54 protein-coding genes (2 of these 54 running past the window's edge) are annotated in these 56258 nt (G+C 63.2%); 32 read left to right on the forward strand and 22 right to left on the reverse strand.

All coding sequences use genetic code 11. From position 1 onward, the window contains the following. Positions 1-1241: the 3' portion of a TonB-dependent receptor gene (locus tag N805_RS21000; RefSeq protein ID WP_019471460.1), read on the forward strand. Its footprint begins 835 nt before the window's first position; only the last 1241 of its 2076 coding nucleotides appear in the window; its start codon lies off the left edge, out of view; it ends in the stop codon at positions 1239-1241. A 132-nt stretch (positions 1242-1373) separates the two neighbouring features. On the opposite strand, the gene N805_RS30175 is transcribed toward N805_RS21000, so the two are convergent. Both N805_RS30175 and aguA read right to left on the reverse strand, forming a co-directional pair. Further along, a complete protein-coding gene (locus tag N805_RS30175) occupies positions 1374-1571 on the reverse strand; it encodes a hypothetical protein (protein WP_026034717.1) in 198 nt (65 codons plus the stop codon). Between the two features lie 183 nt (positions 1572-1754). Next, positions 1755-2861, reverse strand: coding sequence for an agmatine deiminase (aguA, locus tag N805_RS21005; RefSeq protein WP_028614140.1), 1107 nt, complete (start codon positions 2859-2861; stop codon positions 1755-1757). 277 nt (positions 2862-3138) lie between these two features. Here aguA and rfbC point away from each other — a divergent pair, with 277 nt between their 5' ends. Genes rfbC through N805_RS21025 form a run of 4 tightly spaced genes read left to right on the forward strand, consistent with a single transcriptional unit; the run spans position 3139 to position 7399 of the window. Further along, the gene (gene rfbC, locus N805_RS21010; protein ID WP_028614139.1) at positions 3139-3684 is read left to right on the forward strand and encodes a dTDP-4-dehydrorhamnose 3,5-epimerase; all 546 of its coding nucleotides are present in this window, start codon (positions 3139-3141) and stop codon (positions 3682-3684) included. A 42-nt stretch (positions 3685-3726) separates the two neighbouring features. Further along, entirely contained in the window at positions 3727-5541 is a 1815-nt protein-coding gene (locus tag N805_RS21015; protein WP_028614138.1) for a sensor histidine kinase, read from the forward strand. After that, the gene (locus N805_RS21020) at positions 5538-6944 is read left to right on the forward strand and encodes a sigma-54-dependent transcriptional regulator (RefSeq protein ID WP_028614137.1); all 1407 of its coding nucleotides are present in this window, start codon (positions 5538-5540) and stop codon (positions 6942-6944) included. The genes N805_RS21015 and N805_RS21020 overlap by 4 nt, the downstream gene beginning before the upstream one ends. Further along, positions 6944-7399, forward strand: a complete 456-nt coding sequence (locus tag N805_RS21025; RefSeq protein ID WP_019474025.1) for a YiiD C-terminal domain-containing protein — start codon at positions 6944-6946, stop codon at positions 7397-7399. Before N805_RS21020 ends, N805_RS21025 begins: the two co-directional genes overlap by 1 nt. Positions 7400-7546: 147 nt before the next feature. On the opposite strand, the gene cysQ is transcribed toward N805_RS21025, so the two are convergent. Both cysQ and nudE read right to left on the reverse strand, forming a co-directional pair. After that, on the reverse strand, positions 7547-8365 hold the full coding sequence (gene cysQ, locus N805_RS21030; protein ID WP_019474032.1) for a 3'(2'),5'-bisphosphate nucleotidase CysQ: 819 nt from the start codon (positions 8363-8365) through the stop codon (positions 7547-7549). After that, complete coding sequence (nudE, locus tag N805_RS21035; protein WP_019474031.1) at positions 8362-8928, reverse strand: ADP compounds hydrolase NudE; 567 nt, start codon at positions 8926-8928, stop codon at positions 8362-8364. Before nudE ends, cysQ begins: the two co-directional genes overlap by 4 nt. 64 nt (positions 8929-8992) lie before the next feature. Between nudE and yrfG the strand changes: the two genes are divergently transcribed. Further along, complete coding sequence (gene yrfG / locus N805_RS21040; RefSeq protein WP_019474030.1) at positions 8993-9655, forward strand: GMP/IMP nucleotidase; 663 nt, start codon at positions 8993-8995, stop codon at positions 9653-9655. A 111-nt stretch (positions 9656-9766) separates the two neighbouring features. Here yrfG and lysM read toward each other — a convergent pair whose 3' ends face one another. Continuing rightward, entirely contained in the window at positions 9767-10207 is a 441-nt protein-coding gene (lysM, locus tag N805_RS21045; protein WP_019472842.1) for a peptidoglycan-binding protein LysM, read from the reverse strand. A 176-nt stretch (positions 10208-10383) separates the two neighbouring features. Here lysM and fdhD point away from each other — a divergent pair, with 176 nt between their 5' ends. The 3 genes from fdhD to N805_RS21060 all read left to right on the forward strand — a co-directional run bounded on the left by fdhD (position 10384) and on the right by N805_RS21060 (position 14362). Further along, positions 10384-11214, forward strand: a complete 831-nt coding sequence (gene fdhD, locus N805_RS21050) for a formate dehydrogenase accessory sulfurtransferase FdhD (RefSeq protein WP_019472841.1) — start codon at positions 10384-10386, stop codon at positions 11212-11214. A 5-nt stretch (positions 11215-11219) separates the two neighbouring features. Beyond that, positions 11220-13565, forward strand: coding sequence for an FdhF/YdeP family oxidoreductase (locus N805_RS21055; protein WP_019472840.1), 2346 nt, complete (start codon positions 11220-11222; stop codon positions 13563-13565). Positions 13566-13882: 317 nt separating this feature from the next. Continuing rightward, positions 13883-14362 carry a glycine zipper domain-containing protein gene (locus tag N805_RS21060; protein ID WP_016484415.1) on the forward strand — a complete coding sequence of 160 codons (480 nt, stop codon included), beginning with the start codon at positions 13883-13885 and terminating at the stop codon, positions 14360-14362. Positions 14363-14417: 55 nt separating this feature from the next. Here the strand turns inward: N805_RS21060 and N805_RS21065 are convergent, their stop codons facing one another. Then, a complete protein-coding gene (locus N805_RS21065; RefSeq protein ID WP_019472839.1) occupies positions 14418-14858 on the reverse strand; it encodes an acyl-CoA thioesterase in 441 nt (146 codons plus the stop codon). A 125-nt stretch (positions 14859-14983) separates the two neighbouring features. On the opposite strand from N805_RS21065, the gene N805_RS21070 reads away from it, so the two are divergent. Both N805_RS21070 and N805_RS21075 read left to right on the forward strand, forming a co-directional pair. After that, the gene (locus tag N805_RS21070) at positions 14984-15427 is read left to right on the forward strand and encodes a hypothetical protein (RefSeq protein WP_019472838.1); all 444 of its coding nucleotides are present in this window, start codon (positions 14984-14986) and stop codon (positions 15425-15427) included. A gap of 20 nt (positions 15428-15447) precedes the next feature. Beyond that, on the forward strand, positions 15448-15699 hold the full coding sequence (locus tag N805_RS21075) for a type II toxin-antitoxin system RelE/ParE family toxin (protein ID WP_329959573.1): 252 nt from the start codon (positions 15448-15450) through the stop codon (positions 15697-15699). A gap of 58 nt (positions 15700-15757) precedes the next feature. On the opposite strand, the gene N805_RS21080 is transcribed toward N805_RS21075, so the two are convergent. Both N805_RS21080 and hslO read right to left on the reverse strand, forming a co-directional pair. Next, positions 15758-17299 (reverse strand): phosphoenolpyruvate carboxykinase, encoded by a 1542-nt coding sequence (locus tag N805_RS21080; protein ID WP_019472836.1) that lies wholly within the window; start codon positions 17297-17299, stop codon positions 15758-15760. Positions 17300-17478: 179 nt separating this feature from the next. Next, positions 17479-18378, reverse strand: coding sequence for an Hsp33 family molecular chaperone HslO (gene hslO, locus N805_RS21085; protein WP_019472835.1), 900 nt, complete (start codon positions 18376-18378; stop codon positions 17479-17481). A gap of 120 nt (positions 18379-18498) precedes the next feature. Between hslO and N805_RS21090 the strand changes: the two genes are divergently transcribed. Further along, on the forward strand, positions 18499-19293 hold the full coding sequence (locus N805_RS21090) for a phosphatase PAP2 family protein (protein WP_019472834.1): 795 nt from the start codon (positions 18499-18501) through the stop codon (positions 19291-19293). A 113-nt stretch (positions 19294-19406) separates the two neighbouring features. Here the strand turns inward: N805_RS21090 and N805_RS21095 are convergent, their stop codons facing one another. Further along, positions 19407-19808 (reverse strand): RNA-binding S4 domain-containing protein, encoded by a 402-nt coding sequence (locus N805_RS21095; protein ID WP_019472833.1) that lies wholly within the window; start codon positions 19806-19808, stop codon positions 19407-19409. 109 nt (positions 19809-19917) lie between these two features. Between N805_RS21095 and N805_RS21100 the strand changes: the two genes are divergently transcribed. Together N805_RS21100 and rimK are read left to right on the forward strand one after the other, a co-directional pair. Beyond that, entirely contained in the window at positions 19918-20400 is a 483-nt protein-coding gene (locus N805_RS21100) for an ATP-dependent zinc protease (RefSeq protein WP_026034615.1), read from the forward strand. Further along, positions 20397-21302, forward strand: coding sequence for a 30S ribosomal protein S6--L-glutamate ligase (gene rimK / locus N805_RS21105; protein ID WP_012316721.1), 906 nt, complete (start codon positions 20397-20399; stop codon positions 21300-21302). The genes N805_RS21100 and rimK overlap by 4 nt, the downstream gene beginning before the upstream one ends. A gap of 124 nt (positions 21303-21426) precedes the next feature. Here the strand turns inward: rimK and N805_RS21110 are convergent, their stop codons facing one another. Together N805_RS21110 and ompR are read right to left on the reverse strand one after the other, a co-directional pair. Beyond that, a complete protein-coding gene (locus N805_RS21110) occupies positions 21427-22740 on the reverse strand; it encodes an ATP-binding protein (protein WP_019472316.1) in 1314 nt (437 codons plus the stop codon). 13 nt (positions 22741-22753) lie between these two features. Continuing rightward, a complete protein-coding gene (ompR, locus tag N805_RS21115; protein WP_016484407.1) occupies positions 22754-23494 on the reverse strand; it encodes a two-component system response regulator OmpR in 741 nt (246 codons plus the stop codon). Between the two features lie 217 nt (positions 23495-23711). Here ompR and N805_RS21120 point away from each other — a divergent pair, with 217 nt between their 5' ends. From N805_RS21120 to N805_RS21135, 4 genes are all read left to right on the forward strand, one after another. Then, positions 23712-26036 (forward strand): Tex family protein, encoded by a 2325-nt coding sequence (locus tag N805_RS21120; RefSeq protein ID WP_019472317.1) that lies wholly within the window; start codon positions 23712-23714, stop codon positions 26034-26036. Further along, complete coding sequence (locus N805_RS21125) at positions 26036-26419, forward strand: PaaI family thioesterase (protein ID WP_012270050.1); 384 nt, start codon at positions 26036-26038, stop codon at positions 26417-26419. Before N805_RS21120 ends, N805_RS21125 begins: the two co-directional genes overlap by 1 nt. A 153-nt stretch (positions 26420-26572) precedes the next feature. Next, the gene (gshA, locus tag N805_RS21130; protein ID WP_026034567.1) at positions 26573-28150 is read left to right on the forward strand and encodes a glutamate--cysteine ligase; all 1578 of its coding nucleotides are present in this window, start codon (positions 26573-26575) and stop codon (positions 28148-28150) included. Then, complete coding sequence (locus N805_RS21135) at positions 28150-28782, forward strand: TetR/AcrR family transcriptional regulator (RefSeq protein WP_019472319.1); 633 nt, start codon at positions 28150-28152, stop codon at positions 28780-28782. The genes gshA and N805_RS21135 overlap by 1 nt, the downstream gene beginning before the upstream one ends. 125 nt (positions 28783-28907) lie before the next feature. Here the strand turns inward: N805_RS21135 and N805_RS21140 are convergent, their stop codons facing one another. The 8 genes from N805_RS21140 to N805_RS21175 all read right to left on the reverse strand — a co-directional run bounded on the left by N805_RS21140 (position 28908) and on the right by N805_RS21175 (position 36080). Further along, positions 28908-29123 (reverse strand): TOBE domain-containing protein, encoded by a 216-nt coding sequence (locus N805_RS21140; protein WP_008095172.1) that lies wholly within the window; start codon positions 29121-29123, stop codon positions 28908-28910. Positions 29124-29167: 44 nt separating this feature from the next. Next, positions 29168-29980, reverse strand: coding sequence for an aliphatic sulfonates ABC transporter ATP-binding protein (gene ssuB, locus N805_RS21145; RefSeq protein WP_019472320.1), 813 nt, complete (start codon positions 29978-29980; stop codon positions 29168-29170). After that, on the reverse strand, positions 29977-30774 hold the full coding sequence (ssuC, locus tag N805_RS21150; RefSeq protein WP_016484401.1) for an aliphatic sulfonate ABC transporter permease SsuC: 798 nt from the start codon (positions 30772-30774) through the stop codon (positions 29977-29979). The genes ssuB and ssuC overlap by 4 nt, the downstream gene beginning before the upstream one ends. 10 nt (positions 30775-30784) lie before the next feature. Further along, entirely contained in the window at positions 30785-31933 is a 1149-nt protein-coding gene (gene ssuD, locus N805_RS21155; protein ID WP_016484400.1) for an FMNH2-dependent alkanesulfonate monooxygenase, read from the reverse strand. A 59-nt stretch (positions 31934-31992) separates the two neighbouring features. After that, positions 31993-32958: a sulfonate ABC transporter substrate-binding protein gene (locus N805_RS21160; protein WP_019472321.1), complete on the reverse strand. Its 966-nt coding sequence runs from the start codon at positions 32956-32958 to the stop codon at positions 31993-31995. Between the two features lie 86 nt (positions 32959-33044). Further along, positions 33045-33638, reverse strand: a complete 594-nt coding sequence (gene ssuE / locus N805_RS21165; RefSeq protein WP_019472322.1) for an NADPH-dependent FMN reductase — start codon at positions 33636-33638, stop codon at positions 33045-33047. 309 nt (positions 33639-33947) lie between these two features. Beyond that, positions 33948-34586, reverse strand: a complete 639-nt coding sequence (locus tag N805_RS21170; protein WP_019472323.1) for a peroxiredoxin — start codon at positions 34584-34586, stop codon at positions 33948-33950. Positions 34587-34751: 165 nt separating this feature from the next. Beyond that, a complete protein-coding gene (locus tag N805_RS21175) occupies positions 34752-36080 on the reverse strand; it encodes an OprD family porin (protein WP_019472324.1) in 1329 nt (442 codons plus the stop codon). Positions 36081-36723: 643 nt separating this feature from the next. Here N805_RS21175 and tauA point away from each other — a divergent pair. The 4 genes from tauA to tauD are packed head-to-tail and all read left to right on the forward strand — an operon-like array spanning position 36724 to position 40215. Continuing rightward, on the forward strand, positions 36724-37695 hold the full coding sequence (gene tauA, locus N805_RS21180; RefSeq protein WP_019472325.1) for a taurine ABC transporter substrate-binding protein: 972 nt from the start codon (positions 36724-36726) through the stop codon (positions 37693-37695). Between the two features lie 13 nt (positions 37696-37708). Next, on the forward strand, positions 37709-38497 hold the full coding sequence (gene tauB, locus N805_RS21185) for a taurine ABC transporter ATP-binding subunit (RefSeq protein WP_016497543.1): 789 nt from the start codon (positions 37709-37711) through the stop codon (positions 38495-38497). After that, a complete protein-coding gene (gene tauC / locus N805_RS21190) occupies positions 38494-39333 on the forward strand; it encodes a taurine ABC transporter permease TauC (protein ID WP_019472326.1) in 840 nt (279 codons plus the stop codon). The genes tauB and tauC overlap by 4 nt, the downstream gene beginning before the upstream one ends. A 48-nt stretch (positions 39334-39381) precedes the next feature. Then, complete coding sequence (gene tauD, locus N805_RS21195) at positions 39382-40215, forward strand: taurine dioxygenase (RefSeq protein WP_019472327.1); 834 nt, start codon at positions 39382-39384, stop codon at positions 40213-40215. Between the two features lie 133 nt (positions 40216-40348). Here tauD and betT read toward each other — a convergent pair whose 3' ends face one another. Further along, positions 40349-42310: a choline BCCT transporter BetT gene (gene betT / locus N805_RS21200; RefSeq protein ID WP_207911616.1), complete on the reverse strand. Its 1962-nt coding sequence runs from the start codon at positions 42308-42310 to the stop codon at positions 40349-40351. A 348-nt stretch (positions 42311-42658) separates the two neighbouring features. Then, entirely contained in the window at positions 42659-43591 is a 933-nt protein-coding gene (epsC, locus tag N805_RS21205; RefSeq protein WP_019472329.1) for a serine O-acetyltransferase EpsC, read from the reverse strand. 408 nt (positions 43592-43999) lie between these two features. On the opposite strand from epsC, the gene tcyJ reads away from it, so the two are divergent. The 9 genes from tcyJ (at position 44000) to N805_RS21250 (ending at position 53040) form a co-directional block, all read left to right on the forward strand. Further along, positions 44000-44794, forward strand: coding sequence for a cystine ABC transporter substrate-binding protein (gene tcyJ, locus N805_RS21210; protein ID WP_019472330.1), 795 nt, complete (start codon positions 44000-44002; stop codon positions 44792-44794). Further along, a complete protein-coding gene (tcyL, locus tag N805_RS21215; RefSeq protein ID WP_016497537.1) occupies positions 44791-45459 on the forward strand; it encodes a cystine ABC transporter permease in 669 nt (222 codons plus the stop codon). The genes tcyJ and tcyL overlap by 4 nt, the downstream gene beginning before the upstream one ends. Before the next feature lie 2 nt (positions 45460-45461). After that, complete coding sequence (gene tcyN, locus N805_RS21220; RefSeq protein ID WP_019472331.1) at positions 45462-46220, forward strand: L-cystine ABC transporter ATP-binding protein TcyN; 759 nt, start codon at positions 45462-45464, stop codon at positions 46218-46220. Positions 46221-46546: 326 nt separating this feature from the next. Next, a complete protein-coding gene (locus tag N805_RS21225) occupies positions 46547-47788 on the forward strand; it encodes an SfnB family sulfur acquisition oxidoreductase (RefSeq protein WP_019473725.1) in 1242 nt (413 codons plus the stop codon). 141 nt (positions 47789-47929) lie between these two features. Beyond that, entirely contained in the window at positions 47930-49111 is a 1182-nt protein-coding gene (locus N805_RS21230) for an SfnB family sulfur acquisition oxidoreductase (RefSeq protein WP_019473684.1), read from the forward strand. Then, a complete protein-coding gene (locus N805_RS21235; protein ID WP_019473683.1) occupies positions 49111-50502 on the forward strand; it encodes an LLM class flavin-dependent oxidoreductase in 1392 nt (463 codons plus the stop codon). Before N805_RS21230 ends, N805_RS21235 begins: the two co-directional genes overlap by 1 nt. Further along, positions 50495-51295 (forward strand): MetQ/NlpA family ABC transporter substrate-binding protein, encoded by an 801-nt coding sequence (locus N805_RS21240; protein ID WP_019473682.1) that lies wholly within the window; start codon positions 50495-50497, stop codon positions 51293-51295. Before N805_RS21235 ends, N805_RS21240 begins: the two co-directional genes overlap by 8 nt. Before the next feature lies 1 nt (position 51296). After that, on the forward strand, positions 51297-52406 hold the full coding sequence (locus N805_RS21245; RefSeq protein ID WP_019473681.1) for a methionine ABC transporter ATP-binding protein: 1110 nt from the start codon (positions 51297-51299) through the stop codon (positions 52404-52406). After that, positions 52396-53040, forward strand: a complete 645-nt coding sequence (locus N805_RS21250) for a methionine ABC transporter permease (protein WP_019473680.1) — start codon at positions 52396-52398, stop codon at positions 53038-53040. Before N805_RS21245 ends, N805_RS21250 begins: the two co-directional genes overlap by 11 nt. 290 nt (positions 53041-53330) lie before the next feature. Here N805_RS21250 and dibA read toward each other — a convergent pair whose 3' ends face one another. Further along, positions 53331-55226: a phosphodiesterase DibA gene (dibA, locus tag N805_RS21255; protein WP_019473679.1), complete on the reverse strand. Its 1896-nt coding sequence runs from the start codon at positions 55224-55226 to the stop codon at positions 53331-53333. Positions 55227-55410: 184 nt separating this feature from the next. Between dibA and desA the strand changes: the two genes are divergently transcribed. After that, a protein-coding gene (desA, locus tag N805_RS21260; protein ID WP_019473677.1) for a delta-9 fatty acid desaturase DesA crosses the window boundary here: on the forward strand, positions 55411-56258 show its 5' portion. It continues 337 nt past the right edge of the window; only the first 848 of its 1185 coding nucleotides appear in the window; the start codon lies at positions 55411-55413; the stop codon falls past the right edge of the window.

Below are 56258 nucleotides of genomic sequence, written 5' to 3' on the forward strand. Positions count from 1 at the left end.
CCCAGTCCCTGCGCTCACGCCTGAACTACCAGCTGAACGAAATCTGGCAGCTGCGCCACACCCTGGGCCTGTTCAAGCTCGACAGCGAGTTCGACAACACCTACGTCACGGGCTACAACGCCAGCACCAATGTCCTGACCCGCCAGCGCTGGCAGCAGGACCTGAACACCCGCAACCTGTTCAACAACCTGGAGGCCGAGGGCGACTTCGACACCCTGGGCCTGGAGCACAAGCTGCTGCTGGGCCTGGAGTTCGGCAACCAGAAGCGTGACCCTGTGCTGTATAGCGCTGGTAGCCAGCCGCTCCCGGGCTTGGGCAAACCCGGTAGCAACCAGCAGCACAGTGGCACACTGGCGCTGTCGAGTAACAACCACACTGTGGTCGATAGCCGCGGCCTTTACCTGCAAGACCAGATCCGCCTGAACGATCAATGGCAAATCCTGGCTGGCGTGCGCTTCGACCAGTTCGACGTGGAAACCACCAACAAGGATGGCGTGCGCGAACCGCAGGACAGTAACAGCACCAGCCCGCGCCTGGGCGTGGTCTACACGCCATGGCGTGATCATTCGTTCTACGCCTCGTGGAGCAAGACCTTCTCGCCGGTGGGCGGCGGCTTGATCGGCATCACCCCGGATGCGCCGGGCAACGGCAACGACGCCAAGCCGGAAGAGACTCGGCAGAAAGAAATCGGGGTGAAAAGCGACTGGCTCGACCAGCGCCTGACCACCACCCTGGCCGTCTACGAGCTGGAGCTGTACAACCGCCGCACCCGTGATCCGGAAAACCCGAATAACATCTTGCTCAGCGGCCTGCAGCGTTCGCGTGGCATCGAGTTGACGGCCACTGGCAACATCGTCGGCAACTGGTATGTACGCGGCGGCATCGGCCTGCAGGATGCGATCATCGTCAAGGATAACAACGGCCAGGAAGGCAACCGCATCAACGACGTGGCCAAGCGCAACGCCAGTCTGTTCGTTACCTGGAAACCAGAGCTGGGCTGGTACGCCGAAACCGGCGTTACGCTGGTGGGTGAGCGTTACGCGGACAACCAGAACACCACGGTGTTGCCAGGGTACGGCCGTTGGGATGCGCTGGCGGGATACCGCACCCATGACTGGGATGTGCGGGCGGCGTTGAGCAATATTGCCGACAAGACCTACTACAGCTCGGCGACCAGTGCGGCGCAGATTCAGGTCGGGGACCCGCGTAGCCTGGTGGTCACGGGTAGCTACAGCTTCTGATCTTTATTGCTGTACCGGCCTCTTCGCGGGCGCGCCCGCTCCCACAGGTGTTTCACAGGTTTCGAGCCATGTGGTGACTCTGTGGGAGCGGGCATGCCCGCGAAGAGGCCGGTACAAGTAATACCGATCCGATCAGTGCCACACCGCCATCAGCGCCTGCATTTCTGCTTCGCTGATCAGCCCTTGAGGGTACCGCCCGGCAAGCAGACGTCGTGGGTCGGTCGTCCTGACCCTGATGCTTCCATGGTGTTTCAACCACTTCGCCACAACCTTGAGCGACTGGTGATTCACTGCCGATGGGCGCAAAGCCGACTCACTTGCTGCGTTCATGTCTACACGTACTCCCTGGCCCGTGAGCGGCTAATCTACGTAGGTAATGTTACAGATCCGAGAGCGCGGCCAAGCCGAGCTATCTACTTGAAAACAATACAAAACGTATGCCAGCCTGGGCGCCGGGTGTCGCCCGAAAAAAAGGCCCGTTCAATGACGGGCCTTTTTTCATTCAGGCAGCGCTCAACGCTTGACCGGCGCCGGCTGCTGCTGAGTCAGGCAGTGGATGTTGCCGCCACCCAGCAACAATTCGCGGCCCGGGATCATCACCACTTCGTGGTCAGGAAAGATCTTTGCCAGAATCGCTCTGGCTTCGGCATCTGCCGGGTCGTCGAAGCTTGGCGCAATGATGCCGCCGTTGACGATCAGGAAGTTCACGTACGAACCGGCCAGGCGCACCGACGGGTCTCGCTCCTGGCTGCCGGCCACCTGGTCGACACCGGCACACTCTTCAGCGGTGGCAAACAGCGGGCCTGGGATCGGCATCTTGTGCACGATGAACTCGCGGCCCTTGGCATCGCGGGTGTTTTTCAACACCTCCATGGCCGCGTGGCAGCGCGCATAGTTGGGGTCGTTGGAATCATCGGTCCAGGCCAGTAACACTTCACCGGGGCGCACGTAACAGCAGAAGTTGTCGACGTGGCCGTCGGTTTCATCGTTGTACAGGCCATCCGGCAGCCACACCACGGTGTCGACCGCCAGTTGATCGCGCAGCACGGCTTCGATCTGCTCGCGGTTCAGGTGCGGGTTGCGGTTACGGTTGAGCAGGCATTCCTCGGTGGTGATCACGGTGCCTTCACCGTCCACGTGGATCGAACCGCCCTCCAGTACGAAGCCTTCGGTCTGGTAGCGCTGGCAGCGCTCCATTTCCAGCACCTTGGCGGCCAGTTCCTCGTCGCGGTTCCACGGGGCGTACAGGCCGCCATCGAAGCCGCCCCAGGCATTGAAGCCCCAGTCCACACCACGTACTTCACCTTGGTCATTAATGACGAAGGTTGGGCCGGTATCACGCACCCAGGCGTCGTCGTTGCTGATTTCGACCACGCGAATGTTCGGCTGGTCGAGCTGGCGACGGGCATTTTCGTACTGGCCGGCGGAGGCCGCGACGGTCACAGGTTCGAAGCGCGCAATGGCCTTGGCCAGGGTAACGTGAGCAGCCTGCGCCGGCTTGCCGCCCAGGCGCCAGTTGTCCGGGCGTTCCGGCCAGACCATCCACACCTGGGTTTGCGCAGCCCACTCGGCAGGCATGTGGAAACCATCGGCACGGGGCGTGGAGTTGAGGGTTTTCATGGGTGACCTCTGTGATGGCCCTGAGCCGGAGTGTGCTGGGGCGTTTGTGAATTTATAACCGATATATATCGATATTTAAAGCCCGAAAACCTAAGATACTCAGGCCGCTCGGCGCCTTTAAATCGATAACAATCGACGCCCATTCCAGATCATCTGGTGTAAGGAACGCCCTGCCGTCTACCATAGCCACACCTTATGCATCCTGTTACAGCTGCGCGCGGAAATTTCCGGCAAGGCCGACTAGGGTCAATACTGGGCAACGGGCCAGCGAGCCGCTATGAACATCACCCCTACCGCAATCCCTGAAGTACTGATCATCGAGCCGAAGGTTTTCGGTGACAGCCGTGGTTTTTTCTTCGAGGCATTCAACGCACGCGAGTTCGCACGGCAAACCGGCGTGTGCACCGAGTTCGTGCAGGACAACCACTCGCGGTCCATCAAGGGCGTGCTGCGTGGGCTGCACTACCAGGTGGAAAACACCCAGGGCAAGCTGGTACGGGTGGTGCACGGGGAAATCCGCGATGTCGCCGTGGACGTGCGCAAAAGCTCGCCAACGTTCGGCCAATGGGTCGCCGTGCACCTGTCGGCCGACAACCACCGCCAGCTGTGGATACCCCCCGGTTTCGCCCACGGTTTTGCGGTGGTGAGCGAATCGGCCGAGTTCCTCTACAAGACCACCGACTACTACAACCCGGGCGCCGACCGCTGCATTCGTTGGGACGACCCGCAACTGGCCATCGACTGGGCGCTGCAGCAGCCACCGCTGCTGTCGGACAAGGACAAGGTCGGCCTGCCACTGGCAGAGGCGGAACTGCTGCCTTAACTAGCGCATAATTGCGTCAGACTTTTCTGGCGCATTTACGTGATGATTGCAAAACCCACGCCCCCACGCCGTCCCCGCTGGCGCAGCCTGGCCCTGTTGGCCCTGTGCCTGGCCCCCTTACTGTGGCCCCTGCACCATTTGGCCGAACGCTATTACCAGGAAGAGCTGGCCTCGCAGAACCGCCAGACCCTCGACCTGTACGTCGCCAACCTGCTCGGCACCCTGCACCGTTACGAAACGCTGCCACAGATCCTCGGCGACCTGCCGGCGCTACGTGGCGTGCTGGCCGACCCGTTCCGCCTGGAAGCGGTGACCAACGCCAACCGCCTGCTCAAGGGCATCGTGCAGCAGACCGGTGCCGAGGTGATGTACCTGATGGACGTCAGCGGCAACACCCTGGCCGCGTCCAACTGGGACAAGCACGACAGCTTCGTCGGCCGCAACTTCGCCTTCCGCCCCTATTTCAACGAAGCCATGGCCGGCCACCTGGGCCGCTTCTTCGGCCAGGGCACCACCTCGGCCAAACGCGGCTACTTCTTTGCCGCAGCCGTGCGGGACGGCGAGCGTATTGTTGGCGTGCTGGTGGTCAAGGTTGACCTCGACCACACCGAAACCCTTTGGGGCCGCACCCCCGAGCAGCTGTTACTGACCGATCACAATGGTGTGGTCATCCTGACTTCGCGGCCCGACTGGCGCTTCCGTGCTACCCGCACGCTGACCGAGGCCGAGCGCCAGGCCATCATCGCCATCCAGCCCTACCCAACCCAGGCCCCACAACCGCTGGTGCTCAGCCCGGACGCCTGGATCACCCAGACCCGCGACATCAAGGAAACCGGCTGGCAGGTCAGCATCCTCGCCCCGCGCATGCTGGTCGACCGCTCGGTGCAAACGGTAATGGCCATCGGTGCCGGTACGCTGCTGGTAGTGATGCTGCTGGCCGGCCTGGTCATGCAACGGCGGCGCCACTATATCGACCGCATCGACTTCGAGGCCCGTGGCCGCCAAGAGCTGGAAAAGCGTGTGGCAGAACGTACCGCCGACCTTGAAGGCCTGAACACCCGGCTGAAAAATGCCGTGCTGGAACGCGAAAACGCCCAGCAGGAAGCGGTGCGCGCCCAGGACGAACTGGTGCAGGCCGGCAAGCTGTCGGTACTCGGCACCATGTCGGCCAGCATCAGCCACGAGCTGAACCAGCCGCTGGCGGCCATCCGCAGTTACGCGGAAAACGCCGAGATCCTGCTCGACCACCAACGCACCGATGACGCCCGCGGCAACCTCAAGCTGATCGGCGAGCTGACCGGGCGCATGGCCTCGATCATCGCCCACCTGCGCGCCTTTGCCCGCCGCGACCGGCATGCCCCGGAAAGCGTGGCCCTGCAACCGGCCCTGGACGATGCCCTGGCACTGCTGGCCAAACGCCGCCGGGCAATGGCCGTTGAGCTGATCCGCGACCTGCCGGAGGCGACCTTGTGGGTACAGGCCGGTGAAACCCGCCTGCGCCAGGTGCTCGGCAACCTGCTGGCCAATGCCCTCGACGCCTTGACCGAAAAGGCCAACCCGCGCCGCTTGTGGCTAAGTGCCGAGCAGCGCGATGACTGCGTCTACCTGTACATCCGCGACAACGGCCCCGGTTTCAGCCGCCAGGCCCTGGAGCATGCCAAGGAGCCGTTCTTCACCACCAAGACCCGCACCCAGGGCCTGGGCCTGGGCCTGGCCATCTGCGAAAGCCTGATGCGCGCCTTGGGCGGTGAACTGCTGCTGGCCAACCACCCGGAAGGTGGCGCACTGCTGACCCTGCAACTGCGTGTGGCCGCGCCCGGCGCTACGTTGCCCAATTCGGAGGACCCCTCGGCATGACCACCGAGACACTGATCGACAGCCAAGCCCAGGTCATCCTGGTCGACGACGACCCGCACCTGCGCCAGGCCCTGAGCCAGACCCTGGACCTGGCGGGGCTCAAGGTGGTCGCCCTGGCCGATGCCCAAGGCCTGGCCGACCGTATCGAGGCTGACTGGCCCGGTGTGGTGGTCAGCGACATCCGCATGCCCGGCATCGATGGCCTGCAACTGTTGGAGCAGCTGCACGGCCGCGACAGCGAGCTGCCGGTGCTGCTGATTACCGGCCATGGCGATGTGCCGCTGGCGGTGCAGGCAATGCGCGCCGGGGCTTATGATTTTCTGGAAAAACCCTTCGCCACAGACGCCCTGCTCGACAGCGTGCGCCGGGCCCTGGCCCTGCGCCGCCTGGTACTGGACAACCGCAGCCTGCGCCTGGCACTCAGCGACCGCCAGCAACTGGCCACCCGCCTGGTCGGCCATTCGCCCTCCATGCTGCGCCTGCGCGAGCAGATCGGCGCCCTGGCCGGCACCCGCGCCGATGTGCTGATCCTGGGTGAAACCGGCGCTGGCAAAGAGGTGGTGGCGCGCGCCCTGCACGACTTGTCCAGCCGCCGCGACGGCCCGTTCGTGGCGATCAATGCCGGTGCGCTGGCCGAGTCGGTGGTCGAAAGCGAGCTGTTCGGCCATGAGCCCGGCGCGTTCACCGGCGCGCAGAAGCGCCGTATCGGCAAATTCGAGTTCGCCAACGGCGGCACGCTGTTCCTCGACGAAATCGAGAGCATGAGCCTGGATGTGCAGGTAAAACTGCTGCGCATGTTGCAGGAACGGGTGGTCGAGCGGCTAGGCGGCAACCAGCTGATCCCCCTGGATATCCGCATCATTGCCGCGACCAAGGAAGACCTGCGCCAGTCCGCCGACCAGGGGCGCTTTCGGGCCGACCTGTATTACCGCCTGAACGTGGCGCCGTTGCGTATTCCACCGCTGCGCGAGCGCGGCGATGACATCCTGGTGCTGTTCCAGCACTTCGCCGATGCCGCCAGCCAGCGCCATGGCCTGCCACCGCACGCCCTCCAGCCTGCCCAGCGTGCCGTGCTGCTGCGCCACCCCTGGCCAGGCAATGTGCGCGAGCTGCAGAACGCCGCCGAGCGTTTCGCCCTTGGCCTGGAACTGGCCCTGGACGGCCAGGCGCCGCCGGCGACAGCACCGGCGCTGCCCATGCCGAGCGGCAACCTCAGCGAGCAGGTCGAGCACTTCGAACGCTCGCTGATCGCCGCCGAACTGGCCCAGCCACACAGTTCCATGCGCAGCCTGGCCGAGGCGCTGGGCATCCCCCGCAAAACCCTGCACGACAAGCTGCGCAAGCACGGCTTGAGCTTTGACGGCGCCAGCGGCGGGCACGACGATCAAGAGGACCACCGTTGATGAACACCGATAGCCAGTACCTGCAGTCCGTACTGCACAGCGACATCCCGCTGACCCGCGAAATGGGCCTGGAAGTGATCGATTGGCAGCAGCACACCCTGCGCCTGCAACTGCCGCTGGCGGCCAACGTCAACCACAAGAGCACCATGTTTGGCGGCAGCCTGTATTGCGCGGCAGTGCTGGTGGGCTGGGGCTGGCTGCACCTGCGCCTGCGAGCGCTGGGGATCGATGATGGGCACATCGTTATCCAGGAAGGACAGATCAGTTATCCGTTACCGGTTACCGGTGCGGCGGTGGCGCGGTGTGCAGCGCCCGACGAAAAGACCTGGGAGCGATTCCTGGCCATGTACCAGCGCCGTGGGCGGGCGCGGTTGACGTTGGAAACCACGGTGAGCAATGCCGGCAGTGACGAGCCTGCGGTGAAATTCAGCGGCCAGTACGTGCTGCACCGCTAATGCGACTAACACGGCCCCTGTAGGAGCGGCCTTGTGTCGCGATCGGGCCGCAAAGCGGCCCCGGCAATTTCGGTGGCGAAGCTGAAACCTTGGGGCCGCGCTGCGGCCCGATCGCGACGCAAGGCCGCTCCTACAGGAGGTGTGCTGCTAGATCAGGCTCAGGAAGGCCTGGCGCCATGCAGCATTGGCGGGCAACGCCATGAAATACGGATTTAGCAGCGACTCACGTGGCGGGTACCGGAACGGCAAGCCATCCAGCCCGATCACTTCGCCGCCGGCCCCTTCCACCACACCCTGCGCCGCCGCAGTGTCCCACTGCGAAGTCGGCGCCAGGCGCGGATAACAATCGGCGCTACCCTCAGCCAGCAGGCAGAACTTCAACGAACTGCCTATATTGGCCAGTTCCAGCTCACCCACCGCAGCCCCAAGGCCGGCCAACAGCGCTTCCTGCTCCGGGCTGGAATGCCGACGGCTGGCCACCACGGTAAAACGCTCGCCCTGCGCGGGTGCGTTGCGTACCTGGATCGGCTGGGCTGCCTCACCGGCATCCGCACGCCAGGCCCCCATGCCGCGCCCACCGAAATAGCAGCGCCCATTGGTGGGCATCGACACCACGCCAAACACCACCTCGCCGTTTTCAACCAGGGCAATGTTGACCGTGAACTCCTCGCTGCCGGCAATGAACTCCTTGGTGCCGTCCAGCGGGTCGACCAGCCACCAGCGGCTCCAACCCTCACGCTCGGCCAGCGCAATATTGCAGTCTTCCTCGGACAGCACCGGAATATGCGGCGCCAGCGCCAGCAGGCCATCGGCAATCACCCGGTGCGCTGCCAGGTCGGCGGCGGTCACCGGCGAATTGTCGGCCTTGTTGGTCACGGCCACGTCGGCACGCCAGAACGGCAGGATCGCCTCGCCAGCGGTCAGTGCCAGCTTGACCACTTCGTGCATCAGTTGCAGGTCGTTCATAGCTCCAGCAGACCCCGCTGGATCATCAGGTCACGGGCCAGGTACAGCGCCGCCAGGGCACGCCCCTCGGTGAACTGTGGGTGCATGGCCAATGCCGACAACTCGCGCAGGTTGACCTTGTCGACCCGCATCGGCTCTGGCTCATCGCCTTCCAGGCGCTCTTCGTACAGGTCGGTGGCCAGCACCACCTGGATCTTCTGGCTCATGTAGCCCGGCGACAGCGACAGCTCGGTCAGGTGCTCCAGCTGGCGTGCGCCAAAACCGGCTTCTTCCTTGAGCTCCCGGTCGGCTGCCGCCAGCACATCCTCGCCCGGCTCGATCAGGCCCTTGGGCAACGACAGCTCGTATTCATCGGTGCCGCCACAGTATTCCTCCACCAGCACGGCATGCTCGGCGTCGAGCATGGCCACGATCATCACTGCGCCGTAGCCGTTACCCCGGCCCACCAAACGCTCGTAGGTACGCTCAGTGCCATTGCTGAAGCGCAATTGTACGGCTTCGACGCGGAACAGACGGCTGCTGGCGACGATTTCGCGGCTGAGGACGGTGGGTTTCTGGCGCATGGGGCGGCTCCTTGGCGTGAACGGGTTACTATACCGTGGCTAGCCGACTGATCGAGAGTTTCCCATGCCTGTTATTCCCTGGTCTGCCATCGATACCGTCCTGCTGGACATGGACGGCACCCTGCTCGACCTGCATTACGACAACCGCTTCTGGCTGGAGCACCTGCCCCAGCGCTATGCCGAGCTGCACGGGGTGAGCCTGGCCATGGCGCAAATGGAGCTGCAGCCACTGTTCGAGCGCAATGCCGGCACGCTGAACTGGTATTGCCTGGACTTCTGGAGCCGCGAGTTGCGCCTGCCGATCCGTGAGCTGAAGCAGGAAATCGCCGACCTGATCGCCCTGCGTCCAGACGCCGATACCTTCCTGGCGGCAATCCGCAAGGCGGGCAAACGCGTGGTGATGATCACCAATGCTCACCGCGACTCGCTGTCGCTGAAGCTGGAACGGGTGGAACTGGCGCCTTATTTCGAACGGCTGATCAGCTCGCACGATTATGGCTACCCCAAGGAAAGCCCGCAGTTCTGGGATGCCTTGCAGGCAGATATTGGCTTTGAGCCAGGGCGCAGCCTGTTCATTGATGACACGCTGGCGATTCTGCGCAGCGCGCGGCGGTTTGGTGTGGGGCACTTGCTGGCGGTGCGCCAGCCGGATAGCCAGGCAGGGCCGCGGGACACTGAAGAATTTGCGGCGGTCGAGGATTACCGGGAATTACTGGTAGGCCTATGAGGCCCTCTTCGCGGGTGAACCCGCTCCCACAGGTACTGCGCCAGCCGTGAGAGGGCGCTCAACCTGTGGGAGCGGGTTCACCCGCGAAGAGGCCGGTACAGGTTTCAGAGATCAGTCAGGAATACGCAGCACCTGCCCCGGGTAGATCTTGTCCGGGTGCGACAGCATCGGCTTGTTGGCCTCGAAGATCTTGTTGTACTGGTTGGCATTGCCATAAACCACCACAGAGATGGCCGACAGCGTGTCGCCCTTTTTCACAGTGACGAACCTTGCCGCCTTCACCACTGGCCCGGTCACGGTGATCTGGTCATCCACGCTGGCCACACCATTGATGTTGCCGGCTGCAAGAATGATCTTTTCCTTCTCCTCCTGGCTGGCCACTTCACCCTTGAGGGTGATCGTGTCTCCCTCTACAGTGGCGGTGATGTTCGGGTTGCCCAGGCCGACACTTTCCACGTGTTTCTTCAGTTGCTCTTCGGCATTGGCGTTACCGGGGGTGAGCAGGTCGATCAACTTCTCGCCGGCTTCCTTCACGAAACTGAACAGGCTCATTGCGCTCTCCTTGTTGACGAAACCTCGGACACAGGAGTCTAGGCCAGCTTTTCCACTCCTGCCCCAGTGCGACCAATCGACGCGGTCTATCAAGGCATAGACCCTAGCGATTAGACGCGGCCGGCCCGCAAGCCTAGGCTTGTGCTATCAGAAAGCCGCCGGTATTCAACACCCCGATGAACAGCAAACCTCCGGTCTGCGCGGCCTCATCGCCCTTGTCCATGCCCGCCGCCAGCAATACCTACGATTACGTCCAGCTCAGCGACGCCAGACGCGACAGCACCCCGCTGGCCGAAGAAGTGGCCCTGGCCATTGTCTACAACGGCCTCAACCAGGCAGTGATGCTGGTCAGCCCCACCGACCTGGACGACTTCGCCGTCGGCTTCAGTGTGGGCAGCGGCATTGTCGAAGGCACCGCAGAAATCTACGACCTGAAGCTCTCCGGCAGTGGTTCGGCGATGTACGCCGACCTGGAAATTTCCAGCCGGGCGTTCTGGAACCTGAAAAACCAGCGCCGCCAATTGGCCGGCACCAGTGGCTGCGGCCTGTGTGGGGTCGAAGCCCTGGAGCAGGCGCTGCCGGACCTGGCCGTGCTGCCGGGTGCACCCCTGCCCCCGGCCGAATGGCTGGTCGGCCTGCGCGAACGCATCGATGCCTTCCAGCCGCTGGGTCAGCATTGCGGGGCTGTGCATGCCGCACTGTTCATGGACCGCCATGGCGAGTTGCTGCTCGGCCGCGAAGACATTGGCCGGCACAACGCCCTCGACAAGCTGATCGGCGCCCTGCTGCGCCAAGGCATCGACAGCCAGGGTGGCCTGGCCATCGTCACCAGCCGCTGCAGCCTGGAGCTGATCCAGAAAGTATTGCGTGCCGGCATCCAGACCCTGGTCAGCCTGTCGGCGCCCACCGGCCTTGCCCTGCAATGGGCACGCAAGCACAACCTCAACCTCATCCATCTGCCCAAGCACAGCGCACCGCGGGTCTACAGCCCGGCGGCGGAGTCGTAATACCCGTGACCTCCTACCAGCACCTCCCGGACAACGCCCCAGCCTCTACCCCTCGCTACAAGCCCTACCACGGCCCGGCCGGTGGCTGGGGCGCGTTGCGCAGCGTGGCCAAGGCCTGGGTCGGCAGCGACAACGCGCTGAAGAACATTCGCGCCCTGCTCAAGACCAACCAGAACGGCGGCTTCGATTGCCCGGGCTGCGCTTGGGGCGATTCGCCGGAAAGCGGCATGGTCAAGTTCTGCGAGAACGGCGCCAAGGCGGTGAACTGGGAAGCGACCAAGCGCCGCGTCGATGCTGCCTTCTTCGCCCGTTACAGCGTCACCTCGCTGCTGCAGCAGAGCGACTACTGGCTGGAGTACCAAGGGCGCCTGACCGAACCGATGGTCTACGACACGCCCAGCGACCGTTACCTGCCGATCAGCTGGGATGCCGCCTTCGCCCTGATCGCCCGCGAGCTGAACAAGCTGGCCGACCCTGACCAGGCCGAGTTCTATACCTCGGGGCGCGCCAGCAACGAAGCGGCGTACCTGTACCAGTTGTTTGTGCGCGCCTACGGCACCAACAACTTCCCCGACTGCTCGAACATGTGCCATGAGGCCAGTGGCGTGGCTTTGGGGCAAAGCGTTGGCGTCGGCAAGGGCACCGTCACCTTCGACGACTTCGAGCATGCCGACGCCATTTTTGTCTGGGGCCAGAACCCCGGCACCAACCACCCACGCATGCTCGACCCGTTACGTGATGCGGTGAAGCGTGGTGCCCAGGTGGTGTGCGTAAACCCCCTCAAGGAACGTGGCCTGGAGCGCTTCCAGCACCCGCAAAACCCGCTGGAGATGCTGACCAACAGTGACCGGCCGACCAACACCGCGTTCTTCCGCCCGGCGCTGGGCGGCGACATGGCGATGCTGCGCGGCATGGCCAAGTTTGTCCTGCAATGGGAACGCGAAGCCCAGGCCAAAGGCGAACCGGCCGTGTTCGACCATGCTTTCATTGCCGAACATGGCCATGGCGTCGACGACTACCTGGCAGTGGTGGATGCCACGCCGTGGGAGCACATCCAGGCGCAGTCCGGCCTGACGCTGGCCGACATCGAGCTGGCCGCGCGCATGTACTGCCGTGGCAAGCGGGTGATCATGTGCTGGGCGATGGGCATCACCCAGCACCGCCATTCGGTGCCGACCATCCAGGAAATCGTCAACCTGCAAATGTTGCGCGGCAACATCGGCGCACCCGGCGCCGGCCTGTGCCCGGTGCGTGGCCACAGCAACGTGCAGGGCGACCGCACCATGGGTATCAACGAGCGCCCGCCGGTGGCCCTGCTGGATGCCCTCGAAAAGCGTTTTGGCTTCCCCGTGCCCCGGCACAACGGCCACAACACCGTCGAAGCGATTCACGCCATGCTCGATGGCCGGGCCAAGGTATTCATCGGCTTGGGCGGCAACTTTGCACAGGCCACGCCGGATACCGAGCGGACCGCACAGGCACTGCGCAACTGCGAGCTGACCGTACAAATCAGCACCAAGCTCAACCGCAGCCACCTGGTGCACGGCAAGCAGGCACTGATCCTGCCGTGCCTGGGCCGCACCGACATCGACCTGCAGGCCGACGGGCCACAAGCGGTGACGGTGGAAGATTCGTTCAGCATGGTGCACGCCTCCAACGGCCAGCTGAAACCGCTGTCGACGCAGATGCGCTCAGAACCGGCAGTGGTTGCCGGCATCGCCGCCGCTACCCTGGGCAAGCAACCGGTGGACTGGCACTGGCTGGTGGCCGACTACGACCGCATCCGCGACCTGATCGGCGATACCATCGCCGGCTTCAGCGGTTTCAACCAGCGCCTGCAACACCCAGGCGGCTTCTACCTGGGTAACAGCGCGGGCAGCCGCGAATGGAAGACCAGCACCGGTCGCGCCAACTTCAAGGCCAACCTGCTGCCGGATTCGTTGCTCGATGAGCGCGTGCGCGCCAGTGGCCAGCTGCCCGATCTGATCATGCAGTCGATGCGCTCGCACGATCAGTACAACACCACCATCTACGGCCTGGACGACCGCTACCGCGGCGTGCGCGGCCAGCGCGAAGTGCTGTTCGCCAACGAAGCCGACATCATCCGCCTGGGCTTCCAGCCGGGGCAGAAGGTCGACATCGTGTCGCTGTGGGGGGATGAGCATGTGCGCCGGGTACAGGGCTTCACCCTGCTGGCCTTCGACATCCCGGCCGGGCAGGCAGCGGCGTACTACCCCGAGGTGAACCCGCTGGTGCCGCTGGAGAGCATTGGCGACGGCAGCCATACGCCGACATCGAAGTTCATTGCCATCAAGCTGGAGCGGGCGCAGGACAACGGGCGCATCCTTTAGGCATTGAGTTGGCCTCTTCGCGGGCTTGCCCGCTCCCAGAGGTTCTCCACCCTCTTCAAGCCCGGTGAGGTACCTGTGGGAGCGGGCAAGCCCGCGAAGAGGCCAGAAGCGCCAGCGCCAAAAAGCAAAAAAGCCCTGTTCCATGGCGGTTCAGGGCTTTGTCATAAAGGTCTCAGACAGCCGAAAATCGATAAAGTTTCACAACAAATACAGTAACTTAGCGAATTGTGTACAACTCGTGTTACTCGTCGGATTTCCGTTGCCAGCCACGCCGCTTAGCCTCAAATTCGCCTCGTCATCCCTATGAGGCTCTCTTGATGAAGAAGTACTCCTCGATTTTGTTGTTGTCTTTCAGCTTGCTCAGCGGCGTTGCCATGGCAGGCGGCAATACCGAGGCCGGCATTGGCGGCGCATTGGGTGGGGTACTTGGCTCCGTAGTGGGCAACTCCATCGGTGGTAGCACGGGCGGTGCCATTGGCGCAGGCCTGGGCGGCGCGGCCGGCGGTGCCCTGGGCGCCGACAAGCGCCAGCGTGGTGAGGCCGCTATCGGCGGCGCGCTGGGCGCAGCTGGCGGTAACGTGGTCGGTCGCTCGGTGGGCGGCACCACCGGTAGCTACATTGGCGCAGCAGCCGGCGGTGGCGCCGGTGGTGCGCTGGGTAACTACATGGGCAACAAGGCCGACGAAGACGAGCGCCATGACGACCGCCGCTACCGTCGCGGCTACGACGACCGTCGCCACTACGATCGCGGTCGCCACTACGGCCACCGCAAGCACAAGCGCCACTGGCGCGACTGATGCCTGAGGGCCCTGCCCTGGCAACAAAAGCCCCGCCCCTTTCGGCGGGGCTTTTTTATGCCTGCTGTTCCAGTACCAGGCCAGACAGGATCATTTGCAGCGGCTCAGGCAACACCACAGGACGACCACTGGCCCGTTCGATGAACACCTGCACCACCGTACCTGCCGCACACGCCTCCGGCTCGCCCGGGCGGAACAGCGCCAGGCGGTACTCCACCGTGCTACCCGCCAGGCGCGTCACCCCCAAGCCCACTTCGAGTACGTCGGGGAAGCCCGGCAGCGCGTAGAAATCCGCCGCCGAACTGACTACGAATGCCGCCAGCTCGCCGTCACGCAGGTCCACCTCGGCCTGTTCGACAAGGAAGGCCTGGATAGCCGTTTCGAAAAAGCCATGCACGGTAGCACCGGCGATATGGCCGTTGACGTCGTTGTCCGAAGGGCGAGTGAGGATGGGGTGGAAGTGGGAGAAGGCAGTGCGCTGAGGGGATTCGGTCATGAGTTATCCACAGTTGGTTGCAATCGATCAGGAAGCTTCCCACAACAAGTTCGGAAGGCCTATAGTCGCAATCAACTATAGATTGCATAGCATGGTCAGTCCCGATGAAGCCGAGAAATACACCCATGCCAACTCATCATCTCGACCATGCCAACCTGAGCCGCATGGCGGAATCAGGCCGTATCAACGCTACGCATATCGTAGGTCACCCAGGGGGCTGGGCGGTTCAGGTAGACATCAACCATCAGGAACATGTGCTTACCGCCCAGCGCAGCGGCAACGTCAGGCTTTTCAAGAAACTTGAGACTCTGGTGACTTACCTGCTGGATCTGGGAATCGACCATTTCGTGGTCGACGCATCCACTTTCGATCCTGGGCAGATGACTACTTATCAACGGCCTGACCGCGCCCAGGCGTTGAAGCGGGCCCATGAAGCAGCTGCCTATGAGGCGTGGTTCCACGAGCAGGTAATAGCGAGCCTGGATGACACAGCGCCAGTGATGGATGATGAGGAGGCCGAACTACTGTTTGCTGCTCGTCGTGCCACCCTGGCTGCCAAGATACGTTGATGCGGCTTATGTGGCGCCAAATGGCGCTCAAAGACCGCATGCGCATCATGGACCATATCGCTCAGGACAATCCTGCAGCGGCAATCGAGCTGGACGAAACCTTCGGGGACAAAGCCAGGCGCGCAGCACTGAATCCGGTTCTCTACAAGGTGGGCAGATACCCAGGAACCAGGGAAATCGTAGTCAGGCCCAATTATGTGATGATCTACCGCATCGTAGATAACCGTGTCGAGATCATCCGCATTCTGCACGCCCGACAGCAATGGCCTTGAACACCAGATACAAAAAAGCCGCCCCTGGGGGCGGCTTTCTTGTTACGGCTGGCTCAGCTTACAGCTGCGGGCCAGCGGCCTTGATGGCGTCGGAAACGTCGAACTTCTTGAAGTTTTCGATGAACAGCTTGGCCAGGCCTTTGGCGGCCTCGTCGTAGGCAGCTTTGTCAGCCCAGTTGGTGCGCGGGTTGAGCAGCTCGGTTTCAACGCCCGGGACGACTTTTGGTACGTCCAGGTTGATGATGTCCAGGTGCTCGGTTTCGGCACCGACCAGCGCGCCGCTCTGGATCGCAGCGATCACCGCACGGGTGGTCGGGATGCTGAAGCGCTTGCCAACGCCATAGCCACCGCCGGTCCAGCCGGTGTTGACCAGGTAGACCTTGGAGTTGAAGCCGTTGATACGCTTGATCAGCAGCTCGGCGTACTCGCCAGCCGGGCGCGGGAAGAATGGTGCGCCGAAGCAGGTGGAGAAGGTCGACTTGATGCCGCCGCCCGAACCCATTTCGGTAGAACCAACCAGCGCGGTGTAACCGGACAGGAAGTGGTAGGCCGCCTGCTCGTTGTTCAGGATCGAAACTGGAGGCAGAACACCGGTCAGGTCGCAGGTCAGGAAGATGACCGCGTTAGGCTCGCCGCCCAGGTTCGCTTCGGAACGCTTGGCAACGTGCTCCAGCGGGTAGGCTGCACGGCTGTTCTGGGTCAGGCTGACATCGGTGTAGTCGGCGTGCTTGTTGGCGTCGAGAACGACGTTTTCCAGCACTGCGCCGTGCTTGATGGCTTTCCAGATGACCGGCTCGTTCTTCTCGGACAGGTCGATGCACTTGGCGTAGCAGCCGCCTTCCATGTTGAAGACAACGCCTTCGCCCCAGCCGTGCTCGTCGTCACCGATCAGGTAACGGCTTTCGTCGGCCGACAGGGTGGTCTTGCCGGTGCCGGACAGGCCGAAGAACAGGGTCACATCGCCTTCTTCGCCGATGTTGGCCGCGCAGTGCATTGGCAGTACGTCGGCAGCCGGCAGCAGGAAGTTCTGCACCGAGAACATGGCTTTCTTCATTTCGCCGGCGTAACGCATGCCTGCGATCAGCACTTTCTTGGCAGCGAAGTTGATGATCACGCAACCGTCGGAGTTGGTGCCGTCACGCTCAGGCTCGCACACGAAGTTGGCAACGTTGAGCACCTGCCACTGATCGCGGCCAGCCGGGTTGAACTGCTCCGGGTTGATGAACAGGCAACGGCCAAACAGGTTCTGCCAGGCAGTCTGGGTTGTCATCTTCACCGGCAGGTAGTGTTCAGCGGCCGCACCTACGTGAACGTAGGAAACGAAGTGATCCTGGGCGTTGTTGAACGCCTCGACGCGGTCCCACAGGGCATCGAACTTGTCGGCCGGGAACTTGCGGTTGATCGGGCCCCAGGAAATGGCGTCCTGGGTGGAAGGTTCTTCGACGATGAAACGGTCAGCCGGCGAACGGCCAGTACGGTGACCAGTCTCTACGACCAGTGCGCCAGTATCGGCTAGTACGCCTTCACCGCGTTGCAGCGCTTCTTTTACCAGCTCATCGACGCTCAGGTCGGTGTACACGGTGTTGTTGGCTTGCGTCATGAGATACCCCATCCGGCCCGAGGCCGAGTGCTCCAAACGTTTTGTAGTTGTCTTGAAAAAACTACTACAGCGAAAAAAGTGGCCGGATTATGCCAGAAACGCCCAAAAAAAGTAGGCCCCTCCTGTCAGAACTGCGCTTTTGCGCAATTCGACGGGAGATTGTCCTGTGATTAAACGTTTCAGTGGCGAGTTTCTGAGGCCACGTCAGTACCGCCACCTGCAAACAATTGCGCCACATCGCTGGCATCGAAGAAATAGCGCTCGTTGCAGAACTGGCAATCGATCTCCACCTGGCCGCCGCATTCTTCCACCAACGCCTTGGCGTCGTGTTCGCCCAGGCTGACCAGTGCATTGCCGGAACGCTCGCGCGAACAGCTGCAATTGAAGCGCAACGGCTGGATGTCGAACAGCCGCACGGCATCCTCGTGATACAGGCGGTGCAGTAGCGTTTCGTTGTTTTCAGCCCACTCTTGCGGCTTGAGGGTCTTGGCCAGAGCAACCACGTGCTGCCAGCTGTCCTCACGCTCTTCATCATCCGGCTGGCGATCACGCGGCAGCTGCTGCAGCAGCAGGCCACGGGCCTTGCCGTTTTCGGCGTTGAGCCAGAAACGCGTGTTCAGCTGCTGGGACTGAATGAAGTAGTTGGTGAAGCATTCCGACAGGTTGGCGCCATCGAGGTCGACGGTACCCTGGTAGCGCTGGCCCTTGACCGGGTCGATGGTCAGGGTCAAATGGCCGTCGGGCATCAGCTGCGAAAGTGTGGCACCTGCCGGGATCTGGTCCGCTTCGTAGCGGGCCATGCCGCGGATTTCGCGGTCGCCGGAACACTCCACCATCAGCAGCGGAATAGGCCCAGCCGAACGCGCCTGCAAAATCAGCAAGCCATCGAACTTCATCGCGCCCACCAGCAAGGCGGTGGCGGCCATCAGCTCGCCGAGCAACGCCTGGACCGGCTGAGGGTACTCATGACGCGCCAACACTGCGGCGTAGCTGTCATCGAGAGACACCCACTCGCCGCGCACGTCGCGCTCGTCGAAGATGAAACGTTGGGTGAAATCGGTATCAGGCAATTCGCTCATAGGTTTCGGCTATCTAAAAAATGATGACAAAATGGTTACAAGGGTTGTCGAAAACCTGCGAGAACCCGTGACAGAGCGCTCACAAGGCGCTCCGATTCCTGTTTGCAATAGAGGTATTTTATGGACAATCGACCACTGTTCCAAGCAAGGTGGTCCTGGGGGCCATTGGCAGCCTGTACGCTGCTTCCCGTCGCTCTACTGTGTTTCTGGTTATGGCCATTTGGCCAGATCCTGTGCCTGACTTTCGACGAGTGGCTGTTCCACAGCCTGAATGCGCCGCTAGCCGAAAACACCACCTGGCGCTACATCTGGACTGTCGGCAGCCTACGCCCGTTCGACATCGTCGTCGGCCTGATTCTGCTGGCAGTGCTCATCCGTGGTGACTGGGTGTTCAAGGCAGCTCAGGTTCGTCAGGCGTTTTTCGGCTTTCTGGTCACGCTACTCCTCTTAGTGGTGATTCGCGCGCTGTTTTCCAAGTGGGTGGATGCAGCCGGCTGGCAGCACAAGAGCCCGTCGATGATGTTCGACGACGTGGTGCACCTGAGTGACTACTACCCGAACCTGGAGGCCGCCTGGGAGCTCAAGGACCGTTCCAGCAAGAGTTTCCCGGGGGATCACGCCTCGGTGCTGCTGATCTGGGCGCTGTTCATGAGCGTGTTCAGCCGCCGCCTGGTGCAGTACCTGGTGGTCTGGGGGCTGGCGGTGCTGTTCATGCTGCCGCGCCTGGTGGCGGGTGCCCACTGGGGGCAGGATGACTACATTGGCGGGTTGCTGATGGCGGTGCTGGCGTTAGGCTGGAGCTACTACACGCCGCTGGCAGCCAAGGGCAGTGAGGCGTTGATGCGCTGGACGGCGCCGTTGTTCAACCTGCTGGCCAGGTTACCGCTTGTCGGGCGGATGGCCGTGCTCCGCTAGACCGCTGAGGCTGCTGCGCAGCCCATCCGACCGGTCCGGCGCCCCGGGAAGGCCGCTCCCACAAGGCTCTGTGGGAGCTGGCTTGCCGGCGATGGGCCGCAAAGCGGCCCCGGCTATTCAAAGCTCCCATGCAACTGGTGAATCTGCCGCCGCTGCTTCTTGGTTGGCCGGCCATCGGTGGTCACGCCCATGGCCCCGGCCTTACGCATTTCGGCCGCCTGCTCCCGGCGGCGCACACTTTCTTCGGTTTCCTCGTACAGCGTCTGCGCTTCTGGCGCCCCGCGCCGCACAACCGACAACGCCTTCACCACCACAGTGCGTTCATCGAACCCGGTGCGCAGCACAAATTCGTCGCCCACCCGTGGCTCCTTACCCGGCTTGCAACGCTCGCCCCGGCAATGCACCTTGCCGCTCTCGATCGCCGCCTTGGCCAGCGCCCGCGTCTTGTAGAAGCGCGCCGCCCATAGCCACTTGTCCAGGCGAACCTTGTCGTCATCTTCGGCTTTTTGTGCCATCCCGTTACCTCGGATTCTGTCTTTCATCGAACTGTACTACCGTAACGAGCGGATGCAAAAAATCCCCGCCGTGCTTACAGTTCACCACCTCATTCGCAGGGTGCGCTTCGTGAAGACATTTGACCATTTGAAAGTGATCGGCCTGCGTGAGTGGATCGCCCTGCCCGACCTTGGCGTCGCCGGGCTGCGCGCCAAGATCGACACCGGCGCCAGCACCTCCAGCCTGCACGCTACCGAGGTGGAACCGTTCGAGCGCGACGGCCAGCCCTGGGTCCGCTTCACTGCGCACCTGGGGTCGGTGGTGCAGTTGCGTCACCGCCGCTGCGAGGCACCGCTGGTCACCATGAAAACCATCAAGAGCTCCAACGGCCACGCCCAGACCCGTTATGTCATCCGCACGTCACTGGCGCTGGGCGATGGTGTGTGGGAGGTGGAATTCACCCTGGCCTGCCGCAAGAGCATGCGCTACCGCCTGCTGCTCGGTTCCAAGGCCTTGATCCAGGGCCAACTGGTAGTGAACCCCGGCTTGAAGTATGTACAAGATAAACCGGCCTTCCCGGCCACCCTTTCCCCTGTCACAGGTGCTGCATGAAGATCGCTGTGCTGTCGCGCAATCCGCGTCTGTATTCCACCCGCCGCCTGGTCGAAGCCGGTACCCAGCGTGGCCACGAAATGGTGGTGATCGATACCCTGCGGGCCTACATGAACATTGCCAGCCACAAGCCGCAGATCCACTACCGCGGCAAGCCGCTGGAAGGCTTCGATGCAGTGATCCCGCGCATCGGGGCTTCGGTCACCTTTTACGGCTGCGCGGTGCTGCGCCAGTTCGAAATGATGGGCGTGTACCCGCTCAACGAATCGGTGGCCATTGCCCGCTCGCGTGACAAACTGCGCTCGCTGCAGTTGCTGTCGCGGCGCGGTATCGGCCTGCCCATTACCGGCTTCGCCCACTCACCCGATGACATCCCCGACCTGATCCAGATGGTCAATGGCGCCCCGCTGGTGATCAAAGTGCTGGAAGGCACACAGGGCATCGGCGTGGTGCTGTGCGAAACCACCCAGGCTGCCGAGTCGGTGATCGAGGCGTTCATGGGCCTCAAGCAGAACATCATGGTTCAGGAGTACATCAAGGAGGCTGGCGGGGCGGACATTCGCTGCTTCGTGGTGGGAGACAAGGTGATTGCCTCGATGAAGCGTCAGGCCAAGCCGGGCGAGTTCCGCTCCAACCTGCACCGGGGCGGCGTCGCCAGCCTGATCAAGATCACCCCTGAAGAGCGCATTACCGCGATCCGGGCGGCCAAGGTGATGGGGCTGAGCGTGGCGGGTGTGGATATCCTGCGGTCCAACCATGGGCCATTGGTGATGGAGGTGAACTCGTCGCCGGGGCTGGAGGGGATCGAGGTGACCACCGGCAAGAACGTGGCCGGGATGATCATCGAGCACCTTGAGAAGAACGGCGGGCCGAATCAGACCCGGACCAAAGGCAAGGGCTGATTCAAGCCTGTACCGGCCCTATCGCCGGCAAGCCAGCTCCCACAGGATTACCACAACCTCCAGGCTTGTAGATTACCTGTGGGAGCTGGCTTGCCGGCGATAGGGCCGGTGCGGTCAACCAGATTCATACAGCATTACGCGGCAGCAAAAGCCCCAACGGCAACCGCACCCGCGCCTCGATCCCCCCGCCAGACCGGTTACGCAGCTCCACATTGCCGCCATGCTGGGCCGCGATCCGCTTGACGATCGCCAGCCCCAGCCCGGTGCCCTTGCCGCCCCGCGCCCGATCCCCACGAATGAACGGGTTGAAGATGGTCTCCAGCTCCGATTCGTCGATCCCGGTGCCACGGTCCAGCACGCTCAGCACCACGTACGGTGCGCTCTCGTCACCCGACACATAGGCAGCCACTTCGACCCCCTTGCCAGCATGGTGCAGGGCGTTGCCGATCAGGTTGCCCAACATGCGCTTGAGCGAAACGCGGCGCAGCGGGAACGGTGGAATTGGCTCCAGGCACAGGCGCACACGTTCTTTCGGCTGGTTGTACGGCGCCACCACTTCACGCACCAGGTCAGCCAGGTCGACCTCTTCCAACGGCTCGTCACGGCCATCGCGGATAAAGGCCAGGAACTGATCGAGGATCGCATCCATGTCCTCGATATCGCGGACCATGTCGTCACTCAAGTCGCTGTCGCTGTCTAGCAATGACAACGACAGGCGCAGGCGCGTCAACGGTGTGCGCAGGTCGTGGGAAACCCCGGCCAGCATCAGCTCGCGCTCGCGCCCGGCTTGCTCGACATCTTCGGCCATCTGGTTGAAGGCCTTGTACACCTCGGTCATCTCGCTGGGTGTATCGCTGATCGGCAGGCGCACGCTGCGCCCCTGGCCCAGCTGACGCGCGGCAAACACCAGGCGCTTGAGCGGCTGGTTCAACTGGCGCACGAAGATCCAGGCCGAGGCGGTGGACAACAGGCCGATGGCCAGGAACCAACCCAGCACGTTCCAGATCTTCTGCCCACGCAGCGGGTGCGGGTACAGCGGCACTTTCAGCCAGCCGGGGCCCAGGCTTGGCGCATTGACCCACAACGCCGGTGGCGCATGAATACGAAGCCGCACTTCGGTGTCTTCGCCCAGCTCCGCCTGCATCTGCCGTTGGTAGATTTCGCTGTAAGGCCAGTGCTGCTCGCCCTCAGGCACACCCGAGCCGGTCACGCGGATAAGGCCCGCCGCCTCGGCAATGCTGTCGCGGTTTTCTTCGTCGGCAGCCCAATAGGCACGCAAGGTCAGCGCCACACCGTGGCTGTACTGACGGTCGACCAGCACGTCCTCGTTCATCAGCAGGTAGACCAGGGTCAAAGCCTTGCTGAACAGGACGACGATCAACACCAGCCACAGGGTGCGGGCGAAGAAACTCTGCGGAAACCAGAGCGGTGTTTTCATGGACGACGCAGCATCATTTACCTGCGTTTCCGTCTGGCACGAACACGTAGCCCACGCCCCAGACGGTCTGGATGTAACGCGGCTTGGACGGGTCCGGCTCGATCATGCGGCGCAGGCGCGAGATCTGCACGTCGATGGAGCGCTCCAGTGCATCCCACTCGCGGCCACGGGCCAGGTTCATCAGCTTGTCGCGGGTCAGCGGCTCGCGGGCGTGCATCACCAGGGCCTTGAGCACGGCAAACTCACCGGTGGTGAGCATGTGCACTTCGTCGCCACGCTTGAGTTCGCGGGTGGCCAGCGACAGCTCGTAGTCGCCAAAGGTGACCGATTCGTCCTCGCTGCCCGGCGCACCCGGCACGGCAGGCGCCTGGCGGCGCAGCACAGCCTTGACGCGCGCCATCAGCTCGTCCGGGTTGAACGGCTTGCCCAGGTAGTCGTCAGCGCCCAGTTCCAGGCCCTTGATACGGCTCAGCTCGTCGCCCTTGGCGGTCAGCATGATGATCGGAATCTGGTTGTTCTGCTGGCGCAGGCGCTTGCATGCGGACAAGCCATCCTCACCCGGCAGCATCAGGTCGAGTACCACCAGGTTGAACACCTCACGCTGCAGCAGGCGGTCCATCTGCTCGGTGTTGGGCACCGCGCGGGCACGGTAGCCCTTGCTGGTGAAGAAACGTTCCAGCAGGCTGCTAAGCCCCGGATCGTCGTCGACGATGAGAATCTTGTCACCTTCAGCGGTGTTTGCAGTGCCGGTCATGAATAACTCCTCTGATATCGCCGCGCATTATGGCGTAGCCATTGCTGCACGTTGCGTGAGCATTGTTAGCAGATTTTTCCCCCGGCGCCAGTTCCAGCTGGCTGGGCGCCATCACCGCAAGCCGTTTGCGATGGGTATAATGCGCGGCTTTCATCCAGCGCCGCCGGGCGAAAAGCCCACAGGCGACCCCCGTATTCACAAATGTCAGGTGGTTTTCATGGACAGCATCAACAGCCGTATCGCCGAGGAACTGGGCGTACGCCCCCAGCAGGTCGAGGCGGCCGTGGGCCTGTTGGACGAAGGCTCGACCGTGCCCTTCATCGCCCGGTACCGCAAGGAAGTGACCGGCAGCCTGGACGACACCCAGCTGCGCCATCTGGAAGAGCGCCTGCGCTACCTGCGCGAACTCGACGACCGTCGCGCCAGCATCCTGGCCAGCATCGAGGAACAGGGCAAGCTGACCCCGGAACTGGCCCGCGAAATCAAGCTGGCCGACACCAAGACCCGCCTTGAAGACCTGTACCTGCCGTACAAGCAGAAGCGCCGCACCAAGGGCCAGATCGCCCTGGAAGCCGGCCTGGGCGAGCTGGCCGACGGCCTGTTCAACGACCCCACCCTGGCCCCGGAAAGCGAAGCCGCACGCTTCGTCAACGCCGAAAAAGGCGTGGCCGACGTCAAGGCCGCGCTGGAAGGCGCAAAGTACATCCTCATGGAGCGCTTTGCCGAGGACGCCGCCCTGCTCGACAAGCTGCGCAGCTTCCTCAAGCAGGAAGCCGTGCTCAGTGCCCGGGTGGTGGCTGGCAAGGAAGAAGAAGGCGCCAAGTTCCGCGACTACTTCGCCCACGACGAACTGCTGCGCAACGCCCCGTCGCACCGTGCCCTGGCGATCTTCCGCGGGCGCAACGAAGGCGTGCTGAGCGCCTCGCTGAAAGTGGGCGAAGAACTGCCTGGCACCCTGCACCCGTGCGAAGTGATGATCGGCAACCACGTCGGCGTTGAAAACCGCAGCCGCCCAGCCGACAAATGGCTGGGCGAGGTGGTGCGCTGGACCTGGAAGGTCAAGCTGTACACCCACCTGGAAACCGACCTGTTCGGCGAACTGCGCGACAACGCCGAAGGCGAGGCGATCAACGTGTTCGCCCACAACCTGCACGACCTGCTGCTGGCCGCCCCGGCCGGCCCACGCGCTACCCTGGGTTTTGACCCGGGCCTGCGCACCGGTTGCAAGATCGCCGTGGTCGATGCCACTGGCAAGCTGCTGGACTACACAACGGTCTACCCGCACGCGCCAAAGAATGACTGGGACCGCACCATTTCCATCATGGCTGCACTGTGCGCCAAGCACTCGGTGGAGCTGATCGCCATCGGCAACGGCACCGCCAGCCGCGAAAGCGACAAGCTGGTGGCAGAGCTGGTCAAAAAATACCCAGCGCTGAAAATTACCAAGATCATGGTCTCCGAGGCCGGTGCGTCGGTGTACTCGGCATCGGAACTGGCCGCCCGCGAGTTCCCGGACCTGGACGTGTCGATCCGCGGTGCCGTTTCGATTGCCCGCCGCCTGCAAGACCCGCTGGCCGAGCTGGTGAAGATCGACCCGAAATCCATCGGTGTCGGCCAGTACCAGCACGACGTGTCCCAGCTGAAACTGGCGCGTGGCCTGGACGCCGTGGTCGAGGACTGCGTGAACGCCGTGGGTGTGGACGTGAACACCGCCTCGGTGGCACTGCTGACCCGTATCTCCGGCCTCAACGCCACGCTGGCACAGAACATCGTCGCCCATCGCGATGCCAACGGCCCGTTCGCCACCCGTGCAGCACTGAAAAAGGTCAGCCGCCTGGGTGAAAAAACCTTCGAACAAGCCGCCGGCTTCCTGCGTGTGATGAACGGCGACAACCCGCTGGACGCCTCCGCAGTACACCCGGAGGCCTACCCGCTGGTGCAGCGTATCGCCGCCGGCACCGACCGCGACATCCGCTCGCTGATCGGCGACAGCAGCTTCCTCAAGCGCCTGGACCCGAAGAAGTTCACCGACGAGTCCTTCGGCCTGCCGACCGTCACCGACATCCTGCAAGAGCTGGACAAGCCTGGACGCGACCCACGCCCCGAGTTCAAGACCGCCACCTTCCAGGACGGCGTCGAAGACCTCAAGGACCTCGAGCCCGGCATGATCCTGGAAGGCGTGGTGACCAACGTCACCAACTTTGGCGCCTTCGTCGACATCGGCGTGCACCAGGACGGCCTGGTGCACATCTCGGCGCTGTCGGAGAAGTTCATCAAAGACCCGCGTGAAGCGGTCAAGGCCGGCGACGTGGTCAAGGTCAAGGTCATGGAAGTGGACATCCCGCGCAAGCGCGTCGGGCTATCCATGCGCATGGGCGACACCCCGGGCGAAAAGGTCGAGGGCAACCGCGGTGGTAACCGTGGCAATGGCGGCAACCGCCAGCAGCAGGCCCAACGCCCGCGTGAAACCGCCACTGCCGCGCCGGCCAACAACGCCATGGCCTCGCTGTTCGCCAACGCCAAGCAGTTGAAGAAGAAGTGATGGACGTACCCCGCGAATACGTCGAAAGCGCCTTCAGCCAGCTGCTGGGCTGCCGCCTGCAACGCCTGGACACAGGTGTTGCCGAGGTGGCCCTGGCCCTCGAGCCGCACTTGCGCAACCGTGGCCAGAAACTGCACGGCGGGGCAATCTTCAGCCTGGTGGACATCGCCATGGGCCTGGCCTGCTCGGCCAGCCATGGCTTTGACCAGCAAAGCGTCACCATCGAGTGCAAAATCAACTACATGCGCGCCGTCAGCGACGGCGAAGTGCTGTGCACCGCCCGTGTGCTGCACGCCGGGCGGCGCACCCTGGTGGTCGACGCCGATGTAGTCCAGGGCGACAAGCTGGTGGCAAAAGCGCAAGGAACCTTCGCGGTTCTCTAGCTCACCAAGCCGTATCTGCGGTATTTTCAGCAGTGCGCTGGCACTGCTGGAACCGCGTAAACCAGGCGACAACGCCAGTTCCTTTCTTCCTACCCTTGTAGACCGTTATCTCTACCCCCATATTGGGGCGACTGACGCGTGAAGGAATACATCTTGAGCGAACTCCTCAACCGCCGCCTGAGCCTGCTCGGCGCAAATCTCCCCCTGCTCAAGCAGTGCCTGCACGGCATTGAGCGCGAATGCCTGCGCGTGACCGACGAAGGTCGCCTGGCCCAGACCCCGCACCCGGAAGCACTGGGATCGGCGCTTACCAACGAGCAGATCACCACCGATTATTCCGAGTCGTTGCTGGAGTTCATCACCCCAGCGCTGGCCGACCCGGCCAAGGTGCTCGAAAGCCTCGAAGAGACCCACCGTTTCGTCTACACCAAGCTGGGCGAAGAATACCTGTGGAGCCCGTCGATGCCGTGCACGCTGCCGGCCGAGGAGGACATCCCGATCGCCGAGTACGGCAGCTCGAACATCGGCAAGCTCAAGCACGTCTACCGCAAGGGCCTGGCCCTGCGCTACGGCCGCACCATGCAGTGCATTGCCGGTATCCATTACAACTTCTCGCTGCCCGAAGCCCTGTGGCCGCTGCTGCGCGAAGCCGAAGGCAGCACGCAAGACAACCGCGACTACCAGTCGTCGGCCTACATCGCGCTGATCCGCAACTTCCGCCGCTACAGCTGGCTGCTGATGTACCTGTTCGGTGCGTCGCCGGCGCTGGACAAAGGCTTCCTGCGTGGCCGCCCGCACCAGCTCGAAGAGCTGGACGCCGAAACCCTGTTCCTGCCCTACGCCACCAGCCTGCGCATGAGCGACCTGGGCTACCAGAGCAACGCCCAGGCCGGCCTTACGCCTTGCTACAACAACCTGGCCAGCTACACCGACAGCCTGCGCAAGGCCGTGGGCACGCCCTACCCGCCTTATGTTGAAGTCGGTACGCACGTGGACGGCGAATGGGTACAGCTGAACACCAACATCCTGCAGATCGAGAACGAGTACTACTCCAACATCCGCCCCAAGCGCGTCACCTACACCGGCGAGCGGCCGATCCAGGCCCTGACCTCGCGTGGCGTGCAGTATGTGGAAGTGCGTTGCCTGGACATCAACCCGTTCCTGCCGGTAGGTATCGACCTGACCGAGGCGCGCTTCCTGGACGCGTTCCTGCTGTTCTGCGCCCTGGAAGACAGCCCGCAGCTGGACAACGGCGAGTGCGGCCAGTGCACCGACAACTTCCTGACCGTGGTCAAGGAAGGTCGACGCCCGGGCCTGGAGCTGCACCGCAATGGCCAGCCGATCAGCCTGAAAGACTGGGCCGGCGAACTGATCGAGCGTATCCGCCAATTGGCCAACCTGCTCGACCAGGCGCAAGGCTCTGATGAGCACGCCAAGGCCCTGGATGCCCAGCAGGCCAAGGTCGACGACACCTCGCTGACCCCGTCGGCCCAGGTGCTGGCACGCATGACCGAGCATGACGAAAGCTTCGTCCAGTTCTCGCTGCGCCAGAGCCGTGTCCACGCCGAAACGTTCCGCGAGCAACCCCTAAGCCACGAAAAACAGCAGGCATTCGAAACGCTGGCCCGCGAATCGCTGGCCAAGCAGTCCGAGTTGGAGCAAGACGAAGTCGGCGACTTCGACCTGTTCGTCGGCGCCTACCAGGCCAGCATCCTGGCAATCAGCAACTGATGAACCGCACCGCCACCCCGCGCAAGCCGCGCGCCAGCAGCCAGGCCAGGATCGAGGCGATTTTGGCGGCTGCGCGTGAGCTGCTGGCAGAACAAGGGGTGGCGGCACTTTCCATCTACAGCGTGGCCGAGCGGGCGCAGATTCCACCGTCGTCGGTGTATCACTTTTTCGCCAGCGTGCCGGCCTTGCTGGAAGCGCTGACGGCCGATGTGCACCGGGCGTTTCGCGAAGCCCTGAGCGCACCGATCGACAGCAGCGCGTTCAGCACCTGGCACGAACTGTCACGCCTGATCGAAGAACGCATGCTTGATATCTATAACGAGGATGCGGCGGCGCGGCAGCTGATTCTGGCGCAGCATGGCCTGAGCGAGGTGGTGCAGGCCGATCGGCAGCACGACATGGAACTGGGCGACTTGATGCACAAGTTGTTCGACCAGCATTTTCACCTGCCGGTGATGCCGCTGGATGTGGATGTGTTTGCCCTGGCCATGGAGCTGAGTGACCGGGTGTATGCGCGGTCGGTGCAGCTGCACGAGGCAATCACCCCGCGCATGGCCGAAGAAGGCAAGCGGGTGTTCGAGGCGTATCTGGGGTTGTACCTGCCGCCGTTTCTGGCCAAGCGTTCCAGCTGAAGTTATTGGGGCCGCGTTGCGGCCCATTCGCGGCACAAGGCCGCTCCTACAGGAGATCGCATTCCCATGTAGGAGCGGCCTTGTGTCGCGATAGGGCTGCGAAGCAGCCCCAATATCGAGCAGCATCACAGCTTGGCGATAGACACTTCAGTCGACTTCACGAAGGCAATCACTTCGCTGCCAACCTGCAGCTCCAGCTCTTTTACCGAGCGGGTGGTGATGACCGAAGTGACGATACCCGAGGCGGTCTGCACGTCGATTTCCGACAGTACCGGGCCTTCGAGGATTTCTTTCACGGTGCCTTTGAACTGGTTGCGGACGTTGATGGCTTTGATGGTCATGATGTCATTCCTTCTCTATGGCTTCAGTCAGGTAAGTGAGTGGTTCAGTGCGCCCAACGCAGTTGCGTGGGCAGAGGGGCTACAGGATCCGGCTCGGGCGCAGTGCCAGGGGCCGACAGAACACGGTTGAGCACTTCGCTTTCCAGCGCGGCCAGGCGGTGCGAACCACGCGCCCTGGGCCGTGCCAGGTCGACCGTAAGGTCAAGCCCGACTTCGCCGTCCTCGATCAGGATCACCCGGTCAGCCACGGCAACCGCCTCGCTGACATCGTGGGTGACCAGCAGCACAGTGAAGCCGTGCTGACGCCACAGGCGTTCGATCAGTTGCTGCATCTCGATACGGGTCAATGCATCCAGCGCACCCAGCGGCTCATCCAGCAGCAGCAGGCGTGGCTGGTGAATCAAGGCGCGGGCCAAGGCCACACGCTGCTTCTGGCCACCCGAGAGGGCTGCCGGCCATTCATTGGCGCGGTCGGCCAGGCCAACCGCATCCAGCGCTTCCAGCGCACGTGGGCGCCAATCACCCGACAGGCCCAGGCCAACGTTGTCGATCACCTTCTTCCACGGCAGCAGGCGTGCGTCCTGGAACATCAGGCGGGTTTCTTCACGGGCCTCTTCCAGCGGCGCAGCACCGGCCAGCAACTGCCCGGCAGTAGGCTGGTCGAGCCCGGCCAGCAGCCGCAGCAGGGTGCTTTTGCCGCAGCCGCTGCGGCCGACGATGGCAACGAACTGGCCGGCCGGAATGTGCAGGTCGATGCCCTTCAACACTTCGCGCTGGCCAAAGGTCTTGCGCAGGCCGTTGGAGGCCAGCGGGATGCCACGCAGCAGGCGTGGCGGCTGTTCCTTGAGCACGGTCATGCGCCCTCCTTCTTGGCCACTTGATAGGCCGGGTGCCAGCGCAGCCACACACGCTCCAGGCCGCGGGCGGCGAGGTCGGCGAGTTTGCCGAGCACGGCATACAGGACGATGGCCAGTACCACCACGTCGGTCTGCAGGAATTCACGCGCATTCATTGCCAGGTAACCGATGCCGGCGTTGGCCGAAATGGTTTCGGCAACGATGAGGGTCAGCCACATGAAGCCCAGGGCGAAGCGCACGCCTACCAGGATCGAAGGCAACGCCCCCGGCAGGATCACCTGGCGGAACAGGCCGAAGCCAGACAAACCGTAGCTGCGCGCCATTTCTACCAGCGCAGGGTCGACGTTACGGATGCCGTGATAGGTGTTCAGGTAGATCGGGAACAGCGTGCCCAGCGCGACCAAAAAGATCTTTGCCGACTCGTCGATACCGAACCACAGGATCACCAGCGGGATCAGCGCCAGGTGCGGCACGTTACGGATCATCTGCACCGAGCTGTCGAGCAGGCGTTCGCCCCAGTTCGACAAGCCAGTGATGAAGCCCAGTACCAGGCCGATGCTGCCGCCGATGGCGAAGCCCAGCCCGGCACGCCAGCCACTGATGGCCAGGTGGGTCCAGATGTCGCCGCTGCGCACCAGCTCGACACCGGCGCTAACCACTGCGCTGGGTGCCGGGAGGATGCGCGTCGACAGCCAGCCAGCGCTGACCGCCAGTTGCCAGACTGCCAACAGCAGCACCGGCAGCGCCCACGGCGCCAGGCGCTGGGTCAGGGTGGAGGAAGTTGCACGACTCATGGCCCGGCCCTCAGCTCTGCGACACGGACTTGGGCAGGATGTCGTTGGCCACCATCTCGCCGAACGGGCTTACGTAGCCACCGGTTTTCGGTTGCTCCGGGCGCTGTACATCAAGGTGCGGGAAGAGCAATTCGGCAACCCGATACGACTCTTCCAGGTGTGGATAACCCGAGAAGATGAAGGTATCGATCCCCAGGTCGGCATATTCCTTCACCCGCGCCGCCACGGTTGGGCCATCGCCCACCAGCGCGGTACCGGCGCCGCCACGTACCAGGCCAACGCCTGCCCACAGGTTGGGGCTGACTTCCAGGTTGTCGCGGTTGCCGCCGTGCAGGGCAGCCATGCGCTGCTGGCCCACCGAGTCAAAGCGCGCCAGCGAGGCCTGGGCACGGGCGATGGTGTCATCGTCCAGGTGCGAGATCAGGCGGTCGGCGGCGGCCCAGGCTTCTTCGTTGGTTTCCCGCACGATCACGTGCAGGCGGATACCGAAGCGTACTTCACGGCCTTGAGCGGCCGCTTTTTCGCGCACCTGGGCGATTTTCTCGGCAACGGCTGACGGCGGCTCGCCCCAAGTGAGGTACAACTCGACCTGTTCGGCAGCCAGGTCCTGAGCGGCCTCGGACGAACCGCCGAAATACAGCGGTGGGCGTGGTTGTTGAATCGGCGGGTAGAGCAGCTTGGCGCCCTTAACCTGGATGTGCTTGCCGTCGTAATCGACGTTTTCGCCTTCCAGCACCTTGCGCCAGATACGGGTGAACTCGACCGAGGCTTCGTACCGTTCTTGATGGTTCAGGTGCAGGCCATCACCGGCCAGTTCGTCCGGGTCGCCACCGGTCACCAGGTTGAACAGCGCACGGCCATTGGACAGGCGGTCCAAGGTTGCCGCCTGGCGTGCAGCCACCGTCGGCGAAATGATGCCTGGGCGCAGGGCCACCAGGAATTTCAGGTGCTGGGTCACAGGGATCAGCGACGCTGCCACCAGCCAGGAGTCCTCGCAGGAGCGCCCGGTCGGGATCAGCACCCCACCAAAACCAAGGCGGTCGGCGGCCTGCGCGATCTGCTGCAGGTAACCGTGGTCGACCGCACGCGCGCCGTCGGAAGTGCCCAGGTACTTGCCGTCACCGTGGGTCGGGAGGAACCAGAAAATGTTAAGGCTCATTGGAGTTGTCTCCTCAAGGGTGGCTCAGCCAGGGCGGCGCCCCGGCACAGGCGAATCAATCAAGGCGCGCTAGCGACCTTGGCCGGGGGTGTCCAGATCACGTCCTTGATGCTCAGTGGCTTGGGTATCAGCTTGAGCGCCTGGAAGGCATCGGCAATCTTCTGTTGCGCGGCCACTACCTCTGGGGTCAGCGGCGCAGCACCGTAGCCTTGGCGCTTGACCGAGGTCAGGGTGATGTCTGCGGGCAGGCCGAGCAGCGGTGCGACCTGATCGGTCACTTCCTGCGGGTTGGCCTGGGACCACTCGCCCACGGCGCGCACTTCTTCGATCAGGGTGTTGATCACCGCCGGGTGCTGGGTCGCGTAGTTGCGGGTGGCCAGGTAGAACTGGTGGTTGTCGACCAGGCCCTTGCCGTCACGCAGGGTACGAGCCTGCAATTGTTTTTCCGCAGCGGCCTGGTACGGGTCCCAGATCACCCAGGCATCGACGCTGCCACGCTCGAAAGCGGCGCGGGCATCGGCAGGGGGCAGGTACACCGGCTGGATATCGCTGTACTTGAGGCCGGCGTCTTCCAGGGCGCGGACCAGCAGGTAGTGCACGTTGGAGCCTTTGTTGAGGGCGACTTTCTTGCCTTTGAGTTCCTTGACCGACTGGATCGACGAACCCTTCGGCACCAGGATCGCTTCGCTGTGCGGCGCTGGCGGCTCGTAGGCCACATAGAGCAGATCGGCGCCGGCGGCCTGGGCAAATACCGGCGGGGTTTCGCCGGTAACACCAAAGTCGATGGAGCCGACGTTCAGCCCTTCAAGCAGCTGCGGGCCGCCGGGGAATTCGGTCCATTGCACCTGCACGCCCTGCTCGGCCAGGCGCTTCTCCAGCGTGCCTTTGGCTTTAAGCAGCACCAGGGTGCCGTATTTCTGGTAACCGATACGCAGGCTTTCGGCCTGGGCTTGGGTAATGGCGCCGAAGGACACAGCCGCCGCAAACAGGGCGACCAGACCGCGACGCAAGAAGACTGTGCGCATGGCGCTCTCCTGTGCGAATGAGGTTCGGGTTGCACCTGCTTGCCTCGTTGTCGGGCGAGTAAGGTGGTGAAGCGGGGTAGTGCCGTTCAGATGCTCCAGCGAGCACTGATCAGGCGTTCGTTCAACACGCCGGGGGCCACGGGGCGTGGCCGACGGGCCAGGGCAACGTGGAAGGTTTCCAGTGAGTCGTGCAGGCGTTCTTCCAGCGCTTGTACCAACTGCGCGGGCTTTGTGCCTTCTGCGTATGCCACCTGGCTGTCGTCGGCGAAGATCCCTTGCAGGGTCTCTTGCGCCTTGAGTGCCGACAGCACCGGCTTTAATGCGTAATCCACCGCCAGCATGTGGGCGATGCTGCCGCCGGTGGCGATTGGCAACACGATCTTGTGGGCCAGGGCGCGTTCGGGCAGCAGGTCGAGCAAAGTTTTAAGGGCACCGGCAAACGAAGCCTTGTACACCGGGGTGGAAACGATCAGGCCATCGGCCTGGGCTACCAGCTGCTGGAAGTGCTGCACATGCGGGCTGTCGAAACGGGCATGCAGCAGGTCTTCGGCGGGGAAGTCACGTACCTGGAACGTCACCACCTCGACGCCACGGTCCTGCAGCCACTGGCGCGAACGCTCAAGCAGCACGCCGGAGCGTGAACGAGGACTTGGGCTACCACCGATTGAGACGACCAGCATTGCAGCGCTTCCTTGTGTTCTGTTGGAGGTGACATTAACAGCTGCTATATATATCTAGAAATCATATTTTTTCATTTGGTTATTCCATAAAGTACTTTACGGTTTTGCTATCTTGGGGCCGCTTTGCGGCCCATCGCGACACAAGGCCGCTCCTACAAAGGGACCGCGATCTCCTGTAGGAGCGGCCTTGTGTCGCGATGGGCTGCACAGCAGCCCCAAGCTTCAAGCAAAACCTGCAGGCATAAAAAAGGGCCGTCGAAACGGCCCGAAAATCCCTGCTTGGCTAAGAGCAATGCAACGAGGAATCCATTAACGGTTTGGCTGCGGGGTCAGGCGCAGATAGGGTTTGACCGCCCGGTAACCTTTGGGGAAGCGCTGCTTGATCTCTTCCTCATCTTTGAGCGAAGGCACGATCACCACCTCGTCGCCGTCCTGCCAGTTACCTGGCGTGGCGACCTTGTGGTTGTCGGTCAGCTGCAGCGAGTCGATCACCCGCAAAATTTCATTGAAGTTGCGCCCGGTACTGGCCGGATAGGTGATGGTCAGGCGCACCTTCTTGTTCGGGTCGATGACGAACAGCGAGCGCACAGTCAGGGTGTCGCTGGCGTTCGGATGAATCAGGTCGTACAGGTCGGACACCTTGCGGTCGGCGTCGGCAATGATCGGGAAGTTGACCACGGTGTTCTGGGTTTCGTTGATGTCGTCGATCCACTTGTGGTGCGAGTCGACCGGGTCTACCGACAGGGCGATGGCCTTGACCCCACGCTTGGCAAAGTCGTCCTTGAGTTTGGCGGTCAGGCCCAGCTCGGTGGTGCACACCGGGGTGAAGTCGGCCGGATGGGAGAACAACACCCCCCAGCTGTTGCCGAGCCACTCGTGGAAGCGGATTTTGCCTTCGCTGGAATCCTGTTCGAAATCGGGGGCGATATCGCCGAGTTTGAGGCTCATGGGCTGCGGCTCCTTGGCTGGGTTCTGTACCGTATGGGTTCAATGTGCCTGCATTCGGTTAAAAACAAAAAGAATAAATAACGATTTATTTATAACCAAAATTCATACGAAAATGCAGGCACAAAAAAGCCTCGCATCAAGCGAGGCTTCTTGTTCAGCTACGGCTTACAGGAAGTTGTAAGTGTAGTTGAAGATCAGACGGGTCTGATCCTGGTCAGCCAGCGAGCTGGTGCCGGTGCCACGGTATACGCCGTGACGCAAGCTGGCGCCCAGGCCCTTGAAGGTGCCTTCCTGGATAACGTAGTCGACGCGAGCGTCACGTTCCCATTCGCTGAAGGTGCCGTTGCCGTTGGCGTTCTTGCCGTCTTCACCCTTCAGGTAGGCAACCGAGGCCTTCAGGCCCGGCACGCCCAGGCGTGCGAAGTCGTAGGCGTACTGGCCGAAGGTGGTGTTTTCACCGGCCTTGGCGAACTGGTTGATCATGCTGTCGGTGAACAGGTAGAAGCTGGAACCACCGGCGCCTTCGTTGCGGCCGTTGCCGTCAACCACGTTGCCTTGGTTCAGCCAGACGAAACCACCGTCGTCATTGACGCGCTGGTGGCCGAGCATCAGCGAGTGGCCACCCAGGGTGTAGGTGAACATCGCGGACCAGGTCTTGTTGTCGACCTCGCCAGTGTTCTTGGCATAACCGCCGTTGTTGCTGAAGCGGTAGCCGGCTTCGCCGTTCTTACCGTCGCTGCTGCTGTCGAAGTAGCGCAGGTCAGTCTTGAACGACTGGTCGTCAGCAATCTTGAACACGTGGGTCGCGCCCAGGAAGTGCTGCTTGTAGAAGTCTTCCAGGTTCGAGTAGTAGTACTGCAGGGTCAGGTCTGGGGTGAGCTTGTAGTCCAGGCCGCCGTAACGGAACTTGTTGCTGTCCTGGGTAGCACCGGCTACCGACAGGCCGGTACGGTTGCTCGAAGCACGGCCCATGGCGTGGGTCAGCTGACCGGCGTTGATGGTCAGATTGTCGATTTCCTTCGACTGGATGGTGCCACCCTCGAAGGTTTGCGGCAGCAGACGGCCATCGTTGGAGACCAGGATCGGCAGGTTCGGCGCCAGGGCGCTACCGTAGTGAACTTCGGTCTTCGAGAAACGCGCCTTGGCGTTGGCGCCAACGCGAGCCCACTGGCTTTCAGCCGAGCCGTCGCTGTCGCTCGGGAAGAAGCTGCTGTTGTCTGGGTGCTTGCCACGGCCACCATCCAGGTGGATACCCCACAGGGCCTGGGCATCGACACCGAAACCAACGGTGCCTTCAGTGAAGCCGGAGATGTAGTCGAGCTTGAAGCCCTGACCCGACTCGCGGTTGTCAGCACCGCCATCACGGTTGTCGTTGTTGAAGTACATGGTGCGCGAGCTGAGCGACAGTTTGCTGTCTTCGACGAAACCGGCAGCGCCTGCTTGTTGGGCGAGAACCCCCAGTGCCACGGCCAGGGCCAGGCTGGACTTGTACATGTTTTGCTCCTCTACGTTCTAATTTTTGTGTATCTCTGGCGGAGGGGTCTGCTGCCCCTTCTCACCGTGGATTGGCGATTTAGTCCCAAAGCGTGACCATTAAGTCAATCGTTTCTAAACGTTTCGCGACTTTGGTCTAAGGCGCCACCTGCGCTACAGGATAATGACAATCCTATAAATCCAAAATGACTGTTTTATGAATTGGTAAGATTTTTAAGGAATATGGTTGGAACCTTTACAGCCAAACGTTGTAGCAACGGCACCAGTCATAACCGCTGGTTATTTGCAAACGTTTGCTCATAACCTAATTCTGGATCGTTCTATAGGGTCGAAAAAGCCTAGCAGGCTCTCCTGATTTCGCCATGAGGCAGAATCTCCCCGCCCGCTGGCTTGCGCGATCCCTGTAGGAGCGGCCTTGTGTCGCGATGGGCCGCAGAGCGGCCCCGGCAATTTCTGCGGCGTAGCTGAATTCCTGAGGCCGCTTCGCGCCCTCTCGCGACACAAGGCCGCTCCTACAGGGATCGCGTCACAGCGGCAGACATTTGGCTTTTAAGCTAATTCTAAAAAGTTATTTATTTGGCAATTCTTAGATCATTTAATCTCTCGCCATCCATCGCCCTGATTGCCTGACGAGAGGTTCACCATGATCCCGCACGCTCCGCTGCGCCTGTTCGCCGCCCTGACTCTCGCCAGCACCAGCTGGTTTGCACAGGCCGCCGACCTGACCGTGGCCTACCAGACCACCGTCGACCCGGCCAAAGTGGCACAGGTCGATGGCGACTACGAAAAAGCCAGCAAGGCCAGCATCGACTGGCGCAAATTTGATAACGGTGCCGACGTGATCACTGCGGTGGCCAGCGGCGACGTGCAAATCGGCTACCTGGGCTCCAGCCCGCTGGCCGCTGCCGCCACCCGCAAGCTGCCGGTCGAGACCTTCCTCATCGCCACCCAGATTGGCGCCGGTGAAGCGCTGGTCGCCCGCGACAGCATCAACACCCCGCAAGACCTGGTCGGCAAGAAGGTCGCCGTGCCGTTCGTTTCCACCGGCCACTACAGCCTGCTGGCCGCCCTGAAAAGCTGGAACATCGACCCGTCCAAGGTACAGATCCTCAACCTGGCGCCGCCGGCCATCATTGCCGCCTGGAAGCGCGGTGACATCGATGCCACCTACGTCTGGGACCCCGCCTTGGGCGTGGCCAAGGAAAACGGCAAGGTGCTGATCACCTCGGGCGAACTGGCCCAGAAAGGCGCACCCACTTTCGATGCCTGGATTGTGCGCAAGGACTTCGCCGAGAAGCACCCAGAGGTGGTCAAGGCCTTTGCCAAGGTCACCCTCGACGCCTACGCCGACTACCGCAAGGACCCGAAAGCCTGGCTGGCCGACAAGGGCAACGTAGACAAGCTGGTGAAGCTGTCCGGCGCCAAAGCCAGCGACATCCCGGTGCTGCTGGAGGGCAACGTCTACCCATTGGCCGCAGACCAGGCCAACGCGCTGGGCGCGCCGACCACCCAGGCACTGACCGACACGGCCAACTTCCTCAAGCAGCAAGGCAAGGTCGACGCCGTACTGCCGGACTACTCGCCGTACGTCAGCGCCAAGTTCCTTCCAAACTGATCCGGAGCCCGTCATGGCCTTGCTCGAACTGGAGCGCATCAGCGCACAGTACCCTGGCGCCAGCACCCCGGTGCTGGCCGACATCAACCTGAGCCTGGGGCCACGCCAGCTGCTGGTGGCCCTGGGGCCGTCCGGCAGCGGCAAGACCTCGCTGCTCAACCTGATCGCCGGCTTCGTCGCCCCCAGCGGCGGGCGTATCACCCTCGACGGCGTACCGGTGCAGGGCCCTGGTGCCGAGCGCGGTGTGGTGTTCCAGGACGATGCCCTGCTGCCATGGCAGAACGTGCTGGGCAATGTCGCCTTCGGCCTCGAACTGGCCGGTGTACCCCGCGCCCAGCGTGAGGCCAAGGCCCGTGAAATGCTCGCCCTCGTCGACCTCGATGGCTTCGGCGAGCGGCGCATCTGGCAATTGTCCGGTGGCCAGAAGCAGCGCGTCGGCCTGGCCCGCGCGCTGGCAGCCGACCCACGGGTATTGCTGATGGACGAACCGTTCGGCGCCCTCGACGCGTTCACCCGCGAACAGATGCAGGAACTGCTGCTGCAGGTGTGGCAACGCACCGCCAAGCCGGTGTTCCTGATTACCCACGACATCGAAGAAGCGGTGTTCCTCGCCAGCGAACTGGTACTGCTGGCGCCCAACCCGGGGCGCGTGGTGGAACGCCTGCAACTGGACTTCGGCCAGCGCTATGCGGCTGGCGAATCGGCCCGGGCCATCAAGTCCGACCCCGCCTTTATCGAAACCCGCGAGCATGTACTGGCGCGGGTGTTCTCCCAACGCCAAAGCCTGCAGGAGCGCGCATGAGCAGCCTGGACCTGCCGGTAGCCGGCAAACACAACGCCCAAACCCGGCCAGCCGCCAAGCTGCGCCGGCCACTGTCCACTCGCTGGATCAGCACCCTGACCCTGGCCAGCCTGCTGCTGGTCTGGTGGCTGGTGACGGCCGCCGGCTGGATCGAGCCCCTGTTCCTGCCTTCGCCCGGCGACATCCTGGCCAGGGCCTGGACCCTGCTGACCCAAGGCTACATGGACGCCAGCCTGTGGCAGCACCTGGGCGCAAGCCTGGGCCGCATCGGCCTGGCGCTGGTAGCCGCCACCCTGACCGCGATCCCGGTCGGCATCGCCATCGGCTACAACCGCGTGGCCCGCGGCATCCTCGACCCGCTGATCGAGTTCTACCGGCCCATCCCGCCGCTGGCCTACCTGCCGCTGATCGTCATCTGGTGCGGTATCGGCGAGCTGTCGAAGGTGCTGCTGATCTACCTGGCGATCTTCGCCCCGATCGCCATTGCCACCGCCACCGGTGTGCGCACGGTCGACCCGGCCAAGCTGCGGGCGGCGCAGTCGCTGGGCGCTACCAAGGCCCAGCTGATTCGCCATGTGATCCTGCCCAGTGCGTTGCCCGACATCCTTACCGGCATCCGCATCGGCCTGGGGGTGGGCTGGTCGACACTGGTAGCCGCCGAGCTGATTGCCGCCACAAGCGGCCTGGGCTTCATGGTGCAATCGGCGGCGCAGTTCCTGGTCACCGATGTGGTGGTGCTGGGCATTTTGCTGATCGCCCTGATCGCCTTCGCCCTGGAAATGAGCCTGCGTGCCCTGCAACGCAAGCTGGTGCCCTGGCATGGGCAGAGCCACTGATTGCCGACTGACCACGCCGGCAACCCGGCGCCTAGCACGAGAAAAGACATGAGCCTGACCGTTACCCCCCTCAGCCCGGCCCTCGGTGCCCAGATCAGCGGCGTGGACATCAGCCGCGATATCACTGCAGAAGAGCGCGACGCCATCGAACAGGCGCTGCTCCAGCATCAGGTGCTGTTCTTCCGCGACCAGCCGATCAACCCGGAGCAGCAGGCGCGCTTTGCTGCCCGTTTCGGTGACCTGCACATCCACCCCATCTACCCTAACGTGCCGGAAACCCCGCAGGTGCTGGTACTCGACACGGCGGTCACCGATGTACGCGACAACGCCGTGTGGCACACCGACGTGACCTTTTTGCCGACCCCGGCACTGGGCGCGGTGCTCAGCGCCAAGCAGTTGCCGGCTTACGGTGGCGATACCCTGTGGGCCAGCGGCATTGCGGCCTTCGAAGCCTTGTCGGCGCCGCTACGTGAGATGCTTGATGGGCTGACCGCCACCCACGACTTCACCAAGTCGTTTCCGCTGGAGCGCTTTGGCACCACGCCGGAGGACCTGGCGCGCTGGGAGGCCACGCGGCGCAACAACCCGCCGCTGTCGCACCCGGTGGTGCGCACGCATCCGGTGAGTGGGCGCAAGGCGTTGTTCGTCAATGAGGGGTTCACGACACGCATCAATGAACTGAGCGAACTGGAAAGCGATGCGCTGCTGAGGCTGCTGTTCGCCCATGCGACGCGACCGGAGTTCAGCATTCGCTGGCGCTGGCAGGAGAATGACGTGGCGTTCTGGGACAACCGCGTGACCCAGCATTTTGCGGTGGATGATTACCGGCCGAACCGGCGGGTGATGCACCGGGCAACCATCCTTGGGGATGCACCCTTCTGATAGTCCGATGGGAGGCCTTCGGCCTCCAATCGCCGGCAAGCCAGCTCCCACAGGATTACCACAGGTTTGAAGATTGTGGGCTACCTGTGGGAGCTGGCTTGCCGGCGATGGGCCGCAAAGCGGCCCCGGCAATCTAACGGACCAGATGCAGGTACTGCATGTGCCGCTCGTACTGGTCGAGGATGTCGTTGATGATCTGCTCCTTGCTGTAGCCCACCAGGTCATAGTTCTGGCTGCCTTCGCTCAGGTGCACCTCCGCCCGGTAATAGCGGCGGTTCTTCAACTCTTGCGTACCCAGCCCACCCAGGGCGAACGATGGCGTGAAGTAGCCACGCATCTGCACCTGGTAAATGAACGGCTGTTCCTCGCCATGGCCAATCTTCAGGCTGACGTTGTCGTGGCTCGGGTCGTCCTGCGTAATCAGCACCAAGCCCTTCTGCTCGAACACCTCACGCACATCGGCAATCGCCGGGCGCACCACGTCGTCCATGAAGCGGTACACCTCATCACGCGACGGGAAGTGCACCGCCTGGCTCAGGCGCTGGCGCCAGCCACCACGGCCGCGACGTGACTGGGCGAACGGGGCCAGCGAGTGCATCTGCGCGATCTGCCGCTGCGACTCCAGGTAGAACGCCTTGTGCAGCCCCCACATCATGCACAGCAGAATCAGCGAGAACGGCAACGAGGTCAGCACCACCGCCGACTTCAGCGAATCGATGCTGCCGGCGAACAGCAGTGCGCTGGTGATCAGCGCGGTCATCGCGCCCCAGAAGATACGCAGCCAGTTCGGCCCGTCCTCGTCTGCGTCGCCACCCTTCGCCGACAAGGTCGACAGCACCACGGTGCCCGAGTCGGCCGAGGTCACGAAGAACACGAAGCTGATGAACACCGTGGTGGCGATCACCGCCTTGCTCCACGGGTAGGTTTCCAGCAGCAGGTACAAGCTCATCGACGGGTTATCCAGTGCCGACTGGCCCAACGCGGTCATGCCGTGGTTGATCACCTGGTCGAGGGCGCTGTTGCCGAAAATCGACATCCACGCCAGGGTGAAGCCCAGCGGAATCAGCAGTACGCCAAAGACGAACTCGCGGATGGTGCGGCCACGGGAGATACGGGCGATAAACAGGCCCACGAACGGTGCCCAGGCAATCCACCAGGCCCAGTAGAACACGGTCCAGCCGCCCAGCCAGTCGCGGTTATCACCGTAGGCATACACATCGAAGCTCTTGCGTGGCAGAGCGCCCAGGTAATCACCAAGGTTCTGGATCAGCGTGTTGAACAGGTGCTGGGTAGGCCCGGCAAACAGCACGAACAACAGCAACGCGCAGGCCAGGAACAGGTTGATGTCGCTCATCACCCGCACGCCCTTCTCCACCCCGGCTACGGCCACGGCCACTGCCGCGCCCATCATCAGGGTGATGAGGATCACCTGTACCCACTGGCTGTGGCTGATGCCGAACAGGTAGTCCAGGCCTGCGTTCAGGTGCAGTACGCCAAAGCCCATGTCGGCACCCAGGCCGAACACCGTGGCGATGATGCCGAAGCCATCCACTGCGTAGCCGATCGGGCCGTTGATGCGCTTGCCGATCAGCGGGTACAACGCCGAACGCAACGCCAGCGGCAGGTTGTGGCGGTAGGCGAAATAGGCCAGCGCCATGCCGACGAAGGCGAATACGCCCCAGCCATGCAGGCCCCAGTGCAGGAACAGGATCTGCATCGCCTGGCGCCCGGCCTCGGCCGTGCCCGCTTCGCCCTGGGGCGGTTGCAGCATGTGGGTCAGCGGCTCGGAAACACAGAAGAAGAACAGGGTAATGCTGATGCCGGCGGCGAACAGCATGCCGGCCCACGAGAGGTAACTGAACTCGGGTTCGTCGTGGTCGGCACCGAGCTTGATCTTGCCGTAGCCGGACAAGGCGGTGACCACCACGAAGACCAGGTACAGCGTCATGGCCAACATGTAGTACCAGCCGACCGTGTTGGCCGCCCAGTTCTGCGCCGCCAGCAGCCAGTCGCCTGCGGCTTGCGGGTTGGAGATGACCACCAGGCCAAAGATGAGGATGAAACTTGCCGCAAAGTAGAACACCGGGGGGTTCATGCGGATTTTGCCGTTGGCGGCGGAAGGGTTCGGTGCACTCATCGGGCGTGCACCTCGTCGAATGACGTGAGGTTCGGAATGAACGGGTTCAGCAAAGGAATCCTCCTGTTGAACACCGGCAGCGGACCAGCGTTTTTACATTGAACAAGCGTTCAAGTTAAACATGGATCGGATTTCAATGCGAATTGGGGCGCTGATTGGTGTTGTCCTGTACCGGCCCTTTCGCGGGTAAACCCGCTCCCACAGGTACTGCACAAGCCTCAGTCTTTGTGGGGTACCTGTGGGAGCGGCGGTGCGGCGATCCGATTTACCCGCGAAAGGGCCGGTACAGGCTAAGCAAATGCTAGATCAATTCTTGTCCTGGCAATCCAGCTGCAGGTTGGCCTGGGTGATGTTGCTTTCAGCAGGCACACTGCGGGTCAGCCACACATTGCCACCAATGGTCGAACCTTTGCCGATGGTAATGCGCCCCAGCACTGTGGCCCCGGCATAGATCACCACATCGTCCTCGACAATCGGATGGCGCGGCAGGCCTTTGTGCAGGGTGCCCGACTCATCGCTGGGGAAGCGCTTGGCGCCCAGGGTCACCGCCTGGTAGATGCGCACGCGCTCGCCGATGATCGCGGTTTCGCCGATGACCACGCCGGTGCCGTGGTCGATGAAGAAACTCGGGCCGATCTGCGCCCCCGGGTGGATGTCGATACCGGTGGCCGAATGCGCCAGCTCCGAGCTGATCCGCGCCAGCAGCGGCAGGCCGGCCTGGTAAAGGTGATGCGCCAGGCGGTGATGGATGATCGCGAGGATGCCCGGGTAGCACAGCAGCACTTCATCGACGCTGCGCGCGGCGGGGTCGCCGTGATAGGCGGCCAGCACGTCGGTGTCGAGCAGCACCCGCAATTCCGGCAGCGCAGCAGCAAAGCCCTGGATCAGCTTCAACGCATGGCCATCGACGCTGGCCAGTTCAGCCTTGCTTTGCCGGGCGGCATAGCGCAACTCCAGGCGCGCCTGGGTCAGCAAGGCGGTCAGCGCGGCATCCAGGGTATGGCCAACGTAGAAGTCTTCACTCTCTTCGCGCAGGTCCACAGGCCCAAGGCGCATGGGGAACAACGCGCCGCACAGTTGCTCCAGGATCTGCCGCATTGCTTCGCGCGACGGCAACTCGCGCCCGCCCTGCTCGCCAATGCTACGGCCATTGCGGGTGCGCCAGTGCTCACGGGCGCCGCGCAGGCCGGTGACAATGCTGTGCAACTGCCAGTGCGCGGATGAAGGTTGTTCGCTCACGGTTTTCTCCTGCCTGAGTCGGCCAAACTATTTTTATCGGCAGGTCAGGCCCTTTCGCGGGTAAACCCGCTCCCACAGGTACTGCACAGCATTCAAAGCCTGCGCGGCCAATGTGGGGGCGGCGGTGCGGCGATCCGATTTACCCGCGAAGTGGCCCACCCTGCTTACATACAGCCCACTCTACGGCAAATCCGTCCCTTGGAAAAAACAACGCTTTATTCCATCCTGCGCTAAGTCAGGCATAAGCCGCGATGACGGAGCGAGCATCCTCGCCTACCCTCAAAGCAGCCAGCACCTGACACAAATCAAAAAGGAAATAACAAAATAATTTTTTATTATTTCCTGGCCTAAGAAGCCAACTCTATAGTCGCCACCTCACTACTTACACAACAAGCGCGGGGCTCTGACATGTCGAAATTCGCCAAACCGCTACTCAACGCCAGCCTGGCCATCCTGCTGGGTGCCGGCCTGCTCAGCCAGGCTTTCGCCGGCGAGCAGTTGAAGACCATCCAGGAAAAAGGCGTGATCAACGTCGGCCTGGAGGGCACCTACCCCCCGTTCAGCTTCCAGGACGAGAACGGCAAGCTGGCCGGCTTCGAGGTGGAGCTTTCGGAACTGCTGGCCAAGGAGCTGGGGGTAAAGGCCAAGATCCAGCCGACCAAGTGGGATGGCATCCTTGCCGCGCTGGAATCCAAGCGCCTGGACGTGGTGGTCAATCAGGTGACCATCTCCGAGGAGCGCAAGAAGAAATACGATTTCTCTGAGCCCTACACCGTTTCGGGTATCCAGGCCCTGATCCTGAAGAAGAAAGCCGAGCAGCTGAACATCAAGTCGGCGCAAGACCTGGCCGGCAAGAAAGTCGGCGTGGGCCTGGGCACCAACTACGAGCAGTGGGTCAAGCAAGACGTCCCGAAAGCCGAAGTGCGCACCTATGAAGACGACCCGAGCAAGTTCGCCGACCTGCGCAACGGCCGTATCGACGCCATCCTGATCGACCGCCTGGCCGCGCTGGAATACGCGCAAAAAGCCAAAGACACCGAACTGGCCGGCGATGCCTTCTCGCGCCTGGAAAGCGGCGTGGCGCTGCGCAAGGGCGAGCCTGAACTGCTGGCAGCCATCAACAAGGCCATCGACAAGCTCAAGGCTGACGGCACGCTGGCCAAGCTGTCCGAAAAATACTTCGGTGCCGATGTCACCAAATGATTGCTGAAAGCCTGCAACTCGTTGTCGACTCCGCGCCCTTCCTGCTGAAGGGCGCGGGTTATACAGTGCTGCTCAGTGTCGGCGGCATGTTCTTCGGCCTGCTGCTGGGCTTTGCCCTGGCGCTGATGCGGCTGTCTAAGATCTTGCCGCTGAACTGGCTGGCGCGGATCTACGTGTCGTTCTTCCGCGGCACGCCGCTGCTGGTGCAGCTGTTCGTGATCTATTTCGGCATGCCGCAGATCGGCATCGAACTCGACCCCATCCCGGCTTCGCTGATCGGCCTGTCGCTGAACATGGCGGCCTACATCTGCGAAATCCTGCGCGCTGCAATTTCCTCGATCGACCGTGGCCAGTGGGAAGCTGCCGCCAGTATCGGCATGACCCGCGTCCAGGCCATGCGCCGGGCGATCCTGCCCCAAGCCTTGCGCACCGCCCTGCCGCCGCTGGGCAACAGCTTCATCTCGCTGGTCAAGGACACCGCCCTGGCGGCGACCATCCAGGTGCCCGAGCTGTTCCGCCAGGCGCAGCTGATTACCGCGCGCACTTTCGAAGTGTTCACCATGTACGTGGCGGTTGCGGTCATCTACTGGGTGCTGTGCAGCATCCTTGCGCACTTCCAGAACCGCATGGAAGCGCGGGTCAACCAGCATGACCAGGAGCAATGAGCATGATTGAAGTCAAAGGCCTGACCAAGCGGTTCAAGGGCCAGACCGTGCTCGACGGCATCGACCTGACCGTGCAGCCCGGCGAAGTGGTGGCCATCATCGGCCCCAGCGGCTCGGGCAAGACCACCTTCCTGCGCTGCCTGAACCTGCTGGAAACCCCAGACGCCGGGCAGATCAAGATAGGCGCCATCAGCATCGATGCCAACCGCCCGCTGGGTGGCCAGCAAAGTGCGATACGCCGCTTGCGCCAGCAGGCCGGGTTCGTTTTCCAGAACTTCAACCTGTTCCCCCATCGCACCGCCCTGGAGAACGTGATCGAGGGGCCGGTGATCGTCAAGAAGACGCCCCGCGAGCAAGCCATCGAGCTGGGTCGGCGCCTGATGGCCAAGGTCGGCCTGGCGGGCAAGGAAGACGCCTACCCACGGCGCCTGTCCGGGGGCCAGCAGCAACGGGTGGCCATCGCCCGCGCCCTGGCCATGGAGCCGGAGGTGATCCTGTTCGACGAACCCACCTCGGCACTGGACCCGGAGCTGGTGGGTGAAGTGCTGGCGACCATCCGCGGCCTGGCCGAGGAGAAGCGCACCATGATCATCGTCACCCACGAGATGAGCTTTGCCCGCGACGTAGCGAACCGGGTGATCTTCTTCGACAAGGGCGTGATCGTGGAACAGGGCGAGGCCAAGGCACTGTTTGCGGCGCCGAAGGAAGAACGTACCCGCCAGTTTCTGCGCAAGTTTCTCGGTACTGCTGCCTCCGAGTAACCTGTTCCGGCCCTATCGCCGGCAAGCCAGCTCCCACAGGTACATCACAGGGCTCGAATGATGTGGCGTACCTGTAGGAGCTGGCTTGCCGGCGATAGGGCCAGTAAATGAAAAGCAAATCCCATCCTTCTATACATATTCCAAAGAGTTAGTTCATAAACTTTTTATAAAGCATTAGGGTATATAAACCGGACCACCGGACCAGCACACTTTTGTCGCGACCAGCTGTAGCGACACAACTTTTTTGTGAGGTCAGGAATGGTCAGGATCACAATCACCCCAGTGCGTATCGCCAGGGCATTGAGTGCAGCCAAGGAGCGGTACTGATGTCCAGCCAGCCAAATACCCAATTCCATAGCGATCTCGACAGCTCGCCCCTGCTGCTGCCGGCCAAGGTACTGCGCAACGACGCCGAAGCCTTGCAAGCGGCCCGCGAACTGGCCGAGGTTGCCCGCGAGCAAGCCGCCCGCCGCGACCAGCAACGCAAACTGCCGTGGGCGGAGATCGAGCTGTTCACCCGCAGCGGCCTGGGCAGCATCAGCGTACCCAAGGCCCACGGCGGCCCCGACGTGTCGTTCGAAACCGTAGCCGAAGTGTTCCGCCTGATCAGCGCCGCCGACCCGGCGCTGGGGCAGATCCCGCAGAACCAGTTCGGCATGCTGCAACTGATTCGCCTGACGGCCACCGAGGCGCAACAGGCGCTGATCTTCGGCAGCGTGCTCGACGGCTGGCGCATCGGCAATGCCGGCCCCGAGCGCGGCACCAAGGACACGCTCACCCTCAAGGCCCGGATCACCCGTGCCGGCGACAGCTATCGCATCAGCGGCGAGAAGTTCTACTCCACCGGCGCCCTGTTCGCCCACTGGGTGGCGGTAAAAGCTCTCGACGAGGAAGGCCGTCAGCGCCTGGCGTTCGTGCGCCGTGGCAGCCCGGGGCTGCGCATCGTCGATGACTGGTCCGGGTTCGGCCAGCGCACTACCGCCAGCGGCACTGTGCTGCTGGACCAGGTGCCGGTAGACGCGGAGCTGGTGATCGATAACTGGCGCCAGCGCGACATCCCCAACATCCAGGGCGCAGCCTCGCAGCTGATTCAGGCGGCGATCGACGCCGGCATTGCCGAAGCGGCAATCGATGATGCGATCACCTTCGTGCGTGAAAAGTCCCGCCCGTGGATTGAAGCCAACGTGGACCGCGCCAGCGACGACCCTTATGTGATCGCCGACATCGGCAGGCTGAAGCTTGAGCTGCACGCCGCCGAAGCGCTGCTGCGCAGGGCCGCGCGGGTACTCGACGAGGTCAATGCTGCGCCCATCGATGCAGCCAGCGCGGCCCGCGCCTCGATTGCGGTGGCCGAGGCCAAGGTGCTGACCACCGAAATTGCCCTGCAGGCCAGCGAGAAGCTGTTCGAACTGGCCGGCAGCCGCGCCACCCTTGCCGAGTTCAACCTCGACCGCCACTGGCGCAATGCCCGGGTGCACACCCTGCACGACCCGGTGCGCTGGAAGTACCACGCGGTGGGCGCATACCACCTCAACGGCACCCTGCCTGCGCGGCATTCCTGGATCTGATTTGCTGCCTTTGGGGCTGCTGCGCAGCCCTTCGCGGGCACGCCCGCTCCCACAGGATTACCGCCGCCTGAACGGGCATCACTTTACCTGTGGGAGCGGGCAAGCCCGCGAAGGGCCGCGAAGCGGCCCCCGGAGAACTCTATGACAATCGCTATCATCACCAGCGACGCCCAGGCCCTGGCCGTCGCCGAAGACATCGCCCAGCAACTGCGCCGCGACAGCGCCCTGCGCGACCGCGAGCGCCGCCTGCCGCATGCTGAACTGGAGCTGTTCACCCGCTCCGGCCTGTGGGCCATCAGCGTGCCCAAGGCCTTTGGCGGCGCCGGCGTGTCCAACGTCACCCTGGCCAAGGTCATCGCCCGTATCGCCCAGGCCGACGGCTCGCTCGGGCAAATCCCGCAAAACCATTTCTACGGCCTGGAAGTGCTGCGGGTAAACGGCAGCCCCGAGCAGCAACAGCGCCTGTACGCCGAAGTACTCGCCGGCCGCCGCTTCGGCAATGCCCTGGCCGAGCTAGGCACCAAGACCGCCAACGAACGCACCACCCGCCTGAGCCGAGACGGCGAGGGCTTTCGCATCAACGGCCGCAAGTTCTATTCAACCGGCGCCATCTACGCCCAGCGCATTCCCACCTCGGTCGTTGATGACCAAGGCGTGCAGCAACTGGCCTTCGTCCCGGCCGACAGCCAGGGCTTGCAGGTGATCGACGACTGGAGCGGCTTCGGCCAGCGCACCACCGGCAGCGGTTCGGTGGTGTTCGACAACGTGTATGTCAGGGCCGCCGATGTGGTGCCGTTCCAGAGCGCGTTCGAGCGCCCCACCCCAGTCGGGCCGCTGGCGCAAATCCTCCATGCCGCCATCGACACTGGCATCGCCCGCGCCGCTTATGAAGATGCCCTGCACTTCGTGCGCACCCGCAGCCGCCCATGGGTCGACTCGGGCCTGGACAAGGCCACGGATGACCCGCTGACGCTGAAGAGTTTTGGTCACCTGGCGATCCGCCTGCATGCCGCCGAGGCCCTGCTGGAGCGTGCCGGCGAATACCTCGACCGCGCCCGCGACGACAGCACTGCCGACAACGTTGCCGCCGCCTCCATTGCCGTGGCCGAAGCACGTGCCATCAGCACCGAGACTTCCCTCGCCGCCGGCACCGCCCTGTTCGAACTGGGCGGCAGCCAGGCCACCCTGGCCGAGCACAACCTCGACCGCCACTGGCGCAACGCCCGCGTGCACACCCTGCACGACCCGGTGCGCTGGAAGTATCACGCCATCGGCAACTACTACCTCAACGATGCCAACCCGCCACGCCGGGGGACCATCTGATGGCCAAGCAGATTCTGCTCAATGCCTTCAACATGAACTGCATCGGGCACATCAACCACGGCCTGTGGACCCACCCACGGGACACCTCGACCCAGTACAAGTCCCTGGAGTACTGGACCAACCTGGCGCGCCTGCTGGAGCGCGGCCTGTTCGACGGGCTGTTCATTGCCGACATCGTCGGCACCTACGACATCTACGGCCAGTCGCTGGACGTCACCCTCAAGGAGTCGATCCAGCTGCCGGTCAACGACCCGCTGCTGCTGGTTTCGGCCATGGCTGCGGTCACCCGCCACCTGGGTTTCGGCCTTACCGCCAACCTCACCTACGAGGCGCCGTACCTGTTCGCCCGGCGCCTTTCCACCCTCGACCACCTGAGCAATGGCCGGGTGGGCTGGAACATCGTCACCGGCTACCTCGACAGCGCCGCCCGCGCCATGGGCCTTGAGCAGCAGCCCGAGCACGACCGCCGCTATGACCAGGCCGACGAATACCTGCAGGTGCTGTACAAGCTGCTGGAAGGCAGCTGGGCCGACGACGCCGTGGTCGCAGACCGCGAGCAGCGTGTGTATGCCCAGCCCGAAAAGGTGCGCAAGGTCAGCCACCACGGCGAGTTCTACAACGTCGAGGGCTATCACCTGAGTGAACCCTCACCGCAACGCACCCCGGTATTGTTCCAGGCCGGCAGCTCGCAGCGTGGCCTGGCGTTCGCCGGCAACCATGCCGAATGCGTGTTCATCAGCGGCCAGGACAAGGCCGCCACCCGCGCCCAGGTCGACAAGGTACGCGCGGCCGCCCAGGCCGCCGGGCGCGACCCGCAAGCGGTCAAAGTGTTCATGGGCATCACGGTGATCGTCGCCGCCACCGAGCAAGCGGCCCAGGCCAAGCATGCCGAATACCTGCGCCATGCAAGCCCCGAGGCCGGCGTCGCGCACTTCGCCGCATCCACCGGCATCGACTTTGCGGCCTATGGGCTGGACGAACCGATTGGCTTCAGCCAGGGCAATGCCATCCAGTCCGCCACGCGCCAGTTGCAGGACAACGCCTGGACCCGCCGTCGCCTTCTTGAACAGCACGCCCTGGGTGGCCGCTACGTAACCCTGGTCGGCTCACCGGAACAGGTGGCCGAACAGTTGATCGCCTGGGTCGACGAAACCGGGCTGGACGGCTTCAACCTGACCCGCACCGTCACCCCGGAAAGCTTCGAGGACTTCATCGACCTGGTCATCCCGCAGCTGCAACAGCGTGGCCGCTACAAGACCGCCTACGCCGAAGGCACCCTGCGCGAAAAGCTGTTCCAGGCTGACCACCCGCACCTGCCCGCCGATCACCCGGGCTCGACCTATCGCTTTACCCCGACCCCTGCCCCGACTGGAGCCCTGCACCATGCTTGAGAAACTGTTCCGGCCCGTCGCGGCCTTTGCCCTCACCCTGGGCCTGTCCGCCAGTGCCCTGGCTGCCGAACCGCTGAAGATCGGTACCACTTCTGCCTTCGCCATTCCGCTGGAAGCTGCCGTGGAAGAAGCGCACAAGCAGGGCCTGGAAGTGAAGCTGATCGAGTTCAGCGACTGGATCGCGCCCAACGTCAGCCTCAACAGCGGCGACATCGACGTTAACTACTTCCAGCACATCCCGTTCCTTGAAAACGCCAAGGCTGCGGCAGGCTTCAACCTGGTGCCTTACGCGCCGGGCATCATCAACAACGTTGGCCTGTACTCGAAAAAGTACAAGAGCTTCGCCGAGCTGCCTGAAGGCGCCAGCGTGGCCATCGCCAACGACCCGATCAACAGCGGCCGTGGCCTGCTACTGCTGGCCAAGGCCGGGCTGATCACCCTGAAGCCAGGTGTTGGCTACAAGGCCACCGAAGACGACATCGTCGCCAACCCGAAAAAGCTGAAAATCCTTCAGGTCGAAGCGGTTCAGCTGGTCCGCGCCTACGACGATGCCGACCTGGTGCAGGGCTACCCGGCCTACATCCGCCTGGCCAACACCTTCGATGCCACCTCGGCATTGCTGTTCGACGGCCTGGAAAACAAGGAGTACGTGATCCAGTTCGTCATCCGCCCGCAAAGCAAGGACGACCCGCGCCTGGCCAGGTTCGTCGACATCTACCAGCACTCGCCCGAGGTGCGCGCAGCGTTGGACAAAGCCCACGGCAAGCTCTACCAAGCCGGCTGGGAAGGCTGACATGAGCCAGGCCAGCGCGCTCAGGGCGCCTACACCACAACCATTGCCGCCAACGGTCAAGGAACAGGCCCTGCGCCCGGAGGTCAACGACGCCCATGTGCGCTTCATCGGCCTGGGCAAGACCTACCCTGGCCAGGCACAACCGGCCTTGCAAGGCATCGACCTGAACATCCGCCATGGCGAGATCTTCGGCATCATCGGCCGCAGCGGTGCCGGCAAGTCTTCACTGCTGCGTACCATCAACCGCCTGGAGCAACCCAGCCAGGGCCGGGTACTGATCGACCAGGTGGACATCGCACCTTTCGACGAGGACCACCTGGTGGCCCTGCGCCGGCGCATCGGCATGATCTTCCAGCACTTCAACCTGATGTCGGCCAAGACCGTGTGGCAGAACGTCGAGCTGCCGTTGAAAGTGGCCGGCGTGGCCAAGGCCGAGCGCCAACGCAAGGTGCGCGAGCTGCTGGAGCTGGTCGGCTTGGAGGAAAAGCACCACGTGTACCCGGCGCAGCTTTCCGGCGGGCAGAAACAGCGCGTCGGCATTGCCCGGGCGCTGGTGCACGACCCCGAGATTCTGCTGTGCGACGAGGCTACCTCGGCGCTGGACCCGGAAACCACCGCTTCGATCCTTGAGTTGCTGCGCGACATCAACCAGCGCCTGGGCCTCACCATCGTGCTGATCACCCACGAAATGGCGGTAATCCGCGATATCTGCCACCGGGTGGTCGTGCTGGAGCGCGGCGAGGTTGTCGAGCAGGGCGAAGTCTGGCGGGTGTTTGGTGCTCCACGCCACGAGGTCACCCGCACCCTGCTTGCGCCGTTGCAGGCCAGGTTGCCTGCCGCGCTGCAAGCCAGCTTGCGGGCCAGCCCGACAAGCCGCGACAGCGCTGTGGTGCTGAAACTGACCCTGCTCGGCGAACCCGAGCTGTCTGCTTTGTTCAACGACCTGGGCGGCAGCGTGCGCCTGCTGCAGGGCGGCGTGGAAACCATCGGCGAGCATGCCTTGGGGCAACTGATCCTGTCGGTGCAACACTCGCCGCACGACACCCATCAATTGCTGGAACGTGCCCGCCGCTGGGCCGAGGACGTGGAGGTACTGGGCCATGTGGTTTGATCGCCTGCTGGAAGGCTTGCTCGATACCTTGCTGATGGTCGGCGTGTCGTCACTGGTTGCCCTGGTGGTAGGGGTGCCTATGGCGGTGCTGCTGGTCACCAGCGACAAGGGCGGAATATTCGAAGCACCGCTGCTGAACCGGGTGCTGGGCGCCTTCGTCAACCTGTTCCGCTCGATCCCGTTCCTGATCCTGATGGTCGCGCTGATACCCTTCACCCGCCTGGTGGTAGGCACCACCTACGGGGTGTGGGCGGCGGTGGTGCCGCTGACCATTGCCGCCACGCCGTTTTTTGCGCGCATTGCCGAGGTCAGCCTGCGCGAAGTCGACCATGGTTTGGTGGAAGCTGCACAGGCCATGGGCTGCCGGCGCTGGCACATCGTCTGGCACGTGCTGTTGCCCGAGGCGCTGCCGGGCATCGTCGGGGGTTTCACCATTACCCTGGTGACCCTGATCAACTCCTCGGCCATGGCCGGGGCAATCGGTGCCGGAGGCTTGGGCGACATTGCTTATCGGTATGGCTACCAGCGCTTTGACAGCCAGATCATGCTGACCGTGATTGCCATGCTGGTGGCATTGGTGGCGTTGATCCAGCTGGGCGGGGACCGCCTGGCGAAGGGCCTGAACAAGCGCTGAGATATTAGGCTTGAGAGATTTAGCGCCTGTGAGATCGAGCGCCGCCCGCGCGGCGCATCGCGAGCGAAGCTCGCTCCTACATCTGTTTCGGGCCAATTATTACTGGGGGATTTTGCGCGAGGCCGTTTTGCCGTCCACTTCTGTCTCGCGTCGGGCAAACAAGGCGGTCGCGAGCAATGGCACTGGCGTAACTGGTCCGAAACAAACGTAGGAGCGAGCTTCGCTCGCGATGCGCCGCGCGGGCGGCGCTCGATCCCACAGGCGCTGCACGACCTGCGCCGGACATACCCTCAATCCCAGCGCAGATCCGCAGCCGGCACCGGCCGCCCGAACCAGTACCCCTGCCCCAGCTGGCACTGCTCCTGCAGCAGGAAGCTGGCCTGCTCCGCCTGTTCGATGCCCTCGGCATGCACCTGCATGCCCATGCTGCGTGCCAGGGCAATGATTACCCGCACGATCGCGATGTCATCTTCATCCAGGGGCAACCCGGCAACGAAACCCTGGTCGATCTTCAGCTTCTGCACCGGCAAACGCTTGAGCCGCAGCAACGACGAATACCCGGTGCCAAAGTCGTCGATGGCCAGGGTCACGCCCAGCTCTCGCAATCGGTGCAACTGCTCCAGCGCCACTTCCGGGTCTTCCATCACGGCGCTCTCGGTGACTTCCAGCTCCAACAGGGCCGGGGCCAGGCCGGTGTCGTGCAGCACTTGGGCAATCTGCCGGTACAGCTCGTGCTGGCCAAACAGCCGGCTGGAGATGTTCACCGCCACAAACGCCAACTGCCGGCCTTCGGCCTGCCACTGCACCATTTGCCGACAGGCCTGGCGCAGCACCCAGGTGTCGATTTCGGCGATCAGCCCGGTGCGCTCGGCAATCGGGATGAACTCGCCCGGCGGCACCAGGCCGCGCTGCGGGTGCTGCCAGCGCACCAGCGTCTCGACCCCGACCTGCCGGCCTGTCGCCAGGTCATGTACCGGCTGGAAGTACACCCGCAGCTCGTCCTGCTCCAGGGCCCGACGTAGCTCACCGGCGGTCTCGACCCGGTGCTGGGCGTGAGCGGTCAGCTCTTCGGTGTACAGCGCATAGCAGGCCCGACCATTGCTTTTGGCCTTGTACAACGCTGCGTCAGCATTACGCAGCAACTGCTCGGCGCTCAAGGCGTCGCTGGGGAACAGGCTGATACCGACGCTGGCACTGATGAACAGGCGATTTTCCTCGAGCAGGAATGGCTCGCGCATACGCTCGATGATGCACTGCGCCAGCTTGCCCGCCTGGCCGACCTGCTGGCAGTTTTCGGCCAGCACGCCAAACTCGTCGCCGCCCAGGCGCGCCAGGGTCACGCCGTTGCCCAGCACCTCGCCCAGGCGCTCGCCCACCAGCTTCAGCAACTGGTCACCGATGGTGTGGCCCAGGCCGTCATTGATACTCTGGAAATGGTCCAGGTCCAGCAACAACAGGGCACAGCCGCGCTTGTTGGCCTGGGCGGCCGCCAGGGCTTGCTCGACCCGGTCGCTGAACAGCAGGCGGTTGGGCAGGCCGGTCAGCGGATCGTGGTGGGCCAGGTAGGCCAGCTCCTGCTCCGAATGCTTGATCGCACTGATATCACTGAACACCGCCACGTAATGGCTCAGCTCACCGTCGTCATCGCGGATGGCGCAAATGGTCTGCCATTGCGGGTAGATCTCACCGCTTTTGCGCCTGTTCCAGATTTCGCCGCTCCACTCGCCCCGCGCGGCCAGGGTGGCAAAGATCTGCTGGTAGAACGCCTGGCCATGGCGGCCCGATTTGAACTTGCTCGGGCGCTGGCCGATCACCTCGTCCTGCTGGTAGCCGGTGATGCGCATGAAGGCGCGGTTGACGTGCACGATCAGGCCCTGGCGGTCGGTGACCAGCACACCTTCGAGGGTGCTGTCGAACACTGCAGCAGCCATACGCAGCCGCTCCCGGTCCTCCCCACGCAAGCGTGCTCCAATGCCGATGAAGTTCAACAGCCTCACGCGCGAAACATAAATGAGCACGGCGCTGAACAGCACCCACAACACCACATTGATCTGCCGCCCCACAGTCAGCGCCAGGGGGTCGTCAGTCATGCCGTGCAGCATCACCTCGGCCAGCGCCAGCCAGAGGATCGAGAGCACCACATACAGCGCAGCCATGCGCAAGGCGTCGCGAACGGAAACAGACATGTCGGGTGGGATTGGCCATCAGAAAGGAAGGGCGATTATAAAGGTTCTGGTGCTCTATGGGGGCGGGCGCGCCCGCTCCCACCTCGACCGCGTGAAACATCGCGTGGTCAGCTTTGACTGGTTTTATTTCCCCGCCAAGGGATAATCAGCCCTTCCCCCCCGCATTTCGAGGGTATTTACACCTATGTGGTACAACGGCCTGCTCGACTTGTCGGCCTGGCAACTGGTCGGCATCACTCTGCTGATGACCCACGTGACCATTGTCAGCGTCACGGTCTACCTGCATCGCTACTCCGCGCACCGGGCCCTGGAGCTCAATGGCGCGCTCAAGCATTTCTTCCGCTTCTGGCTGTGGCTGACCACAGCGCAGAACACCCGCGAATGGACCGCCGTCCACCGCAAGCACCACGCCAAGTGCGAAACCCCCGACGACCCGCACAGCCCGGTGTACAAGGGCCTGGGCACGGTGCTGCGCAAGGGCGCCGAGCTGTACCGTGAAGAGGCGCGCAACCCCGAAACCCTGCGCATCTACGGCAAGAACTGCCCGGATGACTGGATCGAGCGTAACCTCTACTCGCGCTATAAGCTGGGTGGCATCGTGCTGATGGCAGTGATCGACCTGCTGCTGTTCGGCACCGCCGGCATCACCATCTGGGCAGTACAGATGATGTGGATTCCGTTCTGGGCCGCCGGCGTGGTCAACGGCCTGGGCCACGCGCTCGGCTATCGCAACTTCGAATGCCGCGACGCTGCCACCAACCTGGTGCCATGGGGCATCGTCATCGGTGGCGAAGAGCTGCACAACAACCACCACACCTACCCCAATTCGGCCAAGCTGTCGGTCAAGCGCTGGGAGTTCGACATGGGCTGGGCGTGGATCCGCCTGTTCTGCCTGTTGCGCCTGGCCAAGGTGCAGCGCGTGGCACCCATCGCCCACCGCGTGGCGGGCAAGGCCAGCCTGGACATGGACACTGCCATGGCCATCCTCAACAACCGCTTCCAGATCATGGCCCAGTACCGCAAGCTGGTGAT

The sequence above is a fragment of the Pseudomonas putida S13.1.2 genome (genome assembly GCF_000498395.2).
GTDB classification, from domain to species: Bacteria; Pseudomonadota; Gammaproteobacteria; order Pseudomonadales; family Pseudomonadaceae; genus Aquipseudomonas; species Aquipseudomonas putida_Q.

What these genes read in the sequence shown, in the direction of transcription:
- N805_RS21020 (WP_028614137.1), top strand. Translation starts at nt 5,538, where the DNA reads ATGACCACCGAGACACTGATCGACAGCCAAGCCCAGGTCATCCTGGTC.
- nudE (WP_019474031.1), bottom strand. Translation starts at nt 8,928, where the DNA reads ATGCGCCAGAAACCCACCGTCCTCAGCCGCGAAATCGTCGCCAGCAGC.
- N805_RS21065 (WP_019472839.1), bottom strand. Translation starts at nt 14,858, where the DNA reads ATGACCGAATCCCCTCAGCGCACTGCCTTCTCCCACTTCCACCCCATC.
- N805_RS21070 (WP_019472838.1), top strand. Translation starts at nt 14,984, where the DNA reads ATGCCAACTCATCATCTCGACCATGCCAACCTGAGCCGCATGGCGGAA.
- dibA (WP_019473679.1), bottom strand. Translation starts at nt 55,226, where the DNA reads ATGTCTGTTTCCGTTCGCGACGCCTTGCGCATGGCTGCGCTGTATGTG.
- ssuD (WP_016484400.1), bottom strand. Translation starts at nt 31,933, where the DNA reads ATGAGCCTTAACATTTTCTGGTTCCTCCCGACCCACGGTGACGGCAAG.
- N805_RS21075 (WP_329959573.1), top strand. Translation starts at nt 15,448, where the DNA reads ATGGCGCTCAAAGACCGCATGCGCATCATGGACCATATCGCTCAGGAC.
- cysQ (WP_019474032.1), bottom strand. Translation starts at nt 8,365, where the DNA reads ATGAACGACCTGCAACTGATGCACGAAGTGGTCAAGCTGGCACTGACC.
- fdhD (WP_019472841.1), top strand. Translation starts at nt 10,384, where the DNA reads ATGAACAGCAAACCTCCGGTCTGCGCGGCCTCATCGCCCTTGTCCATG.
- tcyL (WP_016497537.1), top strand. Translation starts at nt 44,791, where the DNA reads ATGATTGCTGAAAGCCTGCAACTCGTTGTCGACTCCGCGCCCTTCCTG.
- N805_RS21250 (WP_019473680.1), top strand. Translation starts at nt 52,396, where the DNA reads ATGTGGTTTGATCGCCTGCTGGAAGGCTTGCTCGATACCTTGCTGATG.
- N805_RS21245 (WP_019473681.1), top strand. Translation starts at nt 51,297, where the DNA reads ATGAGCCAGGCCAGCGCGCTCAGGGCGCCTACACCACAACCATTGCCG.
- N805_RS21135 (WP_019472319.1), top strand. Translation starts at nt 28,150, where the DNA reads ATGAACCGCACCGCCACCCCGCGCAAGCCGCGCGCCAGCAGCCAGGCC.
- ssuB (WP_019472320.1), bottom strand. Translation starts at nt 29,980, where the DNA reads ATGACCGTGCTCAAGGAACAGCCGCCACGCCTGCTGCGTGGCATCCCG.
- tcyJ (WP_019472330.1), top strand. Translation starts at nt 44,000, where the DNA reads ATGTCGAAATTCGCCAAACCGCTACTCAACGCCAGCCTGGCCATCCTG.
- tauD (WP_019472327.1), top strand. Translation starts at nt 39,382, where the DNA reads ATGAGCCTGACCGTTACCCCCCTCAGCCCGGCCCTCGGTGCCCAGATC.
- N805_RS21235 (WP_019473683.1), top strand. Translation starts at nt 49,111, where the DNA reads ATGGCCAAGCAGATTCTGCTCAATGCCTTCAACATGAACTGCATCGGG.
- N805_RS21125 (WP_012270050.1), top strand. Translation starts at nt 26,036, where the DNA reads ATGGACGTACCCCGCGAATACGTCGAAAGCGCCTTCAGCCAGCTGCTG.
- N805_RS21095 (WP_019472833.1), bottom strand. Translation starts at nt 19,808, where the DNA reads ATGGCACAAAAAGCCGAAGATGACGACAAGGTTCGCCTGGACAAGTGG.
- N805_RS21230 (WP_019473684.1), top strand. Translation starts at nt 47,930, where the DNA reads ATGACAATCGCTATCATCACCAGCGACGCCCAGGCCCTGGCCGTCGCC.
- N805_RS21225 (WP_019473725.1), top strand. Translation starts at nt 46,547, where the DNA reads ATGTCCAGCCAGCCAAATACCCAATTCCATAGCGATCTCGACAGCTCG.
- tauA (WP_019472325.1), top strand. Translation starts at nt 36,724, where the DNA reads ATGATCCCGCACGCTCCGCTGCGCCTGTTCGCCGCCCTGACTCTCGCC.
- N805_RS21080 (WP_019472836.1), bottom strand. Translation starts at nt 17,299, where the DNA reads ATGACGCAAGCCAACAACACCGTGTACACCGACCTGAGCGTCGATGAG.
- N805_RS21090 (WP_019472834.1), top strand. Translation starts at nt 18,499, where the DNA reads ATGGACAATCGACCACTGTTCCAAGCAAGGTGGTCCTGGGGGCCATTG.
- ompR (WP_016484407.1), bottom strand. Translation starts at nt 23,494, where the DNA reads ATGACCGGCACTGCAAACACCGCTGAAGGTGACAAGATTCTCATCGTC.
- rimK (WP_012316721.1), top strand. Translation starts at nt 20,397, where the DNA reads ATGAAGATCGCTGTGCTGTCGCGCAATCCGCGTCTGTATTCCACCCGC.
- N805_RS21025 (WP_019474025.1), top strand. Translation starts at nt 6,944, where the DNA reads ATGAACACCGATAGCCAGTACCTGCAGTCCGTACTGCACAGCGACATC.
- ssuC (WP_016484401.1), bottom strand. Translation starts at nt 30,774, where the DNA reads ATGAGTCGTGCAACTTCCTCCACCCTGACCCAGCGCCTGGCGCCGTGG.
- N805_RS21240 (WP_019473682.1), top strand. Translation starts at nt 50,495, where the DNA reads ATGCTTGAGAAACTGTTCCGGCCCGTCGCGGCCTTTGCCCTCACCCTG.
- N805_RS21060 (WP_016484415.1), top strand. Translation starts at nt 13,883, where the DNA reads ATGAAGAAGTACTCCTCGATTTTGTTGTTGTCTTTCAGCTTGCTCAGC.
- rfbC (WP_028614139.1), top strand. Translation starts at nt 3,139, where the DNA reads ATGAACATCACCCCTACCGCAATCCCTGAAGTACTGATCATCGAGCCG.
- tauC (WP_019472326.1), top strand. Translation starts at nt 38,494, where the DNA reads ATGAGCAGCCTGGACCTGCCGGTAGCCGGCAAACACAACGCCCAAACC.
- ssuE (WP_019472322.1), bottom strand. Translation starts at nt 33,638, where the DNA reads ATGCTGGTCGTCTCAATCGGTGGTAGCCCAAGTCCTCGTTCACGCTCC.
- aguA (WP_028614140.1), bottom strand. Translation starts at nt 2,861, where the DNA reads ATGAAAACCCTCAACTCCACGCCCCGTGCCGATGGTTTCCACATGCCT.
- N805_RS21120 (WP_019472317.1), top strand. Translation starts at nt 23,712, where the DNA reads ATGGACAGCATCAACAGCCGTATCGCCGAGGAACTGGGCGTACGCCCC.
- N805_RS21175 (WP_019472324.1), bottom strand. Translation starts at nt 36,080, where the DNA reads ATGTACAAGTCCAGCCTGGCCCTGGCCGTGGCACTGGGGGTTCTCGCC.
- tcyN (WP_019472331.1), top strand. Translation starts at nt 45,462, where the DNA reads ATGATTGAAGTCAAAGGCCTGACCAAGCGGTTCAAGGGCCAGACCGTG.
- N805_RS21160 (WP_019472321.1), bottom strand. Translation starts at nt 32,958, where the DNA reads ATGCGCACAGTCTTCTTGCGTCGCGGTCTGGTCGCCCTGTTTGCGGCG.
- N805_RS30175 (WP_026034717.1), bottom strand. Translation starts at nt 1,571, where the DNA reads ATGAACGCAGCAAGTGAGTCGGCTTTGCGCCCATCGGCAGTGAATCAC.
- betT (WP_207911616.1), bottom strand. Translation starts at nt 42,310, where the DNA reads ATGAACCCCCCGGTGTTCTACTTTGCGGCAAGTTTCATCCTCATCTTT.
- N805_RS21110 (WP_019472316.1), bottom strand. Translation starts at nt 22,740, where the DNA reads ATGAAAACACCGCTCTGGTTTCCGCAGAGTTTCTTCGCCCGCACCCTG.
- N805_RS21170 (WP_019472323.1), bottom strand. Translation starts at nt 34,586, where the DNA reads ATGAGCCTCAAACTCGGCGATATCGCCCCCGATTTCGAACAGGATTCC.
- tauB (WP_016497543.1), top strand. Translation starts at nt 37,709, where the DNA reads ATGGCCTTGCTCGAACTGGAGCGCATCAGCGCACAGTACCCTGGCGCC.
- yrfG (WP_019474030.1), top strand. Translation starts at nt 8,993, where the DNA reads ATGCCTGTTATTCCCTGGTCTGCCATCGATACCGTCCTGCTGGACATG.
- hslO (WP_019472835.1), bottom strand. Translation starts at nt 18,378, where the DNA reads ATGAGCGAATTGCCTGATACCGATTTCACCCAACGTTTCATCTTCGAC.
- N805_RS21015 (WP_028614138.1), top strand. Translation starts at nt 3,727, where the DNA reads ATGATTGCAAAACCCACGCCCCCACGCCGTCCCCGCTGGCGCAGCCTG.
- N805_RS21140 (WP_008095172.1), bottom strand. Translation starts at nt 29,123, where the DNA reads ATGACCATCAAAGCCATCAACGTCCGCAACCAGTTCAAAGGCACCGTG.
- lysM (WP_019472842.1), bottom strand. Translation starts at nt 10,207, where the DNA reads ATGAGCCTGTTCAGTTTCGTGAAGGAAGCCGGCGAGAAGTTGATCGAC.